The following is a 57671-nucleotide window of genomic DNA, read 5'->3' as shown; positions in this document are numbered from 1 at the left end:
GCGAGGTCGCCGACGGCGGAGTCGATCTGGTTCAGGGCGAGTCGTAGTCGAGGCACGCGCCCAGTGTAATCGTCAGACCGACGCGATGGGGTGGGACGCGGGCGGTGCCGGGCTCACGACCGCGGCTTCGCGCCCCGTTCCGCCAGCATGTCCGCCATCAGCCGGATCTCCGACTCCTGCGCCTCGACCATCCCGCGGGCCAGCCGCCGCTCCACGCCGACCGTGCACTTCTCGGCACACCCTTCGGCCATGTGGACGCCGCCCTTGTGGTGCTCGGTCATGAGCTGGAGGTAGTAGACCTCCGCCTGCCTCCCGCTGAGCGTCCCGAGCTTCTCCATCTCGGCGTCGGTGGCCATCCCCGGCATCAGCGAGCCCTCCCCGGCGGAGGGCGCCTCGCCCATGCCCATCCACGCCATCGGCGGCTCGGACGACACCTTCGGCAGCCCCCACAGGTCGAGCCAGCCGATCATCATGCCCCGCTGGTTGGCCTGCGTCTGCGCGATGTCGTACGCGAGCCGCCGCACCTCCTCGTCCTTCGTGCGGTCGCGCACGATGTACGACATCTCCACGGCCTGCTGGTGGTGCACCGCCATGTCCCGGGCGAACCCGGCGTCCGCCGAGCCGGCGGACGGGACACGGCTCCCGCCGTCGTCCCCGGCGACCGCGTAGGTGATCGCCCCGGCCGCGACGAGGACCGCCGCCGCGGCCCCCGCGGTCCAGCCGGCCGCACGCCTCACTGCGACAGCCCGTTGGTGCACGCCGCGCCCGGCTCGGGCGTCTGCTCGCCCTGGACGAACTTCTCGAAGAACTTGTCCACGTTCGCGTCGCCCGCCCCCGTCACCGTGCGCTGGTGTCCCCAGGCCGTGAGCATGATCGGGTCCTTCTGCCCGTCGTTCGGGCTCATCAGCGTGTACGGGGTCTTCTTCACCTTCGCCGCCAGCGCCTCGACGTCCGCCTTCGGGGCCTTGTCGGTGTACGTCACCCACACGGCGCCGTGCTCCAGGGAGTGCACGGCGTTCACGTTGTTCAGCGGCTTGGTGTAGACGTCGCCGTTGCAGTTCATCCAGACCTGGTTGTGGTCGCCGCCGACCGGGGGCTCGGCCGGGTACGTCACGTCCTTGGTGACGTGGTTGCGGGACAGCGTGCCCTTCCAGGTCCGCACGCCGTCCTCGCCCGTCACGAAGCTGCCGGAGGTCTCGGAGCCGGCCGCGGTGTCGCCGGAGTCGTCGGACTGCGACCGGACGAGGACGACCCCGCCGGCGACGAGGGCGCCGACGACCACCACACTCGCCGTGATCGTGAGGATCCGGTTCCGGCGTTCGCGGGCCTCCTCGGCACGGCGCATCTCGGCTATGCGTGCCTGGCGCTCCGTGCTGCTGCTCTTCTTGGCGGAACCCATGGGGTGTGCCCTTCTGGGAAAGGGGGCTGTGGAGTCCGCTGATCGTAATGGGGAAGGAGGGGACTGGCGTAGGGAGATCACAGGATCTGTCGCCGCGGACCCCCAGGAATGGCCCGATCGAACACGTGGCCTCTACGCTGCGGTGAGAGCGGTACACCATGGCGGTACACCACAGACGTGCACACTCGCCGTACGCGAGGCGTTCAGACCGGGGTCGGCGGGCCGATCAAGGGCCGCAACGCGTACGAAACGGCGCTGTGGTGGGATGCTCTGGTGCCCGACCGCCTCCCGCCGTATACCGGAGACAGGCGGCCTGACCAGCAAGGATGGGGAAGCGGAAGATGGACAAGCAGCAGGAGTTCGTGATCCGGACGCTGGAGGAGCGCGACATCCGGTTCGTACGCCTGTGGTTCACGGACGTGCTGGGCTTCCTCAAGTCCGTCGCCGTGGCCCCGGCCGAGCTGGAACAGGCCTTCGACGAGGGCATCGGCTTCGACGGCTCCGCCATCGAGGGCTTCGCCCGGGTCTACGAGTCCGACATGATCGCCAAGCCGGACCCCTCCACCTTCCAGGTCCTGCCCTGGCGCGCCGAGGCCCCCGGCACGGCCCGGATGTTCTGCGACATCCTCATGCCGGACGGCTCCCCGTCCTTCGCCGACCCGCGCTACGTCCTCAAGCGCGCCCTCGCCCGCGCCTCCGACCAGGGGTTCACCTTCTACACCCACCCGGAGATCGAGTTCTTCCTGCTGAAGGACAAGCCGGTCGACGGCTCGGTGCCGACCCCCGCCGACAACTCCGGCTACTTCGACCACACCCCGCAGAACATCGGCATGGACTTCCGCCGCCAGGCCATCACCATGCTGGAGTCGATGGGCATCTCGGTGGAGTTCTCCCACCACGAGGGTGCCCCCGGCCAGCAGGAGATCGACCTGCGCTACGCCGACGCGCTGTCCACGGCGGACAACATCATGACCTTCCGCCTGATCATGAAGCAGGTGGCCCTGGAGCAGGGCGTCCAGGCGACCTTCATGCCGAAACCGTTCTCCGAACACCCGGGCAGCGGCATGCACACCCACCTCTCCCTCTTCGAGGGCGACCGGAACGCCTTCTACGAGTCGGGCGCGGAGTACCAGCTCTCCAAGGTCGGCCGCTCCTTCATCGCGGGCCTGCTGCGGCACGCGGCGGAGATCTCGGCCGTGACGAACCAGTGGGTCAACTCCTACAAGCGCATCTGGGGCGGCTCCGAGCGCACCGCCGGCGCCGGCGGCGAGGCCCCTTCGTACATCTGCTGGGGCCACAACAACCGCTCGGCCCTGGTCCGCGTCCCCATGTACAAGCCCGGGAAGACCGGCTCGGCCCGCGTCGAGGTCCGCTCGATCGACTCCGGCGCCAACCCGTACCTGGCCTACGCCGTCCTCCTCGCCGCCGGCCTGAAGGGCATCGAGGAGGGCTACGAACTCCCGCCGGGCGCCGAGGACGACGTCTGGGCCCTCTCCGACGCCGAGCGCCGCGCGATGGGCATCGAACCCCTCCCGCAGAACCTCGGCGAGGCCCTGACCCTGATGGACCGCAGCGACCTGGTCGCGGAGACCCTCGGCGAGCACGTCTTCGACTTCTTCCTCCGCAACAAGCGCCAGGAATGGGAGGAGTACCGCTCGGAGGTCACCGCCTTCGAACTCCGCAAGAACCTCCCGGTCCTGTAGCCCCCTCTCCGGACAGGGGTGAGTGGAGGATTCGGGCCGATCGCCGGGGCGGAACCGCAGGCCGCCCGGCACGGATCCGGCCCAGATCCTCCACTCGCCGCCCGGGTCAGCGGCGGCGGGCGGCCAGGTCCGCCAGGAGGGCGTGGAGGGGTTCCGTGGCGCGGCGGCGGTACTCCTGGACCGACCAGCCGTTTCCGTCGGGGTCGGAGAAGTACATGAACGTGGCGCCGTCGTCGGGGGCGTACTGGACCGGCTCGGAGACCTCCAGGCCGCGGGCGACGAGTTCCGCGTGGGCGGTCTTGATGTCGGCGACGCACAGCTGCAGGCCCTGGTACGAGCCGGGGGCCGGCGTCGGGCCCGGCGTCATCTGCCAGAGGGTGTCGCCGAGGGCGATCGAGCAGCCCGAGCCCGGGGGCGTCAGCTGGACGATCCGCATCCCGGGCATGACCTCCTGGTCGATGTCGACGTGGAAGCCGACCTTGTCCCGGTAGAAGTCCCGCGCCCGGTCGATGTCGCTCACGGGCAGCGGGATCACTTCGAGGGTGAGGTCCATGGCGTGACTCCTTCGGCTCCTCGGTCGACGGGCTCCCCCTCACCGAAGCCGAAAACGGTACGCGGCGCCACCGAAAGGCCCGATCGCCCCGGCTCCCGCGCGGCGGGCCCGGCGGAGCACCGAACACGTGGGCGCTCCGGAGGCGCTGTCCGGTTAGGCTCTGGCCAGTACGAGCTCGATCCGACGGGAGGCCGAGATGACGGCGCCGGGGCGCAGGAGCAGTACCTTCACGCGGCTGCTGCGGCACGGCTTCACGGATCCCTCGGCCGCCGAGCGGCTGCTGGACAGCGCGGAACTGGCACCGGTCCGCAACGACCCGGTGCTCCTGGACGCGCTCGGCGCCACCGCCGACCCCGACCTCGCCCTGCACGGTTTGGTCCGGCTGCTGGAGGCCCAGCCCGGCCCCACCGCCCGCCGCGAACTGCTGGACACGCTCACGGCGTCCAAGCCGCTGCGCGACCGCCTCCTCGGCGTGCTCGGCGCCTCCGAGGCGCTCGCCGACCACCTCGCCCGGCACGCCGGGGACTGGCAGGCACTCGTCACCTACGAGCCCCGGGACCTGCACCAGGGGGTGGAGGAGTTCGAGCGGGGCCTCGCCGACGCCGGCGACCCCGTGGCGCTGCGCGTCGCCTACCGGCGCTGCCTGCTGTCCATCGCCGCCCGCGACGTCTGCGGCACCATCGACGTCGCCGAGACCGCCGCCGAGCTGGCCGACCTCGCCACCGCCACCCTGCGCGCCGCCCTCCGCCTCGCCGAGGCCGACGCGCCCGAGGACGCCGCGCTGTGCCGGCTCGCGGTGATCGCGATGGGCAAGTGCGGCGGTCACGAGCTGAACTACGTCTCGGACGTCGACGTCATCTTCGTCGGCGAGGCGGTCGGCGGCGCCGACGAGGCCAAGGCGCTGCGCGCCGCGACCCGGCTCGCCTCGCACCTGATGCGGATCTGCTCCGAGACGACCGTCGAGGGCTCCATCTGGCCCGTGGACGCCAATCTGCGTCCCGAGGGGCGCAACGGCCCGCTCGTGCGCACCCTCAGCAGCCACCTCGCCTACTACCAGCGCTGGGCCAAGACCTGGGAGTTCCAGGCGCTGCTCAAGGCCCGCCCGGTGGCCGGCGACCCCGCTCTCGGGGAGGCGTACGTCACCGCGCTGCAGCCCCTGGTGTGGCAGGCCGCCGAGCGCGAGAACTTCGTCCCCGACGTGCAGAAGATGCGCCGCCGGGTGGTGGAGACCATCCCCGCCGCCGAGGTCGACCGCCAGCTCAAGCTCGGACCGGGCGGCCTCAGGGACGTCGAGTTCGCCGTACAGCTGCTGCAGCTGGTGCACGGCCGGGCCGACGCGTCCCTGCGCAGCGGTACGACGCTGTCCGCGCTGCGGGCGCTGTCGGCGGGCGGGTACGTCGGCCGGGTCGACGCCACCCAGCTCGACGAGGCGTACCGCTTCCTGCGCTCCATGGAGCACCGGATCCAGCTCCACCGGCTGCGCCGCACCCACCTCGTGCCCGAGGACGAGGCCGACCTGCGCCGCCTCGGCCGCTCGCTCGGCCTGCGCACCGACCCGGTGGCCACGCTGCTGCGCGAGTGGAAGCGGCACGCCGCCGTCGTACGCCGCCTGCACGAGAAGCTGTTCTACCGGCCGCTGCTCGACGCGGTCGCCCAGCTGGCGCCGGGGGAGGCCCGGCTGAGCGCGAAGGCGGCGCGGGAACGGCTGGTCGCCCTCGGGTACGCCGACCCGGCCGCCGCGCTCAGGCACCTGGAGGCGCTGGCCTCCGGCGTCACCCGCAAGGCGGCGATCCAGCGGACGCTGCTGCCGGTGCTGCTGGGCTGGTTCGCCGACTCCGCCGACCCGGACGCCGGTCTGCTCAACTTCCGCAAGGTGTCGGACGCGCTCGGCAAGACGCCCTGGTACCTGCGGCTGCTCAGGGACGAGGGCGCCGCGGCGGAGAACCTGGCCCGGGTGCTGTCCGCGGGGCGGCTCGCCCCCGACCTGCTGATGCGGGCCCCCGAGGCGGTGGCGCTGCTCGGGGACGGCGACGGCGCCGGCCTGGAGCCGCGCGGACGGGCCCAGCTGGAGCAGGAGGTGCTGGCCGCGGTCGGCCGCGCCGACGGCGCCGTCCAGGCCGTCACGGCGGCGCGCGGGGTGCGGCGACGGGAGCTGTTCCGCACGGCCGCCGCCGACATCGTCGGCTCCTACGGCACCGAGGCGCAGCCCGTCGAGGCCGACCAGGGCGCCCTGGTGGACCGGGTCGGCTCGGCGGTGTCGGACCTGACGGCGGCGACGCTGGCGGGAACGCTCAGGGCGGTCGTGCGGGACGGGTGGGGGGACACCCTGCCGACCCGGTTCGCGGTCATCGGCATGGGCCGGTTCGGCGGGCACGAGCTGGGCTACGGCTCGGACGCGGACGTGCTGTTCGTGCACGAGCCGAGGGACGGGGTCGGGGAACGGGAGGCGGCCGACGCCGCGAACAAGGTCGTCTCGGAGATGCGGCGCCTGCTCGCGCTGCCGAGCGCCGACCCGCCGCTGCTCGTCGACGCCGATCTGCGCCCGGAGGGCAAGTCGGGGCCGCTGGTGCGCACGCTGAAGTCGTACGAGGCGTACTACCGGCGCTGGTCGCTGGTGTGGGAGTCGCACGCGCTGCTGCGGGCCGAGTTCGTCGCCGGGGACGAGGACCTGGGACGGCGGTTCATCGGACTGGTCGATCCGCTGCGGTACCCGGCGGACGGGCTGGGCGAGGACGCCGTACGGGAGATCCGGCGGCTGAAGGCCCGGATGGAGTCCGAGCGGCTGCCGCGCGGCGCGGACCCCAAGCTGCACGCCAAGCTGGGGCCGGGCGGGCTGTCCGACGTGGAGTGGACCGTGCAGCTGCTGCAGCTGCGGCACGGTCACGCCGAGCCCGGGCTGCGTACGACCAGGACGCGCGAGGCGCTGGCGGCCGCGTCCGCCGCCGGGCTCATCTCCGGGGAGAACGCCGGGATCCTCGACGAGGCGTGGGTGCTGGCGACACGGGTGCGCAACGCCGTGATGCTGGTGCGCGGACGGGCCGGGGACACCTTCCCCACCGACAGCCGCGAGCTGGCCGCGGTGGGTCGCTACCTCGGCTACGGCCCCGGCCACGCGGGCGACATGCTGGACGCGTACCGCCGCACGACCCGCCGGGCCAGGGCAGTGGTGGAGGAACTCTTCTACGGCGGCTGACCAGCCGCAGCGGCACCCCGCAAGCGCCGGGCTGCGCATCCGACCCCCAGCGCCAACGCCGGGCAGCCCTACGCCTTCGTGGGCAACCACGCCCCCCGCGGCGCCGGCACCCGCGGCAGCGCATGCGGCAGCGCCCCGTACCACACCCGTGCCACCCCGTACCCGAACCCCAGGCACAGCACGCCGCCCACCGCGTCCAGCCAGAAATGGTTGGCCGTGGCGACGATCACCACCAGGGTGGCCGCCGGATAGACCAGCCCCAGCACCCGCACCCACGGCACCGTGGCCAGGGCGAAGATGGTCAGCCCGCACCACACGGACCAGCCGATGTGCATCGACGGCATGGCCGCGTACTGGTTCGACATGTTCTTCAGGTCGCCGGACGCCATCGAGCCCCAGGTCTGGTGGACCATCACGGTGTCCACGAAGTGCCCCCCGTTCATCAGCCGGGGCGGGGCGAGCGGGTACAGGTAGTAACCGACCAGGGCGACGCCCGTCGTCGCGAAGAGGACCATTCGGGTCGCCGCGTAGCGGCCGGAATGGCTGCGGTACAGCCACACCAGCACCCCGAGGGTCACCACGAAGTGCAACGTGGCGTAGTAGTAGTTCATGCCGACGATGAGCCAAGTCACGGAGTTCACGGCATGGTTGACGGACTCCTCGACGGCGATGCCGAGTTGGTGCTCCACCCGCCAGATCCAGTCGGCGTTGCGCAGCGCCTGGCCGCGCTGTTCCGGCACGGCGTTGCGGACGAGCGAGTACGTCCAGTAACTCAGCGCGATCAGCAGGATCTCGAACCACAACCGGGGCCGGCGCGGCGTTCGGAGCCGGCTCAGCAGAGCCGGCCGCGTCTCGGCCGCGACGGGGTGCGGAGCGGCCTCTCGCAGGCCCTCCGTGGCCGTCATGGTCGTGTCACCCATAGGCGTAAAGTCTGCCAGAAAACCCCTCCGCGGCCGATCATCCCCCTGGCGGGTCCGGGCCGCACCGCCTACGCCCCGCGCAGGCCGTGTGCTTCCTCCTCCCGCAGGTCAAAGCGCCAGGAATCTCCGCCCTGAGAAGGATTCGGGAGCATATGAGGGGCGGATTCAGACCCTGTTCCGCTCCCCGGGCGCCGACGCCGTCGAGCCGCGCACCACCAGCTCCGGCATGAACACGAACTCGCTGTGCGGGGCGGGGGTCCCGCCTATCTCCTCCAGCAGCGTGCGCACCGCCGCCTGCCCCATCGCCGGGACCGGCTTGCGGACCGTCGTCAGCGGCGGGTCGGTGAAGGCGATCAGGGGGGAGTCGTCGAAGCCGACGACCGAGATGTCCTTCGGCACGTCCAGCCCGTGCTGCCGGGCCGCCCGTATCGCGCCGAGCGCCATCATGTCGCTGGCGCACACCACCGCCGTGCAGTTCCGCTCGATGAGCGCGGTGGCCGCCGCCTGGCCGCCCTCCAGCGTGTACAGGGAGTGCTGGACGAGTTCCGACTCCACGGTCTCGGCGCTCAGGCCCAGTTGCTCCTGGACCGTGCGGACGAAACCCTCGATCTTGCGCTGCACGGGCACGAAACGCTTCGGCCCGAGGGCCAGTCCGATGCGGGTGTGGCCGAGCGAGACGAGATGCGTGACCGCGAGGCTCATCGCGGCCCGGTCGTCGGGGGAGATGAACGGCGCCTGCACCTTCGGCGAGAAGCCGTCGACCAGGACGAACGGCACGCCCTGCGCCCGCAGCCGTTCGTAGCGCTGCATGTCGGCGGTGGTGTCGGCGTGCAGGCCGGAGACGTAGATGATGCCGGCGACCCCGCGGTCGACCAGCATCTCCGTCAGCTCGTCCTCCGTCGAGCCGCCCGGCGTCTGGGTGGCGAGGACCGGTGTGTACCCCTGGCGGGTCAGCGCCTGGCCGATGACCTGGGCCAGGGCCGGGAATATCGGGTTCTCCAGCTCCGGGGTGATCAGGCCGACCAGCCCCTCGCTGCGCTGCCGCAGCCGCACCGGGCGCTCGTAGCCCAGCACGTCGAGGGCGGCCAGTACGGACTGGCGGGTGGTGGCGGCGACGCCCGGCTTCCCGTTGAGGACGCGGCTGACCGTCGCTTCGCTCACCCCCGCCTGGGCAGCGATGTCGGCAAGCCGTGTGGTCACAGGGGTGGACTGTACCGGCCGGATGTCACCTTGCACACCGACCGGGCGCCGTATGCGACCTTTCGGACGGCCCGGCGCGGGCTGCTGCGTCATCGCGCTCCCTCAAGACAGTGATGGCAAGAGCTTGCAGAGTCTTGCACAACTGGCCCCATAGCGCTCGACCCCCGTAAACAAGCGTCTCACGACGGTCGCCGGGAGGTCACGCCCGGATAACTTCGGAGATCTCTTGCACTTTTTTGCAGCAAGACCTTTCGCGCCGCTTTCATCGCTGTTACGTTCACGTCGCCCGACGGCGGCAATGACGCGGTCGGTGTCGGCAGGAGCGGCGGACGGGCCCGCATCCCTGCACCACACGGGCTTTCACCCTCAAGGAGAACTCATGCGGCGTGGCATAGCGGCCACCGCGCTGGTGGCGTCCCTCGCCCTCGCGGCGACGGCGTGCGGCGGGGACAGCGGCAGCGACAGCGAGTCCGGCGGACCGGTCACCATCACCTGGTGGGACACCTCCAACGCGACCAACGAGGCCCCCACGTACAAGGCCCTCGTCAAGGAGTTCGAGGCCGCCAACAAGGACATCAAGGTCAAGTACGTCAACGTCCCCTTCGACCAGGCGCAGAACAAGTTCGACACCGCCGCCGGTTCCAAGGGCGCCCCCGACGTGCTGCGCTCCGAGGTCGGCTGGACCCCGGCCTTCGCCAAGAAGGGCTTCTTCCTGCCGCTGGACGGCACCGAGGCCCTCGCCGACCAGGCGAAGTTCCAGCCCAGCCTGATCGAGCAGGCCAAGTACGAGGGCAAGACCTACGGCGTCCCGCTGGTCACCGACACGCTCGCCTTCGTCTACAACAAGGAACTGTTCGCCAAGGCCGGCGTCGAGGCGCCGAAGACCTGGGACGACCTGAAGAAGGCCGCCGCCACCATCAAGGACAAGACCGGCGTCGACGGCTACTGGGGCTCCACCGCGGGCTACTACGCGCAGCCGTTCCTCTACGGCGAGGGCACCGACACGGTCGACGCCGAGGGCAAGAAGATCACCGTGAACTCGCCGGAGGCCAAGAAGGCCTACGGCACCTGGCAGAGCCTGTTCGACGGCAAGGGCCTGCACAAGGCCGACACCACCGCCGACGCCTACGCCCACATCCAGGACGCGTTCGTCAGCGGCAAGGTCGCCTCGATCATCCAGGGCCCGTGGGAGATCACGAACTTCTACAAGGGCTCGGCCTTCAAGGACAAGAACAACCTCGGCATCGCCACCGTCCCGGCCGGCTCCACCGGCAAGGCGGGCGCCCCGACCGGCGGCCACAACCTCTCGGTCTACGCCGGCTCGGACAAGGCCCACCAGGAGGCGGCGCTGAAGTTCGTGAACTTCATGACCTCCGCGAAGTCCCAGGAGACCATCGCGCTGAAGAACTCCACGCTGCCGACCCGCGACGACGCCTACACCGCCAAGGTCAAGGCCGACCCCGGCATCGCCGGCTACCAGGGCGTCCTGCCGGCGGCCCAGCCGCGGCCCGCGCTGCCGGAGTACAGCTCGCTGTGGACCCCGCTGGACGACGAGCTGCCCAAGATCGCCAGTGGCAAGGAGTCCCTGGACAAGGGCCTGAGCAACGTCGAGGTGGCGTTCACCAAGCTGGTGCCGGACTTCAGCAAGTGACAGCGCCCGGCCGCCGCGTCCCGACCGGGGGGAGGGACGCGGCGGCCGGCGGCCCGTGTGCCGTACCCCTTGACCCTCCTGATCGCCCTGACCTTCCCGAAGGTGTCGAACCATGACAGTCACCATCGACCGCGCGACCGGCAAGCGCCGCGGTGACCGCACCCCGCGGCCCGGACTCGGCCGGCGTCTGAAAGACGGGTACCAGAAGCACTGGTACGCCTACGCCATGATCGCGCCGGTGGCCGTCGTGATCGGCGTCCTCGTGCTGTACCCGCTGGGGTACGGCCTCTACCTCACGCTCACCGACGCCAACAGCCTGAACACGGCCCGCACCATCGGCGTCAACGAGATCGAGGCCACCTACAAGTTCATCGGGCTGGACAACTACGCCGACATCCTGTGGGGCCCGACCGCCTACGAGCGCTTCTGGTCGCACTTCATCTGGACGATCGTCTGGACGGCCCTCTGCGTCGGCCTGCACTACGGCCTGGGCCTCGGCCTCGCCCTGCTGCTCAACCAGAAGCTGCGCGGCCGGACCTTCTACCGGCTGATCCTGGTCCTGCCGTGGGCCGTGCCGACCTTCGTCACCGTCTTCGGCTGGCGCTTCATGCTCGCGGACGGCGGCATCATCAACGCCGGCCTCGACGCGCTGCACCTGCCGACGCCCCTGTGGCTGGAGGACACCTTCTGGCAGCGGTTCGCCGCGATCATGGTCAACACCTGGTGCGGCGTGCCGTTCATGATGGTCTCGCTGCTCGGCGGCCTGCAGTCCATCGACGCCAGCCTGTACGAGGCCGCCGAGATGGACGGGGCGAGCGCCTGGCAGCGGTTCCGCCACGTCACCCTGCCCGGGCTGAGGTCCGTCAGCTCCACCGTCGTCCTGCTCGGCATCATCTGGACCTTCAACCAGTTCGCCGTCATCTTCCTGCTGTTCGGCAACACCGCCCCCGACGCGCAGATCCTCGTCACCTGGGCGTACCAACTCGGCTTCGGACAGCAACCGCGTGACTTCGCGCAGTCCGCGGCCTACGGCATCCTGCTGCTGGCCATCCTGATCGTCTTCACCTCCTTCTACCGCCGCTGGCTGAACCGCAATGAGCAGCAGCTCGCGATCTGAGGCAGGAGCCCCCATGAGCACTACGACCGTTCCGGCGCCCGCCCCGGCCGAGGAGGGCACCGCGTCCGCCGCCCGGCCGCGCCGGGTGCGCCGCCGCGGCGAACGCAGCCTCGGCGCGTCCCTCGCCTCGCACGCCCTGCTGATCGTCGCGAGCCTCGCCGCGCTCTTCCCGATCGCCTGGCTGGTCTTCCTGTCCCTCGGCCCGGACAAGGACGACTACCTGCACCCCGGACGCATCTGGTCGAAGATGACCTTCGACAACTACGCGTTCGTCCTCCAGCACACGAACTTCTTCCACTGGATGAAGAGTTCGCTGATCGTCTCGCTCGGCACCACGGTCATCGGCGTCATGGTCGCCGCCACCACCGGCTACGCGGTCTCCCGCATGCGCTTCCCGGGCTACCGCAAGCTCATGTGGGTGCTGCTGGTCACCCAGATGTTCCCCATCGCGGTGCTGATCGTGCCGATGTACCAGATCCTGTCGGAGCTCCAGCTCATCGACAACTACCTCGGTCTGATCCTCGTCTACTGCTCGACCGCGGTGCCGTACTGCGCCTGGCTGCTCAAGGGCTACTTCGACACCATCCCGTTCGAGATCGACGAGGCCGGGCGCGTCGACGGGCTGAGCCCCTTCGGCACCTTCTTCCGGCTGATCCTGCCGCTCGCCCGGCCGGGTCTCGCGGTCGCCGGCTTCTACAGCTTCATCACGGCCTTCGGCGAGGTCGCCTTCGCCTCGACGTTCATGCTGAGCGACACGAAGTACACCTTCGCCGTCGGCCTGCAGAGCTTCGTCAGTGAACACGACGCGCAGCGCAACCTGATGGCGGCCACCGCCGTGCTCGTCGCGATACCCGTCTCGGCGTTCTTCTACCTCGTGCAGAAGAACCTGGTGACCGGCCTGACCGCCGGCGGCACGAAGGGCTGACGCCCGCGTCCGACGTCTCCCGCGCACCCCGTGCGCGGGTGGCGGCCGCGGTGCCCATCCGACCCCGCCGTCACCGCGGCCGCCTCGTCACCCGTCGCCAACCACCCCACGACTCCATGACCCGCCCCCAGTTACGCATCAAGGACGACATGAGCCAGCAGCACTCCGCAGCCCCGGCCCCCACCTCCGCCACCGCCACCGTCGCGGGCCGCCGCGACTGGTGGCGGGACGCGGTGATCTACCAGGTCTACCCGCGCAGCTTCGCCGACAGCAACGGCGACGGCATGGGCGACCTGGAAGGCGTCCGCACCCGCCTGCCGTACCTGCGCGACCTCGGCGTGGACGCCGTGTGGCTCAGCCCCTTCTACGCCTCCCCGCAGGCCGACGCCGGCTACGACGTCGCCGACTACCGGGCCGTCGACCCGATGTTCGGCACGCTGCTCGACGCCGACGCGCTGATCCGCGACGCGCACGCGCTGGGCCTGCGCATCATCGTCGACCTGGTCCCGAACCACTCCTCCGACCAGCACGAATGGTTCAAACGGGCGCTCGCCGAGGGCCCCGGCTCCCCGCTGCGGGAGCGCTACCACTTCCGGCCCGGCAAGGGGGAGAACGGCGAGCTCCCGCCGAACGACTGGGAGTCCATCTTCGGCGGCCCGGCCTGGACCCGCGTGACCGAGCCGGACGGCACGCCCGGCGAGTGGTACCTGCACCTGTTCGCCCCCGAGCAGCCCGACTTCAACTGGGACCACCCGGCCGTCGGCGACGAGTTCCGCTCCATCCTGCGCTTCTGGCTGGACATGGGCGTCGACGGCTTCCGCATCGACGTCGCCCACGGCATGGTGAAGGCCGAGGGCCTGCCCGACCTCGGATCGCACGAGCAGTTGAAACTGCTGGGCAACGATGTCATGCCGTTCTTCGACCAGGACGGCGTCCACGACATCTACCGGCAGTGGCGCCGCATCCTCGACGAGTACTCCGGCGAGCGCATCTTCGTCGCCGAGGCATGGACCCCGACCGTCGAGCGCACCGCCAACTACGTCCGCCCGGACGAGCTGCACCAGGCGTTCAACTTCCAGTACCTGGGCACCCACTGGGACGCCGAGGAGCTGCGCGGGGTCATCGACCGCACCCTGGAGGCGATGCGCCCGGTCGGTGCCCCGGCGACCTGGGTGCTCTCCAACCACGACGTCACCCGGCACGCCACGCGCTTCGCCAACCCGCCCGGCCTCGGCACCCAGATCCGCCTGGCCGGCGACCGCGAGCTGGGCCTGCGCCGGGCCCGCGCCGCCACCCTGCTGATGCTGGCGCTGCCCGGATCGGCGTACGTCTACCAGGGCGAGGAGCTGGGCCTGCCGGACGTCGTCGACCTGCCGGACGAGGTGCGCCAGGACCCGGCGTACTTCCGCGGCGCCGGGCAGGACGGCTTCCGCGACGGCTGCCGGGTGCCGATCCCGTGGACGCGCGAGGGCTCGTCGTACGGCTTCGGCGACGGCGGCAGCTGGCTGCCGCAGCCGGCGGGCTGGGGCGAGCTGAGCGTCGAGGCGCAGACCGGCGTGCCCGGCTCGACGCTGGAGCTGTACCGCGCCGCGCTGGCCGTGCGCCGGGAGCAGCCCGACCTGGGCGCGGGCGACGCGGTGGAGTGGCTGCGGGCGCCCGAGGGCGTCCTCGCCTTCCGGCGCGGGGAGTTCGTCTGCGTCGCCAACACCACCGGCGAGTCGGTGGCGCTGCCCGCCCACGGCCGGGTGCTGCTGGCCAGCGGCGAGGTCACCGAGGCGGACGGCGAGGCGAAGGTGCCGGCGGACACGACGGTGTGGTGGACGACCGCCTGACGGCACCCGGCAGGAAACTTCCTTCAATTCCGTACGGCCCGCTGCCCTTTCGGGTGGCGGGCCTTTAACATCTGCGTCACCGCAAGGTTGCTGAAGTTTTCAGCAAGAGCCTTCAAAGAAGAAGGAACCCCCACATGGCACGCAGAACCCTCTCCGGGGCGGTCGCGCTCGCGGCAGCCGCCCTTGTCATGACCCCGACTGCCGCGAACGCCTCCCCGCCCGGCACCAAGGACGTCACCGCCGTCCTCTTCGAGTGGGACTTCGCCTCCGTCGCCCGCGAGTGCACCAGCACCCTCGGCCCCGCCGGCTACGGCTACGTCCAGGTCTCCCCGCCCGCCGAGCACATACAGGGCGGGCAGTGGTGGACCTCGTACCAGCCCGTCAGCTACAAGATCGCCGGGCGTCTCGGCGACCGCACGGCCTTCCGGAACATGGTGAACACCTGCCACGCGGCCGGCGTGAAGGTCGTCGTCGACGCCGTGGTCAACCACATGTCGGCCGGCAGCGGCACCGGCACCGGCGGCTCGTCCTACACCAAGTACGACTATCCGGGGCTCTACTCGTCCTACGACTTCGACGACTGCCGCTCCGAGATCGCCAACTACCAGGACCGCTACAACGTCCAGCACTGCGAACTGGTGGGCCTCGCCGACCTCGACACCGGCGAGGAGTACGTGCGCAAGACGATCGCCGGGTACCTCAACGACCTGCTGTCCCTCGGCGTCGACGGCTTCCGCGTCGACGCGGCCAAGCACATCCCGGCAGCGGACCTGGCGAACATCAAGTCCCGCCTGACGAACCCGTCCGTCTACTGGAAGCAGGAGGTCATCCACGGCAGCGGCGAGGCCGTCCAGCCGGCCGAGTACACCGGCAACGGCGACGTGCAGGAGTTCCGCTACGCCTACGACCTCAAGCGCGTCTTCAACAACGAGAACCTCGCCTACCTGAGGAACTACGGCGAGGGCTGGGGGTACATGAGCAGTGGCGTCGCGGGCGTCTTCGTCGACAACCACGACACCGAGCGCAACGGCTCCACCCTCAGCTACAAGGACAACGCCACCTACACCCTGGCCAACGTCTTCATGCTGGCCTGGCCCTACGGCGCCCCCGACGTCAACTCCGGCTACGAGTGGTCGAACGCCGACGCCGGGCCGCCCAACGGGGGACGGGTGGACGCCTGCTGGCAGAGCGGCTGGAAGTGCCAGCACGCCTGGCCGGAGATCAGGTCCATGGTCGCCTTCCGCAACGCCACCCGGGGACAGCCGGTCACCGGCTGGTGGGACAACGGCGGTGACGCCATCGCCTTCGGACGCGGGAGCAAGGGCTACGTCGCCATCAACCACGAGTCCGGCCCGCTGACCCGCACCTACCAGACGTCGCTGGCCGCCGGGACGTACTGCAACGTCCAGAACAACACGACGGTGAACGTCGACGGCTCCGGCCGGTTCACCGCGACGCTGGGCGCGGGCACCGCGCTCGCCCTGTACGCGGGCAGGACCGGCTGCTGAACGGGCGCCGCACGCAAGGGTCGTGAAAATCCTTTCCGTTACTTTCACGACCCTTGCTGTAAGCCTTGCGGCGCCGTTACCGTCTCGCCGGGGTCGGACCCGATCGAGCCGCAATCGCAAGGAGTTCACACCGGTGATACCGAGATGGCCGGCGCCTCGCGCGCGCCGAACCGCCGCAGTCCCACGGGTCGCGGCCGTCACCGTCGCCGCGCTCGCGGCGACGCTCCTGACACCCCTGGCAGCGCGGGCCGGCACCCCGCCCGCGCCACCCTCCGACGCGGAGCTCGCGAAGACCGCCGCTCGCCACGACCTCACCCGCGAGCAGTTCTACTTCGTCCTGCCGGACCGTTTCGCCAACGGCGACACCCGCAACGACAAGGGCGGCCTGACCGGCTCCCGCCTCACCACCGGGTACGACCCCACCGACAAGGGCTTCTACCAGGGCGGCGACCTCAAGGGCCTGACCCGGAAGCTCGACTACATCAAGGACCTGGGCACCACGGCCATCTGGATGGCGCCCATCTTCAAGAACCAGCCCGTGCAGGGCACCGGCAAGGACGCCTCCGCCGGCTACCACGGTTACTGGATCACCGACTTCACCCAGGTCGACCCGCACTTCGGGACGAACGAGGACCTGGAGACCCTCATCGACAAGGCCCACGCCAAGGGCATGAAGGTCTTCTTCGACGTCATCACCAACCACACGGCCGACGTCGTCGACTACGAGGAGAAGTCCTACGACTACCTCTCCAAGGGAGCCTTCCCGTACCTGACGAAGGACGGGAAGCCCTTCGACGACGCCGACTACGCGGACGGCACCGAGCGCTTCCCGTCCGTCGGCGCCGGCTCCTTCCCGCGCACCCCGGTCGTGCCCGCCGCCAAGCGGAACCTCAAGGTGCCGTCCTGGCTCAACGACCCGGCGATGTACCACAACCGCGGCGACTCCACCTGGGCCGGCGAGTCCACCACCTACGGCGACTTCTCCGGCCTGGACGACCTGTGGACCGAGCGTCCCGAGGTCGTCGAGGGCATGGAGCGCATCTACCAGCGGTGGGTGAAGGACTTCGGCATCGACGGCTTCCGGATCGACACGGTCAAGCACGTCAACATGGAGTTCTGGACCCAGTGGGCCACCGCGCTCGACGCGTACGCCGCGAAGCGGGGCCGGGAGGACTTCTTCATGTTCGGCGAGGTCTACTCCGCCGACACCTCCGTCACCTCCCCGTACGTCACCCGGGGCCGCCTGGACTCGACGCTCGACTTCCCCTTCCAGGACGCGGCCCGCGCGTACGTCTCCCAGGGCGGCAGCGCGAAGAAGCTCGCCCAGGTCTTCGGCGACGACTACAAGTACACGACCGACAAGGCCAACGCGTACGAGCAGGTCACGTTCCTCGGCAACCACGACATGGGCCGCTTCGGCACCTTCCTCAAGCAGGACGACCCGAAGGCGTCGGACGCGGAGCTGCTGAAGAAGGACATGCTCGCCAACGAGCTGATGTTCCTCAGCCGCGGCAACCCGGTGATCTACTACGGCGACGAGCAGGGCTTCACCGGCGCCGGCGGCGACAAGGACGCCCGCCAGACCCTGTTCGCCTCGCGGACCGCCGACTACCTCGACGACGACCTGATCGGCACCGACCGCACCCACGCCGAGGACACCTACGACACGCGGTCGCCGCTCTACCGGCAGATCAGCGCCCTCGCCGATCTCCGCAAGGCCCACCCGGCCCTCGCCGACGGAGTGCAGACCGAGCGGTACGCGGCCGACGGCGCCGGCGTCTACGCCTTCTCCCGCACGGACACCGAGACCGGCACCGAGTACGTCGTCGCCTTCAACAACGCCGACGAGGCGAGGACCGCGACCTTCGCGACCGGCTCGGCGGACATGGCCTTCCGCGGCATCCACGGCACCGCCGCCTCGGTGAGGACCGGCGCCGACAAGAAGATCACCGTCACCGTCCCGGCCGGCTCGGCGATCGTCCTCAAGGCGGCGGGCCCGCTCGCCGAGCCCGCCACCGAACCCACGATCACCCTCAAGGCCCCCGGGGCCGGAGCCACCGGCACCGTCGAGCTCACCGCCGACGTCGAGGGGGGACAGCTCAACCGGGTCGTCTTCGCCGCCCGGACCGGCAACGGAAAGTGGCGGACGCTCGGCTCGGCCGACCACGCCCCGTACAAGGTCACCCACACCATCGGCAAGGACGTGCCCGCGGGCACCGCCCTGCGGTACAAGGCCGTGGTGATCGACTCGGCCGGGCGGACGGACAGCGCGACGGCCGCTTCCACGACCGGCACCCCGCCCGCCGAGGAGGTCCCCACCGCCTCCTCCCGCGACTACGCGATCGTCCACTACAAGCGCGCGGACGGGAACTACGACGACTGGGGCCTGTACGCCTGGGGCGACCTCGCCGACGGCGAGTCGACCACCTGGCCGGACAGCCACCCGTTCACCGGCCGGGACGCCTACGGCGCCTTCGCCCACGTCAAGCTCAAGCCCGGCGCCTCGGACGTCGGCTTCCTCGTGATCGACGAGGACGGCGACAAGGACGTCGCCGCCGACCGCACCATCGACGTCACCCGCACGGGCGAGGTGTGGATCGAGCAGGGCAAGGAGCAGGTCGTCACCGAGCGGCCGGAGTATCCGGCCCAGGACACCAGCAAGGCCGTCCTGCACTACCAGCGCGCCGACGGGAACTACGACGGCTGGGGCCTGCACGTCTGGACCGGCGCCGCGAACCCCACCGACTGGTCGAAGCCGCTGATGCCGGTGAAGACTGACTCCTATGGCGCGGTCTTCGAGGTGCCGCTCACCGAGGGTGCCACCGGTCTCAGCTACATCATCCACAAGGGCGACGAGAAGGACCTGCCCACCGACCAGGCCCTGGACCTCAGGGCCACGGGTCACGAGGTGTGGCTGTTGAGCGGCCGGGACAAGCCCCTGCTGCCGCAGCCCGCGGGCTCCGCCGCGGCCGTCGACCTCACCACCTCCAAGGCGGTCTGGATCGACCGGGACACCGTCGCCTGGAACGGCTCCGAGGGCGCCGCCTCCACCCAGCTGCTCGCCTCCCGCACCGGCTCGATCAGGGCCGAGGACGGCAGGCTGACCGGCGACGACGAGACGTGGCTCCGCCTGACGAGGACCACCCTCACCGACGCCCAGAAGGCGAAGTTCCCGCACCTGAAGGAGTACACCGCCTGGTCCGTCGACCCGCGCGACCGCGACCGGGTGCGCGAGGCGCTGCGCGGGCAGGTCGTCGCCTCCCAGCGCGCGGCCAACGGAGCGGTGCTCGCGGCGACCGGCGTCCAGATCGCCGGTGCGCTCGACGACCTCTACGCCGGTGCCACGAAGGCCGGGCTCGGCCCGGTCTTCCGCCACGGCCGCCCCACGCTGTCCGTGTGGGCGCCGACCGCGCAGAGCGTCGCCCTGGAGATCGGTGACGACACGGTGCGGATGCGGCGCGACGACGCCACCGGCGTCTGGTCCGTCACCGGCCCGAAGTCCTGGAAGGGCAAGCCCTACCGGTACGTCGTGAAGGTCTGGGCGCCCAGCGCCGGCAAGGTCGTCACCAACGAGGTCACCGACCCGTACTCCGTCGCCCTCACCGCCGACTCCGAGCGCAGCCTCGTCGTCGACCTGCGCGACAAGTCCCTCGCGCCGAGCGGCTGGACGAGCTACACCAAGCCCAGGGCCGTGCCGCTCAGGGACGCCCAGATCCAGGAGCTGCACATCCGGGACTTCTCCGTCGCGGACCGGACGGCCGGCCACCCGGGCACCTACCTGGCCTTCACCGACAAGGACAGCGACGGCTCGAAGCACCTGCGCGAGCTGGCGCAGGCGGGCACCTCGTACGTCCACCTCCTGCCCGCGTTCGACATCGCCACCATCCCGGAGCGCAAGTCCGGCCAGGCGACCGTCGACTGCGACCTCGCCTCGTACCCGGCCGACTCCGACAAGCAGCAGGAGTGCGTCGCCAGGACCGCCGCCAAGGACGCCTACAACTGGGGGTACGACCCGTACCACTACACGGTCCCCGAGGGCTCCTACGCCACCGACCCGGACGGCACCGCGCGCACGGTCGAGTTCCGCGAGATGGTCAAGGCGCTCAACGAGGACGGCCTCAGGGTCGTCATGGACGTCGTCTACAACCACACGGCGGCGAGCGGCCAGGCGAAGACCAGCGTCCTCGACCGGATCGTGCCCGGCTACTACCAGCGGCTGCTGGCCGACGGCTCGGTCGCGAACAGCACCTGCTGCGCGGGCACGGCCACCGAGAACGCCATGATGGGCAAGCTGGTCGTCGACTCGGTCGTCACCTGGGCCAAGGAGTACAAGGTCGACGGCTTCCGCTTCGACCTCATGGGCCACCACCCGAAGGCCAACATCCTCGCCGTGCGCAAGGCGCTGGACGCGCTGACCGTCGAGAAGGACGGCGTCGACGGCAAGAAGATCATCCTGTACGGCGAGGGCTGGAACTTCGGCGAGGTCGCCGACGACGCCCGCTTCGTCCAGGCCACCCAGAAGAACATGGCCGGCACCGGCATCGCGACCTTCTCCGACCGTGCCCGCGACGCCGTGCGCGGCGGCGGCCCCTTCGACGCCGACCCCGGCGTCCAGGGCTTCGCCTCCGGCCTGTACACCGACCCCAACTCCTCGGCGGCCAACGGCACCGAGGCCGAGCAGAAGGCCCGCCTGCTGCACTACCAGGACCTGATCAAGGTCGGGCTCTCCGGCAACCTCGCCGACTACACCTTCACGGACACCAGCGGCAAGGAGGTCAAGGGCTCCGGCGTCGACTACAACGGCGCCCCCGCCGGATACGCGAAGGCACCGGGCGACGCCCTCGCCTACGCCGACGCGCACGACAACGAGTCCCTGTTCGACGCGCTCGCCTTCAAGCTGCCGAAGGACACGTCCGCCGACGACCGGGCCCGTATGCAGGTCCTCGCCATGGCGACCGCCGCGCTCTCGCAGGGCCCGGCGCTCTCCCAGGCGGGCACCGACCTGCTGCGCTCCAAGTCGCTGGACCGCAACTCCTACGACAGCGGGGACTGGTTCAACGCCATCCACTGGAACTGCGCCGACGGCAACGGCTTCGGACGCGGGCTGCCGCCGGCCGCCGACAACGCCGACAAGTGGCCGTACGCGAAGCCGCTGCTGGGCGCGGTGAAGGTGGGCTGCGAGCAGATCCAGGGGGCCTCGGCGGCGTACCGGGACCTGCTGAGGATCCGTACGGCGGAGAAGGCGTTCTCCCTCGGCACGGCCGAGCAGGTCCAGGCGCGGCTCTCCTTCCCGCTGTCGGGGACGCGGGAGACGCCCGGCGTGATCACCATGCGCCTCGGTGACCTGGTCGTCGTCTTCAACGCGACCCCCGAGGAGCAGCGGCAGCGGGTGAGCGGGCTCGCCGGTACGGGCTACCGCCTGCACCCGGTGCAGGCGTCCGGGGCGGACCCCGTCGTGAAGAAGGCCGCCTACACGGAGGAATCGGGCACCTTCACGGTTCCGGCCCGCACGGTGGCCGTCTTCACCCGCGCGGGCTAGCGGGACGCTGCGGTTAAGGTGCTCCTGTCCACCGGCCGGAGAACAGGAGCACCCATGCCGCAGATCACTGTCGAGCGTTCCGCCTACCTCGACGACGTCGACTGGGAGGAGTTCGCCGTGGCCCTGCACCCGGTGGTCGTCGAGACGGCGGCCGCGCGGCTGGAGGCGTGCAAGACACGGGTGCTGCGCACCGAGGACGACATCGTCGGCGCCGAGTGGGAGCGGCACGCCATCGTGAACGTCTCGATCGCGCTGCTCGCCGGACGCAGTGACGAGACCAAGGCGCGGCTGACCGAGGCCGTGGTGGAGTTGTTGCGCAAGCACGTGCAGCCGCAGGACGGGCTCACCCTGCACCTGTCGGCCGAGGTGCGCGACCTCGACCCGTCCTACCGCAAGGCCGAGGTCTGAGCTACGACGCCAGCTCGATCAGCTGGCCGACCAGGTCCGCGAACGGGCCGTCGGCCGGCTCGTCGGCGAGGATGCGGCGCAGCAGGGCGCTCATCTCCTCGTCGTAGGCCGCGCTGACGGCGGCGAGGGCGGCGAAGTCGTGGACGAGCTGGGCCTGGAGCTCCTCGCGGGGGATGCGCCGGCCGTCCAGCCAGATCAGTGCCGTGGACTCGGCGAGCGAGATCCAGGAGCGGACGACCAGGTCCAGGCGGGCGGGCGGGTCGGTGACGTCCAGGTGCGCGAGGATCTGGACGTACGCGGCCTGCCGGACGGAGTCCACGAGCGCGTTGGTCGTGGACGAGCCGACCGCCGGGCCGCCGCGCATCAGGGCCGAGAAGCCGGGGCCGTGTTCGTCGACGAAGTCGAAGTAGCGGCCCATCACCCGCAGCAGCCGCGCGCCCAGCGGGCCCTCCTTGGGCTCCACGAACCGGGCCGCCAGATCGTCCGAGGCGCGCTGCAGCGCGGCCTCGTACAGGCTGAGTTTGCCGGGGAAGTAGTGGTAGACCAGGGGGCGGGAGATACCGGCCGCCGACGCTATCTCGTCGATGGAGACCTCGTCGGGCGAGCGGCGGCTGAACAGTTCGAGGGCGACGCCGATCAACTGCTGCCGCCGCTCCTCGACGCCCATTCTGCGGCGTACCCCGGTAGTCATACGAACACCTTACCGATCGAATTCGGCCCCTGAACTGGCCGGACCGGTCACCGGTGTTCACATGTCGAGGACCAGGCGCTCCCCTCGCGCACGTGAGACGCAGATGAGCATCGAGTCACCGCGCTCGGAGTCGGTCAGCAGCTCGTCCCGGTGGTCGATCTCGCCCTCCAGCACCCGCTGTTGGCAGGTCCCGCACCAGCCCTGCTCGCAGGAGTACGGGGTGTTCGGCAGCTCGGCGCGCACGGCGGCGAGCACGGACGAGCCGGCGGCCACGGTCAGCGTCCGCCCGCTGCGCCGCAGCTCGACCTCGAACTCCCCGTCGCCGCCCGCCGCCGTGCGCGGCGCGAACCGCTCCAGGTGCAGCGCCGCCCCCTTCGGCAGCCGCTCCTCGACGGCCGTCATCAGCCCCTCGGGGCCGCAGCAGTAGACGGCGGCATCTTCGGGTACGTCGGCGAGGAACGCGTCGAGACCGGGCCGCCCGTCCTCGTCCTCGGGGACGACGGTGATCCGCTCCTGGCCGGGGTCCAGCTTCCGGACCTCCTCCAGGAACGGCATCGAGGCCCGGGTCCGCCCGCAGTACAGCAGCCGCCACTCGGTGCCCTCCGGCAGGGCCCGCAGCATCGGCAGGACGGGAGTGATCCCGATGCCGCCGGCGACGAAGACGTAGGAGGGCGCCTCGACCAGCGGGAAGCGGTTGCGCGGGCCGCGCACCTCCAGCTCCGTTCCCTCCTGCACCTGCTCGTGCATCTCGCGCGAGCCTCCCCGGCCGTCCTCGACCAGCCGCGTGGCGACCGTGTACGACGAGGTGTCCTCCGGGTCGCCGCACAGCGAGTACTGCCGGACCAGGCCCGACGGCAGCACGACGTCGAGGTGCGCTCCCGGTTCCCAGCGCGGCAGGTCGTGTCCTTCCAGGCGCACCCGGACCACCCCGTCGGCGATCCGCTCGTGCGCGGTGACCAGCAGCCGCAGGGCACGGGAGCGGGGCTGTCCGGAGACCGGCGGGTCCAGCGCGGGCATCGGCCACAGGGGCGAGCCCTGGATGCGGCGCCGCACGGCCCGCCGCACGACCAGCGCGGCACCGGCCGCGATCAGCAGGGTCATCGGCCTCGGCTTCATGCGGCTGACTCCCGGGACTTCTCGGCGGCCAGGGCGGCGGGGGACGTGGCGAGGTAGGCCACGGCCTGCTCGGTCGAGCCCTCCTGCGAGGGGTGGTAGGAGTGGCTCAGATAGCGGGGGACGGACCGGATCACGGCGCCGGTCGAGGGCAGCAGGCCCCGGCGCCCGCGCCGGTGGAACTCCTTGAAGGTGGCGCGGCCGTCGATGAGCGTCGGGTCGTTCTCCATGAAGAACCGCGTCCCGCGCTGCCACAGGAACACCAGCGCGGTGAACGCGGTCGCCCAGGTGCGCACCCGCCGCGCGTAGCTCCCGTCCACGTGCAGGAAGAGCTCGAAGGCCACGGACCGGTGCTCGACCTCCTCGGCGCCGTGCCAGCGCAGCAGGTCCAGCATGGTCGGGTCGGCGCCGCGCCGGTCCAGTTCGCCGGCGTTGAGCACCCAGTCGCCGAGGAACGCCGTGTAGTGCTCGATGGCCGCGATCAGCGCCACCCGCTCCATCAGCCACCACCGGCGCGGCCGGCCCGGCGGCAGGGTGCGGTCGCCGAGCAGCTTCTCGAAGAGCCAGTCGACCTGCGCGGTGTACGGGGTGGGGTCGAGCCCCTGGTCCTTCAGGTGCGGCAGCACCGCGTCGTGGGCCTGGGAGTGCATCGCCTCCTGCCCGATGAACCCGATGACGTCCTCGCGGAGCCGCTCGTCCCGGATGTACGGCAGCACCTGCTTGTAGACGTGCACGAACCACCGCTCACCGGCGGGCAGCAGCAGGTGCAGCACATTGATGGTGTGCGTCGTGAACGGGTCCCCCGGCACCCAGTGCAACGGGGTGTCCTCCCAGGAGAAGGACACCTTCCGCGCCCTGAGCGGTATGCGCTCGGATTCCACCGGCCGGGGCAACCGGGGCTGCGTATTAGACATGGCGTCAATGTACTGACGGGTAAGGCCGCGGGGAACCCTTGTGCGAGTACTTGTTGACGCCAGTGTCAGCTAGATGGGGCAGGGAGGGAGCGGACTCTCACCGCAGGCCGCTGATCGTCCGTCCGTCGTCCAGCGTGCCCTTCAGGTCGGCCCGCGCCCCCTGTTCCGCCTTCGCCGTCAGCAGGTTCCCCTCGGCCGAGGCGCTGATGCCGCCCGTCGCCCGGACCGACTCCGTGTCCCGGCTGCCGGCGGCCACCAGGTACCAGCGCCCGCCCTCCGACTTCCACAGCACCCCGGCCAGCACATGGGGATCGCGCCGGCCGCACGCCGGCACGTCCTCGGCCTTCGCCACCACCGCCGCGAGCTTCGCGCCCGGCGGCCGGAACTGCGCCATCACCCGGGCCCCGCCGCCCCTCCAGGTCTCGGCACGGGTGCACACCCAGGCGGCCGAACCGTCCCCGGGCAGCGGCTGCGTCGCGAACTCCCAGGCGTTCACCGACCGCACGCCCTGCCCGCGCACCGCGCCCAGCGAGCAGGCGTACGGCGCCCAGGTGCGCAGCGCCGCGGCACCCGACGCCTCCTTCGCCGCCCCGGGCCGCCCGGTGGTGAGCCGGGCCGGCACCAGCTCCCCGAGGTCGCTCAACAGACGGGTGGTGGAGCCGTCGGTCAGCTGGAGCACGTTCCACGACGTGCACCCGCCGCTGCGCTCGGCGGGGCCGGCCAGCGGCGCGGTCACGCCGTCGGTCAGGGTCAGGTCCATCGCCCCCGAACCCGGCCTGGTCAGATCCCGCTCGGCCGCCCCGGTCACCCAGGGAGCCGTCAGATAGCGGACGTTGCCGTCGGCCCGGCCCAGGACCACCGCACCCGCCTCGGCCCGGCCGGCCCCGTCGGTCCGCGCGAGGTCCAGGGCCGCGCCCGCCGTGCCGTCCTCCGGCTCCGCGTACCGGGCCACGCGCAGACCGTCGTAGAGGATCACCACGCGCGCGCCGTCGACGGTCCCGGCGTACAGCAGCTGGGGCGGTCCGGACGGGCCGCCGGCGGGGGTGCCCGGGGTCGCCGCCACCCGGACGGTCCCGCCGGGCCGGGCCCACACGGCCAGGGCCCGCCGCAGCAGCCTCTTGTCGCCGGTGAGGTCGCCGCGCGCCGGCCACACCGAGAAGTCGGTGCGCGCGGAGGTCCGCCAGGCCCCGGGGGCGGCCTTCGTCAGCCTGCCGGGGTCGAGCGCCGCCCGGGCCGCCGGGTTCTCGGCGTACGGCGGGGCGGCGGCGCCGTCGGGCCCCCAGCCGCCGTCGGGCAGGCCGAGCAGCGTCCCGCACACGACGAGGGCGGCACCGGCGACCAGCGCGGCCCGGGTGCGCTGCCGGCGCCGCATCAGATCGGTCGGCCGGGCCTGCAGCGAGCAGGGATCGAACTCGGGGGAGCCGAGCAGCGCGTACGGTGCGTCGACCTCGTCGGCCTCGCGCAGCGCGGCGTCGGCGTCCGGGGCACCGGCGGCCCGCAGCACCTGCCGTACGTCGCCGTCGGGGAGCCGTTCCAGACCGCGCAGCACGTACGCGGCCCGGCCCGCCGCCGACAGCGCGGACAGCCGCTGGTCCAGGGCGAGTTCGGCGGCCCCGCCGGAGCGCGGGAAGAGCTTCAGCCCCCACACCTGGGGCAGCAGCGGCGGCAGCTGGGACCGCCTGGGCCAGGCCCGGCGCTTGAGCGGCAGACACGCCTCCAGCGCCGTACGCACCACGCGCAGGCGGACCAGGGCATAGCCGGGATCGCCCTCGCGGCCCGCCGACTGCGCCGGGATCACCGGCGTCGCCGTACGGCTCCGGGGCAGCGCACGCTGGGTGAGGGAGTGCGCCGTCAGCACCCGGCGGCTCCGGCCGAGCCCCGGCGGCAGGACCAGGTAGGCGAGCCGGACCAGGTGCGGGTAGTGCTCGACGAGCGCGGCCTCGGCCTGCTCGACGTCGACGACCGGGTCGGTGGCGGGCGGTGCGGGGCGCGGAGCGACATCCTGTGACTGCACGTCCAGCAGAACGAGCCGGTCGGCGCTTGGTCACCGCCCCCCGGACGGTTCCCGGCCGGCCGGCTCGACCAGCGCCCGCGCGTAGTTGGCCATCGACCGCTGGTAGCGCGGCAGGTGGGGCGCGAGCGCGCCCAGCACGAGCGACAGTCCCTCGCGGTCGCGGCCGAGGCCGGCCAGGCACAGCGCCAGCGTGGCGCGGACGGCGTCGTCCAGCTCGTCCGAGGGCGCCTCCAGCTCCGGCGTCAGCAGCGCGACGCCCTCCTGCGGACGCCCGATGTTGCGCAGGGAACTGGAGAGCTGGATCTTCGCCCGGCGGGCCTTGTAGCGGCTGAGGTCACCCAGCCCGCGGACCAGCGCCTCCCGGTAGAGGGGCACGGCCCTGTCCGAGTGGCCCGTCGAGTCCCAGGCGCAGGCCCGCTCGAACAGGCCGAGCGGGCTGTCCCCGGGCAACTCGGCGGCCAGCGCCTCGATCACGGCACGGAAGGCCGCCCCGTCCTGCTCGGCGTAGTCGTCGAAGGAGGCCCAGACGGCGGTGACACGATCTTCCCAGTCCTTGTCCACCGGGACACCTTCGCACGGGCGCGCCCGCCCGGGCACGGGGTTTTGAGCGCCCCGCGCCCCGCGGCCGTATCGATGTCCAGGAGCCCCCGGCCGGGGGCTCCGTGCGGCACGTCGCCGGAAGGACCGGAGGAACACATGAGGCTGACCCGACCGATGCTCGCGCCGGCCGTCGCGGCGGTACTGGCGCTGACGGGCTGCGGATCCGGCGGGGACGGCGGGACGGCCGTCCCCGAGACGGCGACCGGGAGCCTGGAGCACCTGGCCGCCGAGGTGCGGTGCGAGCCGGACATGCAGGCCGACGCCGACACGGTCCGCCAGGCCATCTGCGAGAAGGGCGACGAGAAGTACATCCTCGCCACCTTCGCCACCGACCGCGGCCAGCGCGAGTGGATCAACACGGCCAAGGACTACGGCGGCCACTACCTCGTCGGCCGCAAGTGGGTCGCCGTCGGCCACGAGGACGTCCTGGCCGGCCTGCGCGGGCGGCTCGGCGGCACCCTGGAGCAGGGCGCGCGGCACGGCGGCGGCACGCACTCGGCCGGGCACGCCGGGCACGGCGGCTGACCGCGGTCGCGCGGGGGACCCGGACACGCGAGGAGCCGGTGGCGGTCCGACCGCCACCGGCTCCCTCCCCGCGGCCGGCCGGCGGGACTACTGGCAGTCCTCGCCGCTGTTGATGCACTCGACCACCTGGTCCATCAGGTCCTCGTCCATGACGTTGATGAAGTCGTTGTGGTCGGTGACCGGCTTGTGCAGCTGCTCCGGGAAACTGTCCACGGCGTACGGGTTCTTCACCTGGCCGTTCTCGACGACCGGGGTGGGGATGTCGTACACCAGGCGGACCTGGAGCTGGGGGATCGCCTGGAAGCCGTCCGGGCAGCTGCCGTCCTCCTGGACGAACGCCATGTGGTCGCGGTGGTTGGCGCTGTCGGTGTTCCGGCCGTCCCAGCAGCTCTGGAAGTTGGCCGTGCGCACCACCTGGCTGCCGTCCGGGCAGAGCGGGTACTTGTCCGTGATCTGCCGGTCCTCGAAGCCGGTGCAGCTCCACGAACTGTTGGCGTTCGCGTCGCCGTTGGTGAAGGACTTGGCGTCGCCGGTGATGATGCGCAGGAACTTCGGCATGGCGACGACGTCGCCCCGCTTGTTGCCGACGAACTTCAGCTCTGCCTGGGCGGGCTTCAGGATCCGGCCGACGTTGCCCTCGGCGCCGCCGCCCTGCTCGCCTGCGTCGAACTCCTCGGTGCCGTCCTGGAGGCGCAGCACCGGCCAGTAGTAGGTGGACTTGTCGCCCTGGTTTTGGCAGGAGGTGTCCGCGTTCGCCAGGTCCTCGTCGCTGGAGAAGGCGTCGTTGTCCTGGTTGCCGACGTAGTCGTGGGTGTGGTGCGCGCCGTTGTCGACGCCCGGCGCCGCGATCAGGTTGTCGCTGTTGAACAGGTTGTTCTCGTTGACGCCGCAGTCCGTGGTGAAGGTCCCCGTGGAGCCGCCGTCCCCGTCGGCGGCCAGGCCGTTGCGGCTGTTCCGGGAGTTCGGCTCGACGTCCTCGATGGCGATGAAGTCGTCGGCCACCGGGCCCGCGGCGCCGTTGCCGTTGTCGTCCTGGTCCTGCCCGCCGTCCTGGCCGTCCTGACCGTCCTGGTCCTGGCCGCCGTCATCGGTCTGCGGCTGCTCCGCGGGCTGTCCCTGGCACTCGGCCAGGTCGTCCAGTCCGTCGTCGGCGTCGCCGCCCGCCCGGTCGATCTCCAGCTGGATACGGTCGATGATCACCTTCCGGCGGTCCTTCAGCGGTCCCAGGATGCTGTTGCGGACGAACTGCCCGTCGCGTGCCTGCGCGTCCCGCGTGGTCGCCAGGCGCTGGTAGGCGTCGGTGATCTGACGGTCCAGCGTGGCCAGCTCGCCGTCGACCTCCCCGCGCGCCCGGTCCGGCACCCCGGAGATCCGCTGGCCGACGTCGGGACAGTCGATCGTGGCGACCTGCGCCGCCGCGGACCTGGTCCGGTTCTGCGCGGGGTCCTCCTCATGGGCCGAGGCGTAGAAGTTGGCCCAGATCAGCCCGCCCCCACCGAGCGCCAGGGCCGCCGCCCCGGCTATGGCCTTGGTCGCCAGCGGCGTACGGCGTTTTCGTGTGTTGCGTCCCATGGAACTCCTCTGACTTCCTTGCGGGGCGTCGAGGCGCCCGACAGGAGTGAAGCGGCTCCCTTCCATACGGAGTCCGTCCCACGGGTGTTCAGCCGTACCGGAAATCAGTGGGGCAGGTGGGGCCGGTGGGGTCAGCGGCCGTGGTCGAGATAGGCCAGGACCGCCAGCACCCGGCGGTTGTCGTCGTCCGAGACCTCCAGGCCGAGCTTGGCGAAGATGTTCGCGGTGTGCTTGGAGATCGCCCGTTCGGTGACGACGAGCTTGGCGGCGATCGCCGCGTTGGTCCGGCCCTGGGTCATCAGCTCCAGCACCTCCAGCTCGCGGGGCGTCAGCCGGGCGAGCGGCCGGTCGTCCGCCGCACGCCGGGTCAGCAGCTGCTGGATGACCTGCGGGTCCATCGCCGTACCGCCCGCCGCCACCCGCCGTACGGCGTCCACGAACTGCGCCGCGTCGAACACCCGGTCCTTGAGCAGGTACCCGACCCCGCCGCTGCCGTCGGCCAGCAGTTCCCGCGCGTAGAGCTGCTCCACGTGCTGGGAGAGGACCAGGACCGGCAGCCCGGGCCGCTTCCGGCGGGCGTCCAGCGCGCACTGCAGCCCCTCGTCGGTGTGCGTGGGCGGCAGGCGCACGTCGACCACGGCGATGTCCGGCTCCAGCTCGGACAGGGCACGGGACAGCTCGGGGCCGGACTCGACGGCCGCGACGATCTCGAAGTCATGGGCCTGGAGGAGCCGGACCAGGCCGTCGCGCAGCAGGAACAGGTCTTCGGCTAGGACAACGCGCAAGGAATCTCCATGGTGACCATGGTGGGACCGCCGACGGGAGAGCTGACGGCCAGGACGCCGTCGAATGTACCCAGTCGCCGCTCCACCCCGGCCAGACCCGACCCCGTGCCGATCACCGCGCCGCCCCTGCCGTTGTCGGTGACCGTGAGGCGCAGACGCCCCTCGGAGTGGTGCACGTCGACCCAGACACGGTCGGCGCCGGAGTGCTTGACGGCGTTGGTCAGGACCTCGCTGACCGCGAAGTACGCCGCCGACTCCACGGGGGCCTCCGCCCGGCCGGGCAGGTCCACCTCGACGTCGACCGCGACCGGCAGCCGCAGGGCCAGCGCCCGTACGGCGTCCCCCAGCCCGCGTTCGGCGAGCACCGGCGGGTGGATGCCGCGCACCAGGTCGCGCAGCTCCGCGAGGGCGTCGGCGGAGGACCGGCGGGCCTGCGCCAGCAGCTGCCTGGCCTGCTGCGGGTCCTTGTCGAGCAGCGCCTCGATGGTCCCCAGGTCCATGCCCATGGCGACCAGCCGGGCCTGCGCCCCGTCGTGCAGGTCCCGCTCGATGCGGCGCAGCTCGGCGGCGGAGGTGTCCACGGCGTCGCGACGGGTCTCGGTCAGGACGCGCACCCGCTCGGCCAGCTCGCCCCGGCCGCCGCCGAGGAGGGCCCGGGTGAGCAGGAAGTGGCCGCGCAGCATGCGCGGGGCGAGCCAGTGGCCGGCCAGCAGCAGTACGGCACCGAGGGCGCCGGCCCAGAGCGCGGAGACCTGGCCGGTGACGGGCACGAATCCGTACCAGTACCCGTTGGGCAGGACGCGCCACAGCCCGACCGCGATCGCGAGACCCTCCAGCGGGTAGAGCACGAGCGCGGCGGACAGCAGCGCGGTGGCGAAGCCCGCCGTCATGTCCGCCACCAGCCAGCCGAGGTCCCGCCAGGTCGCCGGGTCGCCGAGCATGCCGAAGGTGCGCGTCCACGGGTTGGCGCCCTTGGGCAGCGGCCGGTACGTCCGCGGGATGCGCACCCCGGCCCACTGGGCGGCGAGCAGCCGCCGCGAGTCCGCGAACGCCCGCACCGCCGTCAGCACCCACGGCGTCGTGACGATGCCGACCCCGATCGGGACGAGGGCGATGGACACGACGGACAGGACGAAGCACAGGATCGCGCCGGGCAGGGAGATCAGTGCCAGCGCCAGTCCCCGCACGGCCGCCAGCGCGACCGCCCGCGTCCCGGTGAGCCCGCTGTCGCTCTTCGTCTCGGTGTTCATGGAGCCAGTCTGGCGCGCCGGACGGTCGCCGGTCATGGGGCCGGGCACCCGGCTGAGGGGTGGTGCCGGCTACACCCCCTCGGCCGCGAGGACCCGTGCCTCCGTCTCGGGGTCCAGCCCCACGGGCGGCCGGTCCGGGCGCTGAGGAGCCGTGCCGCCGATGTCCGTCAGCCAGCGCCAGGTGTCGGCGACCGTGTCGGCGGCGGGCCGGCAGCGCAGCCCCGTGGCCAGGGCCCGGGAGACGTCCGCCCGGTGCAGGGCGTCGTGCAGGTCGCTGCCCGGCGGCACCCACACCGGCAGCTGCGTCCACGGCTCGATGCCGGCGCCGAGGACGGCGTCGGGGCCCGTCCAGCGCAGTTCGGCCGCTGCGCCCGTCGCCCGTGCGCAGGCTTCCAGCAGGGCTTCCATGGTGGTGTGCCCCGGCGGAGCGACCAGGTTGTACGGTCCGCTCAGCTGCTGTGCCACCGCGCCGAGGGTCCACTCGGCGAGGTCCCGGACGTCGATGTACTGCAGGGGCAGGTCCCGCGGGCCCGGGGCGAGCACCGGGCCGCCGCGTGCGACGCGGTTCAGCCACCACGGCAGCCGGCCGACGTTCTCGTACGGCCCGAGGATCAGCCCGGCCCGGACGAACACCGAGCGGTCCGCGCCGAAGGCGTCCAGCGCGGCCAGTTCGCCGCCGCGCTTGTCCCGGGCGTAGTCCGTCCCGCCGGCGTCCGCCGACGCGCCCGCGACCAGCGGCGCGTCCTCGGTGTATCCGGCGGCCGGAGGCCAGGCGTACACCGAGCAGCTCGACACGTACACGTACCGGGCGGCGCGATTCCGCAGCAGCCGTGCCGCGTCCCGTACCGCGCGGGGCGCCGCCGACCAGGTGTCGACGACGGCGTCCCACGCGCCCTCGGCCAGGGCGGTGAGCCCGTCCGGCGCGGTGCGGTCGCCGTGCAGCGACCGCACCCCGGGCGGTGGCGCGTGCCGGCCCCGGTGGAAGACGGTCACCTCCCAGCCGCGCCCGAGGGCCGCCTCCACCACGGCCCGTCCGACGAACTCCGTACCGCCCAGCACCAGTAGCCTCATGCCGGTCACTCTGCCGGGGGCGCGGGCCGGAGGGAACGGGTGTCTGCTGTCGGCAGAGGGTCAGCGGCCGGCCGGCGGCGTGTACTTGTAGCCCACGCGCCGCACGGTCTGGATCGTCTGCCGGTGCTCGGCGCCCAGCTTGCGGCGCAGCCGCGCGATGTGGACGTCGACGGTGCGGCCGTCGCCCACGTGGCCGTAGCCCCACACCGTGGTGACCAGGTGGTCGCGGGTGTGCACCCGGTGCGGATGCGTGACCAGGTGGGCGAGCAGTTCGAACTCCAGGTAGGTCAGGTCGAGTTCGCGGCCGTCGACGGCGGCCGTGCGCCGGGTGGTGTCGACACGGACGAGCGGGTCGCCGGGGCCGTCGCCAATCCCGGTGGCCTCCGCCGTGCGGCCGGGGGCGGCGGACGGCGGGAACGGCGGCTGCTGGTCGGCGGGCACGAGCACCAGGTAACCGACCATCGGCGGCCGGCCCGGCAGCGCGGGCAGGGCGTGCGGGGGTGCGGGCAGCCAGGTGGCGCCGGGCGGCAGGAGGTCCGCCACGCCGACCGCCTCGTCGTGGCCGACGGCGCGCAGCCGGTGCCGGGACCCGGTGGGGGCGGGGGAGTCGAGGGTGACGGTGGACAGGGAACGGGTGGTCGCCATGAGACGTCAGCTCTTTCGCGCGAGATGTTCGTCGGAAGGGGCGACGGCCGCGAGTTCGTGGTCGGGCGCGCCGCGGGGACGTACGTCGTGCGCGCTGGCCGGGGCCGGGTGTACGGCTTACAGGGCCCGCGCGTTCAGCGCGCGGCAACACACCCGGTCGAAGTCGTGGTGCTGACGGGAAGGCCAGAAGGGCTCCAGGTCATGGCGACCCGTCGCTGCGTACTTCCGGAAGCTGGCCATGGTCCCATTGAAGCAGACGCGGGGCCGGGACAGGAGCCCGCTCTCACAGCGTGGACGCCCGGCCGGCCGGGAGGGCGTCGCGGAAAGCCGCAGGGGCGCCCACCTCGACGGTGGACGCCCCTGGCGGAGAAGCAGCGGGCGGATCAGACCTGGCCGGCCTTCTCCAGGGCCTCGCAGCAGGTGTCGACGAGCAGGCGGGTCACGACGTACGGGTCGACGTTGGCGTTGGGACGGCGGTCCTCGATGTAGCCCTTGCCGTCCTTCTCGACCTGCCACGGGATGCGGACGGAGGCACCACGGTCGGAGACGCCGTAGGAGTACTCGTTCCACGGGGCGGTCTCGTGCAGGCCGGTGAGGCGGTCGTCGATGCCGGCGCCGTAGTTCTTGACGTGGTCGAGCGGCTTGGAGCCCTCGCCGAGCGACTCGCACGCGGTGATGATCGCGTCGTAGGACTCGCGCATCGCCTTGGTGGAGAAGTTGGTGTGCGCGCCGGCGCCGTTCCAGTCGCCCTTGACCGGCTTGGGGTCGAGGGTGGCGGCGATGTCGAAGTCCTCGGCGGTGCGGTAGAGCAGCCAGCGGGCCACCCACAGCTGGTCGGAGACCTCCAGCGGGGACAGCGGGCCGACCTGGAACTCCCACTGGCCGGGCATGACCTCGGCGTTGATGCCGGAGATGCCGAGGCCCGCCTTCAGGCAGTTCTCCAGGTGCGCCTCGACGACGTCACGGCCGAAGATCTCGTCGGCGCCTACGCCGCAGTAGTAGCCGCCCTGCGGGGCCGGGAAGCCGCCCTTGGGGAAGCCGAGGGGGTAACCGTCCTTGAAGAAGGTGTACTCCTGCTCGATGCCGAAGATCGGCTCCTGGGCGGCGTACCGCTCGGCGACCTCGGCCAGCGCGGCGCGCGTGTTGCTCGGGTGCGGGGTCAGGTCCGTGTCCAGGACCTCGCACAGCACCAGGACGTCGTCGCCGCCGCGGATCGGGTCGGGGCAGGAGAAGACCGGCTTGAGCACGCAGTCCGAGGAGTGGCCCTCGGCCTGGTTGGTGGAGGACCCGTCGAAACCCCAGACCGGGAGGGCGTCCAGACCGGCGGGGGCACCCGGGATGATCTTCGTCTTGGAACGGAGCTTGGCCGTCGGCGAGGTGCCGTCGATCCAGATGTACTCAGCCTTGAAGGTCACGGGGCCACATCCTTCGGGGTGGGTCTGGGTGCACTGCGGGTGCTGCGGCGCTGCGGCACCGGGGCGCCGCTTTCACTGCCGGGAGCTTGTCAACAGGCGATTTCCCGGCCATTGCCCGTATGTGAACCCCGTGTTACCTGGGTGTGGTGTGCTGTGTTTCACGGTGTGAGCGCGGTGGAGGCGGCGGCGGGGTGCGGTTCGTGCCGCCGCCTCGCCCGGCGTGGCAGTCCGGTCCTCACCCCACCTTCTCGATCAGGGCCCGCCGGATCAGGAACTTGCCCGGTTCGCGGACCTGCTCGAAGGCCGCGTTGTTCAGCAGGGCGCAGCTTCCCGAGACGGAGGTGACCTCGACCGTGGTGGACTTGTCGTTGTCCAGGTTGGTGACCTTGAGCCGGGTGCCCACCGGGAACTGGTTGCTGGACGCGGCGGGCGCGCCGCCCTCGCCGGAGAGGGTGACGGTGGAGCCGTTGCACACCTGTTGACCGGCCTGCTCGCCGGCTGCCTGTTCACCGCCCTGCCCGCCGGCCTCCTGACCGGCCTGCGGGGGCTGCGCGGTGGGGGAGTCCTGAGCCGACTCCCCGACCGCGCACCCGGAGGCCTCCTGCTTGCGCCGGATCTCCTCGACGACCGCCTCCCGGTTGGCGATCCGCGCCGCGGACTGCGCGTCGGGATTGGCCCGCTGGTCCTCGATGAACCGCTGGTTGTTGCCGAGTGCGGTGGCCAGGCCCTGGCAGACGGACGAGTCCTGGGCGGACCGGGTGGCCGGCGCGGGCGGCGTGGCGTTCGAGGTGCTCGCCATCACGAAGGCCCCGCCGCCCGCCACCGACGCGGCGCCGACGAGCAGCGCGATCTTCTTCTTCGTACCGAGAGTTCTCCTGCGCGGCATGCGCGCCTCCTGAAGAGGTAGGGGAGCGTACGCCGCTATGTACGGGATACCGAACGGGGTTACTCAGCGGTCACGGAGATCCGTCTGGGTAACCTGCGTCACAGGCGCCGTCGGGACACGGCGTCCCGGACGGCGTCATCGGTGCGGGCGACGACGGCCGTTCCGTCGTCCGCGGTGATGATCGGACGCTGGATCAGCTTCGGATGCCCGGCGAGCGCCGTGATCCAGCGGTCGCGTGACGCCTCGTCACGGGGCCAGTCCTTCAGCCCCAGTTCCTTCGCGGCGGCCTCCTGGGTCCGGGTGATGTCCCACGGCTCCAGGCCGAGCCGGGTCAGGACCTCGCGGATCTCGTCCTCGCTCGGCACGTCCTCCAGGTAGCGGCGAACGGTGTAGTCGGCGCCCTCGGCGTCGAGCAGGCTGATGGCGCTGCGGCACTTCGAGCAGGCCGGGTTGATCCAGATCTCCATACGGCACACGGTAGCCCGAGGGGCGCGAAAACCCGTTTCCCCCATGCGCCACCACACCCCCAAAGCCCTTGTGGCCAGGGGCTTTTGTCAGTGGTGGGCGGTAAAATAGAAGCAGTGTTCGAGGGTGTCGCCGGGGTGTCCGGACGGCACCCTGACCGCGACAGGAGGATGCCCGTGCCCGCTGCCGCACTCAAGCCGACGCCGTTGCCCACCCAGTCGACCGCCAAGCGCCCCGTCCTGCTCGACCTGCCCTACGCACCCGTGGAGAAGCGTCCGCTGCCGGCGGGCCGGCCCCGCGAGTGGTACGTCACCCACAACCGCCGGCTCAAGGCGATGCGGCTCGCCATCGCCCTGCTCGACTCCGGCGTCTACCTGCCGAACCAGGCCCGCAACGAGAGGATACGGAGCACCGCGGAGCTGATCGGCGTGCACCCGCCGTCGGACACCACGTGCCACATGGTGCGGGCGCTGATGCGGTACTCGCGCTGAGCGGTGGCGCCGGGCACCCGTCCGGGTGCCCGGCGCCGTGCGCCGCTCCCGGCCGCCGGGTCACAGGCCGGGCGCCCCCCAGAGCGGGAACCAGCGGCCCAGGTCGGCCTCGACGGGCAGCTCCCCGGCGAGCGCCGCCCGCACCTGCAGCTCCAGCGCGTTGTCGCGCCGCTGCCGCGGACCGGGCAGGGGAGCGAAGGGGTAGAAGGTGCCCCGCTTGTAGAGGTACACCAGCGCCAGCCGGCGGGGTTCCGGGTCGCGGAAACCGGCCAGGGAGCACAGCAGCTGCGGACCGAAGCCGTTGATCTCCATCGAACTGTTCACGGCGTGCAGATCGTTCACGAGGAGCGGAAGCTGTTCGGGGGAGCGCCGCGAGACGAGCCACGAGTAGCCGTAGTCGTCCTTCCGCAGCTCCACCGGCGGCCCCTCACGCTCGGCGTCCGCGTCCATCAGGGCCCGGACCTCCCGGTGCGTCTGCTCGAAGGCCGCGCCCTCGACGGTGGCGAAGCACACCGCGCCGTGTCCGGTCGGGGTGAAGCCGGTGGCGGCTTCGAGGGTCACGGCCGCCGACGGCAGCGCGAAGAGCCGGTCCAGGTCGGGCGCGGCGGGCTTCGTACGGCCCAGCAGGATGTCCAGCAGCCCCATGGGTCAGGCCCTTCCCGGCGCCGTCTCGCCCAGCTCGGCGGAGATCCGGCCCAGCTGGTCGAGCCGCTGCTCCAGGCTGGGGTGGGTGGAGAAGAACCGTCCGAGGCCGGGTCCGGCGCCGAGGGCGGGCGTGAAGTAGAAGGCGTTGAAGGCCTGGGCCGTGCGCAGGTCCCTGGTCGGAATGCGGGCGATGTCGCCGGAGACCTTGGTCAGTGCCGCCGCCAGCACCGAGGGACGGCCGGTGAGCAGGGCGGCGGCCCGGTCCGCCGCCAGCTCCCGGTACCGGGACAGGGCGCGGATCAGCAGGAAGCTGAGCGCGTACACGGCCGCCGAGACGCCCATCACGCCCGCGAACACGATCAGGGTGTTCTGGTCCCGCCGTCCGCCGCCGAACAGCTGCGAGTAGAAGGCGAACCGCACGATCAGCCCCGCGATCACCCCGAGGAAGGACGCGACCGTGATCACGGCGACGTCCTTGTGCGCCACGTGGGACAGCTCATGGGCGAGCACGCCCTCCAGCTCGGCGGGCTCCAGCCGGCGCAGCAGTCCGGTGGTCACGCAGACCACCGCGTTGTCCGGGTTCCGTCCGGTCGCGAACGCGTTCGGCATGTCCATCTGCGACACCGCGACCACCGGCGCCGGCATGCCGGCCATCGCCGACAGCCGGTCGACCACCCCGTGCAGCTCCGGGTACTCGTCCCGCTCCACGACCCGGCCCCGCATCGCGTACAGCGCGATCCGGTCGGAGAACCAGTACTGCGCGCCGAGCAGCGCCGCCGCGATCACCACGACCAGGACCCAGGACTTCAGCAGCGCGACCAGCGCGGCGACGAAACCGACGTACAGCAGGCCGAGCAGGAACAGCGTGACCCCCATGCGCACGGTCAACCGCCGGTCACTCCGGAAGCGGCTGGGCATCTGCATCACCCCGCAGCGGTCAGGCACTCGTCCCGCTGTCCAGTGTGCACCCGGCGGGGCGGGGTCCTAGTAAGGCGCCCTGAAGTTGATGTACCCGAGCAGGACGATGATCGCGGCGACCGAGCCGAGCACCACGGCGGTGGAGACCCACGAGGACCGGCGGCCGGAGCGCACCGGGCCGGGGTCGGCCCGGAAGGGCACCGGTCCGGGCGGGTTGTCCTTCCAGCGCGCGGCCAGCATCCGGGCACGGGCGGAGGGCTCCTTGTGCTCGGCCCCGTCGGCCCACTTCAGGTCGAACTCCCGCTGTTCGTCGTCCCGTTCGGACATCCCCGGCCCTCTCCCCGTCCCGTAGTTCGAACGTATGTGTTGGTACACCAGGAGGGCCGGCCGGCGCAAACGGCGGCGCCCCCGCCCCTGGGGAACAGGAACGGGGGCGCCGGGCGGCCCGGGGCGTCGATCACACGTCGAAGTAGAGCTCGAACTCGTGCGGGTGCGGACGCAGCTGCAGCGGGGCGATCTCGTTCGCGCGCTTGTAGTCGATCCACGTCTCGATCAGGTCCGGCGTGAACACGTCGCCCTGGAGAAGGAACTCGTGGTCGGCCTCCAGGCGGTCGAGGACGGCACCGAGGGAGGTCGGGACCTGCGCCACGTTGGCGTGCTCCTCGGGAGCCAGCTCGTAGAGGTCCTTGTCGATCGGCTCGGCCGGCTCGATCTTGTTCTTGATGCCGTCCAGACCCGCCAGCAGCAGGGCCGAGAAGGCCAGGTACGGGTTGCCGGAGGCGTCCGGGGCGCGGAACTCGACGCGCTTGGCCTTCGGGTTCGAGCCCGTGATCGGGATACGCATCGCGGCCGAGCGGTTGCGCTGCGAGTACACCAGGTTCACCGGCGCCTCGAAGCCCGGCACCAGGCGGTGGTAGGAGTTCACCGTCGGGTTGGTGAAGGCCAGCAGCGACGGGGCGTGCTTGAGGATGCCGCCGATGTAGTAGCGGGCGGTGTCGGACAGGCCGGCGTAGCCCTGCTCGTCGTAGAACAGCGGCTCGCCGTTGCTCCACAGCGACTGGTGGACGTGCATGCCCGAGCCGTTGTCACCGAAGATCGGCTTCGGCATGAAGGTCGCCGTCTTGCCGTTCTTCCAGGCCACGTTCTTCACGATGTACTTGAAGAGCTGGAGGTCGTCGGCGGCGGCGAGCAGCGTGTTGAACTTGTAGTTGATCTCGGCCTGGCCGGCGGTGCCCACCTCGTGGTGCTGGCGCTCGACCTTCAGGCCGGACCGCTCCAGCTCCAGGGAGATCTCGGCGCGCAGGTCGGCGAAGTGGTCGACCGGCGGGACCGGGAAGTAGCCGCCCTTGTAGCGGACCTTGTAACCGCGGTTGTCCTCCAGGGCACCGGTGTTCCAGGCGCCGGCCTCGGAGTCGATGTGGTAGAAGGACTCGTTCGCACCGGTGGCGAAGCGGACGGAGTCGAAGACGTAGAACTCCGCCTCCGGGCCGAAGAACGCCGTGTCGGCGATGCCCGTGGAGGCGAGGTAGGCCTCGGCCTTCTTCGCCACGTTCCGCGGGTCGCGGGAGTACTGCTCGCCCGTGATCGGGTCGTGGATGAAGAAGTTGATGTTGAGCGTCTTGTCGCGGCGGAACGGGTCCACGCGCGCGGTGGACAGGTCGGGGCGCAGGGCCATGTCCGACTCGTGGATGGCCTGGAAACCACGGATCGAGGACCCGTCGAAGGCCTGCTCGTCGTCGGGGTCGAACGCCTCGGCAGGCAGCGTGAAGTGCTGCATGACGCCCGGCAGGTCGCAGAAGCGGACGTCGACGAACTTGACCTCCTCGTCCGCGATGAACTTCTTGGCCTCGTCGGCGTTCTGGAACATCCAGCTCCTCCTACTCCCGACCGTCCCGCCGGGGTGGTAGATCGTTCGCGCGCCAGTGCGGGTGGCACACGCTGGCGTCGACACTAGGGACGGGTGATTTCTCGGGCGTGACCCATTTGTTTCGCAGAAGTTAACCGGCTCCGCTTCCAGCGTAGGCCCCGACCGGCCCGGCCACACCCCGCCGTCCAGTGGTCATATACGGGCGCAGTACCGTGGACGGGTGGACAACAGGCAAGCAATCGGATCGTGGCTCTCCGGGCCGCGGGCGGCCATCGAGGGCGCCGGTGCGGAGCTCGGATACCGGGGTGAGCAGCTCGGTCTGCCGGAGGAGGGACCGGGCTCCATCGCCCGTCCGGGCAGGCGGCTCGGCGCCCTCGCCGTGGACTGGGCCCTGTGCCTCTTGATCGCATACGGTCTGATCACGGACGGCTACGGCCAGGCGACGAGCAACTGGGCGCTGCTGATCTTCTTCGCGCTCAGCGTCCTGACCGTCGGCTCGGTCGGTTTCACCCCGGGCAAGCGGCTCTTCGGCCTGCGGGTGGTCGAGCTGGGCACGGGCCGCGTCAATCCGCTGCGCGCCCTGCTGCGCTCGGTCCTGCTGTGCGTGGCGGTCCCGGCGCTGATCTGGGACCGCGACGGCCGGGGGCTGCACGACCGGCTGGCGCGCACCGTGGAAGTGCGGATCTGACCGCACGCCGCGCACGTCCGGCCGCACGCCGGACACACGACGAGAAGCCGGTACGGCGACGGGGGCGCCCGGAGTGATCCAGGGCGCCCCCGTCGCCGTACCGGCTCGGTCTCGTGGTGGAGGGCCTACGGGTGTCAGCGCTGCTTGGGGTTGCCGCCCTTCGGCAGGCGCATGCCCTTCGGCATCGGGCCCTTCGGCAGCGGCATGTTGCTCATCAGGTCGCCGAGGGCGCGCAGCCGGTCGTTGGTCGTGGTGACCTGCGGGCCGGTCAGGACGCGCGGGAGCTTGAGCATGGTCGTGCGCAGCTTCTTCAGCTCGACCTGGCCCTCGCCGGTGCCCACGATCAGGTCGTGGACGGGCACGTCGGCGACGATCCGGTTCATCTTCTTCTTCTCCGCGGCCAGCAGGGACTTCACCCGGTTCGGGTTGCCCTCGGCGACCAGCACGATGCCGGCCTTGCCGACCGCGCGGTGCACCACGTCCTGGCTGCGGTTCATCGCCACCGCGGGGGTCGTCGTCCAGCCCCGGCCGATGTTGTCCAGTACGGCCGCTGCGGCGCCCGGCTGGCCCTCCATCTGGCCGAAGGCCGCCCGCTCGGCACGGCGCCCGAAGACGATCGCCGTCGCGAGGAAGGCGAGCAGCAGGCCCAGGATGCCGAGATAGATGGGGTGACCGATCAAGAAACCGATCGCGAGGAAGACACCGAAGACGATGATGCCGACAGCCGCGAGTACAAGACCGATCTTCTTGTCGGCCTTGCGGGTCATCTTGTAGGTCAGGGCGATCTGCTTCAGTCGCCCGGGGTTCGCAGCGTCCGCTGCAGGTTCCTTCCTCGCCATGCCTCGAAGTCTACGTGGCCCCGAAAGCGCCCACGACGGCAGTGCCCGGCCCGGCGGGGGCGGCGCGGGAGGCGGCGGGCGGGCTCAGGGGCGGCCGGCGACGGCCTGCTGGAGCACGCGCTCGGCCTCGACCCGGTCCTTGGCGCGGCGGCGGTCCTCCAGGACGGAGGTCCAGGCGTTGCGGCGGGCGGTGCGCTGGCCGCTGCTCATGAGCAGCGACTCGACGGCGCGCAGGGCGTCGGCGAACGACGGGATGGCGGTGGCGCGCACGGGTGCTGCCTGCATCTGGAAGTCCCCCCTCGGATCGGTCCGGGTACGGGTGCGGTGCACGTGGAGTGATGCCAGGGTCACTGATTGGTGTTACCAGGGCGTGACCGGCCGGTCAAACAGGCATGAAGACCTGTCGCCGGGGCTCCGAACGGCGGCGCGGCCCTGACGGGCGCCCTCATCTGCGAGGACCGTCAGGACCGCGTCGTATCGGCCACTACCGGCCAGTAGCCTCTTGTGTGCGATTTCACGCGCCCCGGTTCGCGCGGGGCGTGGCGCGCGGCGGACGGCCGGGTCTCAGACCGCCTGGGCGGCGACGTGACCGCCGAGCTGCGGAGCGCCCGACCGGCGCTGCTCGACGGCCATCTGGTACAGCCGTCCGGCGCGGTAGGAGGACCGCACCAGCGGGCCGGACATCACACCGGCGAAGCCGATCTGCTCGGCCTCCTCCTTCAGCTCCACGAACTCCTGCGGCTTCACCCAGCGCTCCACGGGGTGGTGGCGCACGGACGGGCGCAGGTACTGCGTGATGGTGATCAGCTCGCAGCCGGCCTCGTGCAGCTGCCGCAGCGCCTCGCTGATCTCCTCGCGGGTCTCGCCCATGCCGAGGATCAGGTTGGACTTGGTGACCAGGCCGAAGTCGCGGGCCTCGGTGATGACCTTCAGGGAGCGCTCGTAGCGGAAGCCGGGGCGGATGCGCTTGAAGATCCGCGGGACGGTCTCGACGTTGTGCGCGAAGACCTCGGGGCGGGATTCGAAGACCTCCCGCAGCAGCTCCGGGACGGCGTTGAAGTCGGGGGCCAGCAGCTCGACCTTGGTCCGGCCGGCCTCGCGCTCCGCGGTCTGCTGGTGGATCTGGCGGACCGTCTCCGCGTACAGCCAGGCGCCGCCGTCGGGGAGGTCGTCGCGGGCGACGCCGGTGATCGTGGCGTAGTTCAGGTCCATGGTGACCACGGACTCGCCCACGCGGCGCGGCTCGTCGCGGTCGAGCGCCTCGGGCTTGCCGGTGTCGATCTGGCAGAAGTCACAGCGCCGGGTGCACTGGTCGCCGCCGATGAGGAAGGTCGCCTCGCGGTCCTCCCAGCACTCGTAGATGTTGGGGCAGCCGGCTTCCTGGCAGACCGTGTGCAGGCCCTCGCTCTTCACGAGGTTCTGCATCTTGGTGTACTCGGGGCCCATTTTCGCCCGGGTCTTGATCCACTCGGGCTTGCGCTCGATGGGGGTCTGGCTGTTGCGGACCTCCAGGCGCAGCATCTTGCGTCCGTCGGGTGCGACTGCGGACACGACCGGCTCCCTAGCGATTGATTCTTCGGCGTCGTCCAGCGTACGCCCGTGGATTTGAATGTCCGGCGAGGGTGCTGGCCCGCCGGGGGCTGACGCCCCCGGACCCCCGCTGCCGGCCTGCTCGGCCTCGACCGCAAACGCCGGACGGGCTCGATTTATGCCGCCGGTGCCTTCTCGATCACCCGCGGCTTCAGTTCCGCGTTCTCCAGGACGTCGCGCAGGTGCCGCTCGACGACCGGCAGTACCTCGTCGATCGTGACCTCCCGGCCGAGCTCGCTCGACAGCGAGGCGACGCCCGCGTCCCGGATGCCGCACGGGATGATGCGGTCGAACCACGTCATGTCGGGGTTCACGTTGAACGAGAAGCCGTGCATCGTCACCCCCTTGGCCACGCGGATGCCGATCTGCGCGATCTTGCGGTCCTCTCGGCGCTGGCCGGCGTTGGAGGGGGCGTACTCCGGCCCGTTCAGCCGCGGGTCGAACTCCTCGTCGGTCAGCCGCGGGTCGAAGTCGAGGGAGAGCCCCCCGAGCGCCGGCCGCTGCTCGACCGGGTCGCCGAGGACCCACACGCCGCTGCGGCCCTCGACCCGGGTGGTCTGCAGGCCGAACTCCGTGCACGTGCGGATCAGCGCCTCCTCCAGCCGCCGGACGTGGGCGACCACGTCCACCGGGCGCGGGAGCTTCTGGATCGGGTAGCCGACCAGCTGGCCCGGTCCGTGCCAGGTGATCTTGCCGCCGCGGTCCACGTCGATGACGGGCGTGCCGTCGAGCGGGCGCTCGCCGTCCTCGGTGCGCCGGCCGGCGGTGTAGACCGGCGGATGTTCGAGGAGCAGCACGGTGTCGGGAACCTCGTCGGCGAACCGGGCCGCGTGCACCCGGCGCTGCTCGTCCCACGCCTCCTGGTATTCGACGGCCTCGGCCCCGAAGCCCATGCGGACGAACCGCAACTCACTCACGGCTAGCGCCTCCCTGGAAGGTCGTAAGGCACGAAGCGTGCCCAAGCCACTGTACGACCGCCCGTTCGCCGTCAGCTCGGCGGGCAATCCTCACACGATCGGATGAATGCCAGGCGAAATGTGCGATCGACTGCTTACTCTCCGCTACATTCGCGCCGTCCACGATGCCATAAGGGCTGCTCACAGGCGCTCCGGGCACATCGAACGCTCGGAAGGCAGGAGACCGCACCGCACCATGACGGAACGACCCGCGCAGCGCACCCCCAACCGCCAGCTCGCCGCGCTCATCGCAGAAGCGGGGTTCTCCAACGCGGGTCTCGCTCGACGCGTCGACCAGCTCGGCCTCGAACACGGGCTGGACCTGAGATACGACAAGACGTCCGTCACCCGGTGGCTGCGCGGCCAGCAGCCCCGGGGCACCACCCCCGCACTGATCGCCGAGGTCTTCACCCGGCGCCTCGGCCGCCGCCTCACCGCCCAGGACCTGGGCCTGGACGCGTGCGCCCCGGTCTACGCGGGCCTGGAGTTCGCCGCGACCCCCGAGGAGGCCGTCGACATCGTCGGCGGGCTGTGGCGCAAGGACTCCGGCAGCCACGCCGAGCTGCGCAAGATCGCGTTCACCCCGGCGGGCCTCGTCGTGCCCAGCCGGGACTGGCTGATCGGCCGCGCGGACGACAAGGTGGCCCGCGGCGAGGCGCCCGCCCGGATCCCGGCGCAGGGCCGTCCGGCGCCTCCCCGGATCCCGGCCCCGCTCGACCCGTCCCGGCGGCGGGGCCCGGACGAGCGCGCCCCCGGCCAGAAGGTGACCGCCGGCGACCTGGCCGCGCTGCGCTCGGTCGGGGAACTGTTCCGCAGCCTGGACGACCGCTACGGCGGCGGCCACGCCCGCCAGGCCCTCGTGCGCTACCTGGAGCACGAACTGGAGCCGATGCTGCGCGGCACCTACGGCGAGCAGACCGGCCGCCGGCTGTTCGCCGCCGCCGCCGACCTCACCCGGCTCGCGGGCTGGACGTCGTACGACATCGCCGCGCACGGACTCGCCCAGCGCTACTTCGTGCAGGCGCTGCGGCTCGCGCAGGCCGCGGGCGACCGGGCGTACGGCAGCTATGTGCTGGTCACCATGAGCCGGCAGGCCGTCTACCTGGGCCACGGACGCGAGGCCGTGCAGCTCGCGCGGGTGGCGCAGCAGGGCGTCGGGACGTCCGCGCCGCCCGTCGTGCAGGCGCTGCTGCACGCCTCCGAGGCACGGGCGCACGGCGTGCTCGGCGAGGTCCGGGCCTGCACCTCGGCGCTGGTGCGGGCCGAGCGCGCCCTGGAGGCCGCCCGCCCCGGGGACGAGGTGCCGCACTGGGCTCGGTTCTTCGACGAGGCCCAGCTCGCCGACGAGTTCGGGCACTGCCACCGCGACCTGCAGCAGTTCCGCGCCGCCGCCCAGCACGCGGAACGCTCGCTGCAACTGCGCGCCCCCGCCTACGCCCGCAGCCGCCTGTTCTGCCGGGTCGTCCTCGCCACCGCCCGCCTCGGCCTCGGCGAGCTCGACCAGGCCTGCCAGCTGGCCGCCGAGGCGGCCGGCCAGGCGGCGGAGATGCGGTCGGCACGGGCGACGGAGTACGTCAGGGACTTCGAACGGCGGCTGGAGCCCTACAAGGACGCACCGCCGGTGCGCGGCTACCGGGACAAGGTGGCCGCCCTGGGCTAGCCGGGGCGGCCTGCCATGTGCCGGACAGGCCCTAGGCCGCGCGGGCCGTGGGCAGGGGGTCGGCCGTGTGCATCGAGCCGCCCGCGCCCAGGTCCGTCAGGATCGCCGCCGAGGCGCGGTGGCCGGAGTGCAGCGCGCCCTGGACGGTACTGGTGTCGCGGTGGTCGCCGCACACGTACAGGCCCGCCAGCAGCCGTACCGGCCGGCGCAGGTCGTGCGGCGGGCGCATCGCGGGCACCGCCTCGGCCGCGTGGTGCACGGCCAGGGTCTCCCAGCGCGCGGTCGGCACGCCGTACAGGCGGGACAGGTGGATGCGGACGGCGGTGTCGACGTCGGGCGGGGGCGGGCCGAGGACCGTCGAGGAGACGAGGGCGCGCCCGGCGGGCGCCCGGGAGGGGTCCACCTGGCTGACCACCGCCGTGTGGGCGACCGGACCGCCGCGGTCGGCGTCGAGCAGCAGGGACGCGCCGGTGCCCGGCGGCTCGTCCGTCGTGTGGTGCACCACCGTCACCGGGTGGAACTCCGGCACCCGCAGACCGGGCAGCAGCTCGGCGGCGGCCCGGGCGTCGGTGGCCACCAGCACGGCCCGGCAGCGGATGACGCCGTGCTCCGCGGTGGTCACCGCGTTGGTGGCGACGGAGGTGACCCGCACGCCCGTGTGCACGGTCCCCGGCGGCAGCGTCCGCGCCAGCAGCTCCGGCAGGGCCTCCGCGCCGCCCTCCGGCACGCACAGCCGCCCGCTCGCGAAGGCGCGCAGCGAGAGGTCCGCGCACCGGCTGGAGGAGGTGAGGTCCGGGTCGCACAGCAGGGCGGCGAGCAGCGGACGCAGGAAGCCGTCGATCGTGCGCGCGGGCAGCCCGCGCAGCGCCAGCGCCCGCGCCGCGGGCAGCTCCGGGCGGGCCAGCAGCCGTTCGGCCGGGGTGCCCGCGAGCCGGGTGAGAGCGGCGGTCAGACGGGCCTGGTCCACGGCGGAGCCGAGCGGGGCGCCGGGCCGGCTCCGGGGCACCGCCGCCTGGCTCCCGGGGGCCTTGGGCGCCGGTACGAGCCTGCGGGGTGCCGGCACCGACCGGGGGGCGCTCGCGAGGGCGCGCACCGCATGGAGTGCGCCCCTTGCGCCCCCCGTGCGCGCCGGGGCGCCCGCGCGGTGGTGGCGGCCCTCGCTGTGCAGCAGGACCCCGGGCGCGAAGGGCAGCAGCGCGAGGCCGTCCAGCCCGGGGGTGAGCCGCAGTTCGGGATACGCCGTGGACAGCAGCTGTCCGATTCTGTCGAGCCGGAATCCGTCGACCTTCTCCGTGGCCATCCGGCCGCCCACCCCGTGGGCGGCCTCCAGGACCGTCGTCGTCACTCCTGCGCTGGTCAGCCGATGCGCCGCGGCGAGTCCGGCTACTCCGGCCCCCACGACGACGACGTCCGCCTGGTACGCGGGCTCAAGCACGTGCCCCTCCTCGAGGTTGCGCGGCCGCTGGAGACGTCATGCCCCCAACCGGCTTGAGGGATACCCGAGTTCGGAACGAGGTTAGGTCCGCGAACGGTCAGGGGGAGTCGCACAGGGGCAGGGCACGGTCGCACATCGGTCGCATGTGGTCGTCATGCGATCGCGTACGGATCGGCCGGGGTCGGGGTGCCGATCACAGCGCGGCCCGGATCGCCCCGTCGATCTCCGGGAACGCGAAGCGGAAGCCCGACTCCAGCAGACGCGCCGGCAGCACCCGGGCACTGCCCAGCACGTCCCCCGCCATCTCACCGAGCACCGCCCGCAGCACCGGCGCCGGCACCGCGAAGGGCGTCGGCCGGTGCAGCACCCGCCCCATGGCCGCGGTGACCTCACGGTTCGTCACCGGCTGCGGGGCCGTCAGATTGAACGGCCCGGACAGGTCGTCGCGGTCCAGCAGATGCCGGATCGCGGCCACCTCGTCGTGCAGCGCCACGAACGACCAGTACTGCGATCCGTCGCCCAGCCGCCCGCCGAGCCCCGCCCGGAAGAGCGGGAACAGCCGCCCCCAGGCCCCGCCGCCCCGGGCGACGACCAGCCCGGTCCGGACGAGCACCGTCCGCACGCCCGCCTCCCGGGCCGGTGCCGCCGCGGCCTCCCACTCCTCGCACAGCGCGGACAGGAAGCCCTCACCCGCGGGCGCGCTCTCGTCGACGGCCCGCGCCCCGGTGTCGCCGTAGAAGCCGATCGCGCTGCCGTTGACGAAGACCCGCGGACGCGGCTCCAGCGTCGCCACGGCCTCCGCGAGCGCCGTCGTGCCGTGGACCCGGCTGCTGCGGATGCGCACCTTGTACGCCTCGCTCCAGCGCCGGTCGCCCACTCCGGCCCCGGCCAGATTCACCACGGCGTCGCACCCGGCGAGCCCGGCCGTGTCCACCCGCCCGCCCTCGGGATCCCACCGGACCTCGTCCGCACCCCGCGGCTCGCGGCGCACCAGGCGCACCACCTCACAGCCGTCCGTGACCAGGGAACGCACCAGGGCGCCGCCGATGAGACCGGAGGCGCCGGCCACCGCGATTCGGGAACGTGCCATGCGCCCATCCTGCCGGGTGACCGCCGGAAAAACCCTGAACAGCGCCCGGCACCCGCGTCGTACAGTGACCGTCATGCCAGTTCCGCACATACGCCACGGCCTGCCCGACGACGAGCAGGCGCTGCGCCGGCTCGACCACGAGACCTGGTCCTACCTGCACGCGGTCTCGCCCCGCCCGCAGCCGGACGACCCCTTCTTCAGCGAGCGTTCGGGCCCCGGCGACCACCTGGTCGCCGAACTCGGCGGTGACGTCGTCGGCTACGTCCGGCTCGGTTTCCCCACGGAACTGGCCTCCAACAGGCACGTACGGCAGATCCGCGGCCTCGCCGTCGCCGACGCGGCCCGTGGCGCGGGCGTCGGCCGGGCCCTCGTCCGCGCCGCCGTGGAGGAGGCCCGCCGCGAGGGCGCCCGGCGCATCACGCTGCGCGTCCTCGGCCACAACACCGCCGCCCGCAAGCTGTACGAGTCCGAGGGCTTCGTCGTCGAGGGCGTCCAGCCCGAGGAGTTCTGCCTCGACGGCGAGTACGTCGACGACGTGCTGATGGGACAGGCCCTGGTCTGACGGCGCCGGACCGGGCGGCCCGCGGTTCACGAGGTCACCGGACCGCCCGTGTCCACCGCCGCCGTCGCGTCCGCCGCCCGCCGCGCCTCGTCGGCCACCTCGGCCGCCGTCAGGACGTACCCCGTCCCGGCGTCCGAGGTGGAGCGGGCGAAGACCACGCCGTACACCCGGCCCTCGGGGGTCAGCAGCGGACCACCGGAGTTGCCGGGGCGGACCGTGGAGCGGATCGAGTAGATCTCCCGGGTGATCGTCTCGTCGCGGTAGATGTTCTGGCCGGTCGCCCGCAACCGGCTCGCGACCGTCGCCGCCCGCAGGTCCAGGTCGCCGTCGTGCGGATAGCCCGCGACGACGGCCGCGTCACCGCGTCCGGCACCGTCGTCGAACCGCAGGGCGGGCGCGGTCAGGTCCGGGACGTGGAGCACGGCCACGTCCTCACCCGGGTCGAACAGCACCACCCGCGCCTCGTACGACCGCCCCACCCCGCCGACCCGCACGCTCGGGTCGTCGATGCCGGCCACCACGTGGGCGTTGGTCATCACGCGCTCCGGCGCGTACACGAAGCCGCTGCCCTCCCGGCCCTGGGTGCCGGCGACGCCCTCGACCTTGACCGTGCTGAGCTTGGCGGCGTCGGTGGCCGCCGCCGTGACGCTGTCGCCGGAGGGCTCGGCGAGCTCGGCCGTCGACTCGTTCTCGAACGGGTTGAACACCTGCGGGAACCCCGCCCGGGTCAGCGCCGAGGTCGCCCCGGAGAACCACGCCGGGGTGGTGTCCGGCATCGCCCGCTGCACCGCGCCCAGCAGTGCGGACTCCCGGATCGCCGTGGTGAGCAGCGGTGACGAGGACGCGGCCAGCACACTGGCCGCCACCCACGCCACGATCAGCACGGCCGCCGAGCCCGCGACCGCCCCGCCGGCGCCGTCGGCCACCCGCAGCGGCCCCCTGTCCAGCTCCCGGCGCAGCCGCAGCGCCGGGCGCGCCGCCAGGGCCTGGCCGATCACCGCCGGCCCGAGCACCGTGAGCACGGCGGTCACCGTCGCCGTGGTCGTCCCCGGCGGCACCAGGTCCATGACCCACGGCAGGGCCCACACGCCGACCACCGCACCGCCCACGAAGCCCGCCAGCGAGACACAGCCGGCCACCAGTCCGCGCCGGTAGCCGGAGGCCCCGTAGGCCAGGGCCGGCAGCACCAGCAGGATGTCGAGCACGCTCACGCCGGCCGCCTCTCTCTCGGACTCCGCGGCCCCGGACACGCCGCGCGTACGGGCAACCGGAAAACGTGGCGGACCGGGACGATGGTTCCACCAGGTGGCACAGCACATATCGCGGACGGACCGGAACCACCGGACAGTGGGATTCATGCGTGTCTTCCGAGCGGCGCGTGCGGCAGGGCCGCGCAAGGGACGAGTACGGCGTACGGTCCGCATACCGGGCGCCGCCCTGTTAGTGCTCGGCTGTCTGCCCGGCCTCGCCGCCGGCGGCACCCTGGTGCTGTTCGCGAGCGGCGTGGAGCGGACGGTCGAGGCGCAGACCCGGCCGGCCCCCGAGCGGCCCGCGCCCCGGTACCTCGCCCCGCGACCGCCCATCGTGCCCCGGTCGGCCTGGCTGGGCGACGCCGGCCGCCGTCAGCCGCCTCCACGCTACGACGACAAGGTCGCCGCCGTCTTCATCCACCACACCGACACGCCGAACCAGTACGACTGCGCCGACGCGCCCCGCATCATCCGGGACCTCTACGCGGGCCAGACCGGCGCCCGGCACTGGGACGACATCGGCTACAACTTCGTCGTCGACCGCTGCGGCACCATCTACGAGGGCCGCGCGGGAGGCGCCGACCGTCCCGTCACCGGCGCCCACACCCAGGGCTTCAACCACCGCACCACCGGCATCGCCGCCCTCGGCACCTTCACCGCCGGCGTCCCCGTCCCCGGCGCGCTGACCGACGCGATCGCCGCGCTGGCCGCCTGGAAGCTCGGCGGATCCGACACCGACCCCCGCGCGAAGGTCGGCCTGGTCTCCAGCAACGGCCTGAGCCGGTACGCCGCCGGCACCAAGGCCACCCTGCCCGCCGTCGCCGGCCACAAGGACGGCTACCAGACCAGCTGCCCGGGGGAGGCGCTCACGGCCCGCCTCCCCCAGATCCGCGAGACAGCGGCCCGCCTCCAGGGCCGCCCCCCAACCCCCCAGGCGGCCCGCAGCCCGGCCCCGCGGGCGGCCGGGAGCCCGGCCCCGCGGGCGGCCGGGAGCCCGGCCCCGCGGGCGGCCGGGAGCCCGGCCCCGCGGGCGACGGGCCGCTGAGGGCTGCGGGCGGCCGGCATCCAGGACCCGCCGGCGGGTCGGCAGCGCGGACCCGGCGGGCCCTCCTACAGCGCTGGCGCAGGCTTCTGAGGCCCGGCACGGGGAACTGCCGTCCGAGTCAGGCTCCGAACCGGCGGCCAGGACCCCGGCGGCCCGCAGCCCTGACCCACGGGCGGGCGGCGGCCCGGGGCCGCGGGCGGCCGGCAGCTAGGACGCACGGGCGGCTCACAGCCCGCCCCGCGGGCGGACCACGGCCCGGACCTACGGGCGGCCGGCAGCCCGGGCCCGGGGGCGGCCGGCAGTCCGGGGCCGCGGGCGGCTGGTCAGCTAGGACCCACGAGCTGGCCACAGCCCCGCCCGACGGGCGCTCACGGGCGGCCCACGGCCCGGACCTGCGGGCGGGCGGCGGCCCGGGTCCTGGCCGGCAGTCCGGGTCCGCGGGCGGGCGGCGGCCCGGGTCCGCGGGCGGCCGACAGCTAGGACGCACGGGCGGACCACGGCCCGGATCTGCGGGCGGGTGGCGGCCCGGGTCCGCGGGCGGCCCGCGGTCCCGCCGCGCGGGCGGCTCGCGGCGTTCGCGGAGGCTTCTGGGACGCCGGCCCCCCTCGCGGGGCCCTGCCGGGCGGGTCAGGTTCCGAAGCGTTCCCACAGGCGGGGGAGGCGTTCGGCCAGGGCGCGGTCGTCCTCCAGGTCGATCGGGGTGCCCAGTGGCTCCGCGGGGGCCGGGGCGATGCCCAGGTCGGGCGCGACGGTGCCGGTGAGCTGCTCGTACGCCTCGTCGGCCGCGTAGCCGAGGTCCTCGCCGTCGCCGTCGACCTCCTCGTCGAAGTCGTCCAGCAGTTCGGCGAGCGCGTCGGGGTCGTGGACGGCACCCTCGTACACCTCGCGGCCCTGCCCGATCAGCCAGCACCGGAAGAAGTCGAACGCGTCGTCGCTGGCACCCCCCAGCAGCACCCAGGCCGCACCCCACAGGTCCCAGGTGCAGGCGCGGTTGTAGCGGGCCTCGAAATGGCGGGCGAAGTCCAGGACCATCTCCGGCTCCAGTTCCAGGAGCCGTTCCACGAGCAGGTCGGCCTGGTCCTCGGGATCGCCGTCGGCGCCCTGGCGGGTGGCGTCGATCAGCTCCCAGAACTCCGTCTCGTCCATCACTGGTCCAGCATCGGCCCTTCAGCAGCGGCACGCACGCGGAGTGCGACGGATCGTCCTCTCGGGGCGGGCCTCACTCCCCGTACAGCGCGGCGAGCCGCCGCGCGTCCCTCGCGAACCGCTCCCGCAGGCCCTCCGGCGCCAGCACCTCCGCCTCCGGCCCGAGTCCCGCCAGCTGGGTGTGCGCCACCTCCTCGGACTCCACGCGCAGCGTGACCGTCACCCACCCGTCCGCGTCAGGGGCGCCCGAGGCCCGAAGCGCCTCCCGGGCGGACAGCGCGTCCACGGCGTACGGCAGTCTGCGCACGCCCTCCGGGGAGAGCCGCACCACGACCTGCGCCCGCAGGAGCGACCGCGCGAACTGCTCGGCCCGCTCCGCCCAGAACGCGGGCAGGTCGAACTCCTCGTCCCGCGCGAACCGCTCCTCGCCCGCCTCCACCGCCGTGAACCGGTCGATCCGGTAGACCCGGAAGGACCCGCCGTCCGCCACCCGGGCGCACAGGTACCAGACCCCCGCCTTCAGCACGAGACCGTACGGCTCCAGCTCCCGGCCGACCTCCCCCGCAGCGCCGTCGGCGTCCCCCTGCGGCCGCGCCCGCCCGCGCCGGTAGCGCGCGGTGATCCTCCGGTCGTCCCACACCGCGTCCGCGACCACCGGCAGCAGCTCGGGCGTCTCAGGCTCGTGGAACCAGTTCGGCGCGTCCAGGTGGAAGCGCTGCGCCGCCGTCCGCGAGGCGTCCCGCAGCGAGGGCAGCAGCGCCGCCGACACCTTCAGCCGGGCCGCCGAGGCCGCGTCCTCCAGGCCCATCTCGCGCAGCGCCCCGGGCACCCCCGACAGGAACAGCGCCTCGGCCTCGCCGCGCGCGAGCCCCGTCAGCCGGGTCCGGTACCCGCCGATCAGCCGGTACCCGCCGGCCCGGCCCCGCTCCGCGTACACCGGTACGCCCGCCTCCGACAGCGCCTGCGCGTCCCGCGTCACGGTCCGCTCCGACACCTCCAGCTCACGGGCCAGTTCGGCGGCGGTCATGGACGGGCGGGACTGGAGCAGCAGCACCATCTTGATCAGCCGGGCAGCACGCATGCCCCACATCATGCAGGAGGCCCCCGCCGCGGCGGGGGCCTCCTCGTCCGGCCTCTACAGGCCGTAGCGCTCGCGCGCCTCCTTCACGGCCGTCGCCTTGACCTCGCCGCGCCTGGCGAGGTGGGCCAGGGCCGCGACCACGATCGACTCGGCGTCGACCCCGAAGTGGCGGCGGGCCGCCTCACGGGTGTCCGACAGACCGAAGCCGTCGGCGCCCAGCGAGGACCAGTCCTGCTCGACCCACTGCGCGATCTGGTCCGGGACCTGACGCATGTAGTCGGAGACCGCGAGGACCGGGCCCTCGGCGCCCTGGAGCGCCTGGCGTACGTACGGCACCCGCTCCTCGCCGCGCAGCACGGCCGCGTCGGCCGCCATCGCGTCCCGGCGCAGCTCCGTCCAGGAGGTCGCGGACCACACGTCGGCGGCCACGCCCCACTCCTCGGCGAGCAGCTTCTGCGCCTTCAGCGCCCAGTGGATCGCCGTGCCCGAGCCCAGCAGCTGGATCCGCGGGGCGTTCGCCGCCGGGGCCAGGCCCGCCGACTCCGCCGTGTTGAAGCGGTACAGGCCCTTGACGATGCCCTCGTCGATGCCGTCGGCGGACGGCTTGGCCGGCTGCGGCAGCGGCTCGTTGTAGACGGTCAGGTAGTAGAAGACGTCCGGGTCCTCGCCCGGGGCCGTCTCGCCGTACATGCGGCGCAGACCGTCCTTGACGATCGTCGCTACCTCGTAGGCGAACGCCGGGTCGTAGGTCAGCGCGGCCGGGTTGGTCGCCGCGATGGCCGGGGAGTGGCCGTCGGCGTGCTGCAGGCCCTCACCGGTCAGCGTGGTGCGGCCGGCGGTGGCGCCGACCAGGAAGCCGCGGCCGAGCTGGTCGCCGAGCTGCCACATCTGGTCGGCGGTGCGCTGCCAGCCGAACATCGAGTAGAAGATGTAGAACGGGATCATCGCCTCGCCGTGCGTCGCGTACGACGTGGAAGCGGCGATGAAGTCGGCCATCGAACCGGCCTCGGTGATCCCCTCGTTGAGGATCTGGCCGTTGGTGGCCTCCTTGTAGTACATCAGCTGGTCGCGGTCGACCGGCTCGTACGTCTGGCCCTTGGGGGAGTAGATGCCCAGCGACGGGAACAGGCTCTCCATGCCGAAGGTGCGCGCCTCGTCGGGGACGATCGGCACCCAGCGCTTGCCGGTCTCCTTGTCGCGGACCAGGTCCTTGACCAGGCGGACGAACGCCATCGTGGTGGCCACGTTCTGCGAGCCGGAGCCCTTGTCGAAGGCGGCGAACGCCTTGTCGGCGGGCGCGGGCAGCGGCGCGACCGGGTGGACCCGGCGGGCCGGGGCGGGGCCGCCGAGGGCGGCGCGGCGCTCCTGGAGGTAGCGGACCTCGGGGGAGTCGGCGCCCGGGTGGCCGTAGGGGACCTGGCCGTCGACGAAGTCGCTGTCCTTGATCGGCAGGCCGAGGCGGTCGCGCATCGCCTTGAACTCGTCCACCGTCAGCTTCTTCATCTGGTGGTTGGCGTTCTTCGACGCGAAGCCCTCACCGAGGGTGTGGCCCTTGACCGTCTGGGCCAGGATCACGGTCGGCGCGCCCTTGTGGGCGAGCGCGGCCCTGTAGGCGGCGTAGACCTTGCGGGGCTCGTGGCCGCCGCGCGAGACGTGGAAGCACTCGAGGATCTTGTCGTCGCTCAGCAGCTTCGCCATCTCCACCAGCGCCGGGTCGGCGCCGAAGAAGTCCTGGCGGATGTAGGCGGCGTCGCGCGTCTGGTACGTCTGGATCTGCGCGTCCGGCACCTGGCGCAGCCGGCGCAGCAGCGCGCCCGTGGTGTCCAGCTGGAGCAGCTCGTCCCAGGCCGTGCCCCACAGGGACTTGACCACGTTCCAGCCGGCGCCGCGGAACTGGGCCTCCAGCTCCTGCACGATCTTGAAGTTGGCGCGGACCGGGCCGTCCAGGCGCTGCAGGTTGCAGTTGATGACGAAGGTCAGGTTGTCCAGCTGCTCGCGGGCGGCGAGCGCGATGGCCGCCGTCGACTCGGGCTCGTCCATCTCGCCGTCGCCGAGGAACGCCCACACGTGCGAGGCGGAGGTGTCCTTGATGCCGCGCGCCGTCAGGTAGCGGTTGAAGCGCGCCTGGTAGATGGCGGACAGCGGGCCCAGACCCATGGAGACGGTGGGGAACTCCCACAGCCAGGGCAGGCGGCGCGGGTGCGGGTAGGACGGCAGACCGTTGCCGCCGGCCTCGCGGCGGAAGTTGTCGAGGTGGGCCTCGGTCAGCCGGCCGTCGAGGAAGGCACGGGCGTAGATGCCGGGGGAGGCGTGGCCCTGGATGTAGAGCTGGTCGCCGGAGCCGTCACCCTCCTTGCCCTTGAAGAAGTGGTTGAAGCCGGTCTCGTACAGCCAGGCCGCGGAGGCGAAGGTGGCGATGTGGCCGCCGACGCCGTATTTGCTGCCGCGGGTCACCATGGCCGCCGCGTTCCAGCGGTTCCAGGCGGTGATCCGGGCTTCCATCTCCTCGTCGCCGTCCACGGCCGGCTCGGCGGAGGTGGGGATGGTGTTGACGTAGTCCGTCTCCAGGAGCTTCGGCAGGGCGATGCCGGCGCCCTCGGCGCGCTCCAGCGTGCGGCGCATCAGGTACGCGGCACGGTGCGGCCCGGCCGCCTTGGTGACGGCGTCCAGGGAGGCCTGCCACTCGGCGGTCTCCTCGGGGTCGCGGTCCGGGAGCTGGTCGAGCTCGCTCGGCTGGATGGCGTTGGGGTCGGTCATGTCGCCGCCTTCCTCAGTCGAAGGGGGTTCCCTCATCTGGTAAGGGTTCGGGGGTGCCCTAGGTCTTTGGCAGGACAGGGCAGTGGGACTCTGGTGGAAGCCCGTCGGCGACTGTAACCCCCTGATCGATGATCGATCAAAGGGTTGAGGTCGAAAACCTCTCGATTCCGAGAAAGTCGGCACGGGGTGCCTCCGGCGGTGGCACGCGGTGACGGTCTCATTGGGGGTTTGTGCAGGTGAGCGCGGTAGAGCTCGGGTGGTCCGGCGGTGTGGCGGGTGGGGGTGCGTCGTGGTTGTTCGCGCCCACGCGGCGGAGCCGTATATCGAATACAGCCCCGCGCCCCTTCAGGGGCGCGCGAAACTCCGTCAGGCGCGGGGCGCGCACCCCAGGACGTGGGACTTCACGATCTCCGCGATACGCGGATCGCGGCGCCGGAACGCCGCCACCAGCTCCTCGTGCTCCTCGGCGTACGACTGCTGCACCGTGCCGAGCCACCGTATCGACAGCGCCGTGAACACCTCGATGCCCAGACCCTCCCAGGTGTGCAGCAGCACCGAGTTGCCGGCCGCCCGCACCAGCTCCCGGTGGAACCCGACGGTGTGCCGCACCTGGGCCGTCCCGTCGGCCAGCCGGTCCGCCTCGTACAGCGCGGCCACGTGCGGCTCCAGGGCCGAGCAGTCCACGGCCAGCCGCTCCGCCGCCAGCTCCGCCGCGATGGCCTCCAGACCGGCCCGGACCGGGTAGCTCTCCTCCAGGTCGGCGGCGGTCAGATTGCGCACCCGCACGCCCTTGTTCGGCGCCGACTCGATCAGCCGCAGCGACTCCAGCTCGCGCAGCGCCTCCCGCACCGGGGTCTGGCTGACCTCCAGCTCGGTGGCGATCCGCCGCTCCACGATCCGCTCGCCCGGCTGCCAGCGCCCGCTGATGATCCCCTCCAGGATGTGCTCGCGGATCTGCTCGCGCAGCGAGTGGACGACGGGGGCGGTCATGAGGGCTCCTTCGCGGGGGGCCGCGACCGGCCCCTGGGGCGTTGACGCTTAGACAATACGGCCGTCAGCCCTCGGCGGAAGGGCGCATACGGGGGCTTTCACGCAGGTGAGACGAGGCTTACACGCCGTGGTCGGCCGGAGACGACGGCGCCCCCGCCCGGAAACACCGGACGGGGGCGCCGCAGGATCACGGGATTCAGAGACCGAGCTCGACCTCGAACTCGCCCGCCTCCAGGATCGCCTTGACCGCCGTCAGGTAGCGGGCGGCGTCGGCGCCGTCCACCAGGCGGTGGTCGTAGGACAGGGTCAGGTACGTCATGTCGCGGACGCCGATGACCGTGCCCTCCTCCGTCTCGATGACGGCCGGGCGCTTGACCGTGGCGCCGATGCCGAGGATGGCGACCTGGCCCGGCGGCACGATGATCGTGTCGAACAGCGCACCGCGCGAACCGGTGTTGCTGATGGTGAAGGTCGCGCCGGCCAGCTCGTCCGGCGTGATCTTGTTGCCGCGGACCTTGCCGGCCAGCTCGGCCGTGGCCTTGGCGATGCCGGCGATGTTGAGGTCACCGGCGTTCTTGATGACCGGGGTCATCAGGCCCTTCTCGGAGTCCACCGCGATACCGATGTTCTCGGCGTCGAAGTAGGTGATGGTCCCCTCGGCCTCGTTGATCTTGGCGTTGATGACCGGGTGGGCCTTCAGCGCCTGGGCCGCGGCCTTGACGAAGAACGGCATCGGGGAGAGCTTGACGCCCTCACGGGCCGCGAAC

The 57671-nt window shown here is 72.2% G+C and carries 50 protein-coding genes (2 of these 50 only partly in view); 15 read left to right on the top strand and 35 right to left on the bottom strand.

Annotated elements, in window-relative coordinates; translation table 11 throughout:
- The 3 genes in view from H0H10_RS12850 to H0H10_RS12840 are tightly spaced (at most 57 nt apart) and all read right to left on the bottom strand, a layout consistent with a single transcriptional unit that may run on beyond the window.
- On the bottom strand, nt 1–56 hold the beginning of the coding sequence (locus tag H0H10_RS12850; protein WP_188181046.1) for an NAD+ synthase. Its footprint begins 1699 nt before the window's first position; only the first 56 of its 1755 coding nucleotides appear in the window; its start codon is at nt 54–56; the stop codon falls past the left edge of the window.
- A 57-nt stretch (nt 57–113) separates the two neighbouring features.
- Nucleotides 114–737, bottom strand: a complete 624-nt coding sequence (locus H0H10_RS12845; protein ID WP_188181045.1) for a DUF305 domain-containing protein — start codon at nt 735–737, stop codon at nt 114–116.
- Complete coding sequence (locus H0H10_RS12840; protein WP_188181044.1) at nt 734–1399, bottom strand: thioredoxin-like domain-containing protein; 666 nt, start codon at nt 1397–1399, stop codon at nt 734–736. The genes H0H10_RS12845 and H0H10_RS12840 overlap by 4 nt, the downstream gene beginning before the upstream one ends.
- A 341-nt stretch (nt 1400–1740) precedes the next feature.
- Here H0H10_RS12840 and glnA2 point away from each other — a divergent pair, with 341 nt between their 5' ends.
- Nucleotides 1741–3102, top strand: coding sequence for a gamma-glutamylpolyamine synthetase GlnA2 (glnA2, locus tag H0H10_RS12835; RefSeq protein WP_188181043.1), 1362 nt, complete (start codon nt 1741–1743; stop codon nt 3100–3102).
- Nucleotides 3103–3208: 106 nt separating this feature from the next.
- Here the strand turns inward: glnA2 and H0H10_RS12830 are convergent, their stop codons facing one another.
- On the bottom strand, nt 3209–3655 hold the full coding sequence (locus H0H10_RS12830) for a VOC family protein (protein ID WP_188181042.1): 447 nt from the start codon (nt 3653–3655) through the stop codon (nt 3209–3211).
- Between the two features lie 196 nt (nt 3656–3851).
- Here H0H10_RS12830 and H0H10_RS12825 point away from each other — a divergent pair, with 196 nt between their 5' ends.
- Nucleotides 3852–6848 (top strand): bifunctional [glutamine synthetase] adenylyltransferase/[glutamine synthetase]-adenylyl-L-tyrosine phosphorylase, encoded by a 2997-nt coding sequence (locus tag H0H10_RS12825; protein ID WP_188181041.1) that lies wholly within the window; start codon nt 3852–3854, stop codon nt 6846–6848.
- A gap of 68 nt (nt 6849–6916) precedes the next feature.
- Here H0H10_RS12825 and H0H10_RS12820 read toward each other — a convergent pair whose 3' ends face one another.
- Nucleotides 6917–7768: a phosphatase PAP2 family protein gene (locus H0H10_RS12820; RefSeq protein ID WP_188181040.1), complete on the bottom strand. Its 852-nt coding sequence runs from the start codon at nt 7766–7768 to the stop codon at nt 6917–6919.
- Nucleotides 7769–7933: 165 nt separating this feature from the next.
- Nucleotides 7934–8968 (bottom strand): LacI family DNA-binding transcriptional regulator, encoded by a 1035-nt coding sequence (locus H0H10_RS12815; RefSeq protein ID WP_188181039.1) that lies wholly within the window; start codon nt 8966–8968, stop codon nt 7934–7936.
- Nucleotides 8969–9347: 379 nt separating this feature from the next.
- Between H0H10_RS12815 and H0H10_RS12810 the strand changes: the two genes are divergently transcribed.
- The 7 genes from H0H10_RS12810 (at nt 9348) to H0H10_RS12780 (ending at nt 21948) form a co-directional block, all read left to right on the top strand.
- Nucleotides 9348–10619: an extracellular solute-binding protein gene (locus H0H10_RS12810; RefSeq protein ID WP_188181038.1), complete on the top strand. Its 1272-nt coding sequence runs from the start codon at nt 9348–9350 to the stop codon at nt 10617–10619.
- A 112-nt stretch (nt 10620–10731) separates the two neighbouring features.
- Nucleotides 10732–11736, top strand: coding sequence for a carbohydrate ABC transporter permease (locus H0H10_RS12805; protein ID WP_188181037.1), 1005 nt, complete (start codon nt 10732–10734; stop codon nt 11734–11736).
- 13 nt (nt 11737–11749) lie between these two features.
- The gene (locus tag H0H10_RS12800) at nt 11750–12661 is read left to right on the top strand and encodes a sugar ABC transporter permease (RefSeq protein WP_188181036.1); all 912 of its coding nucleotides are present in this window, start codon (nt 11750–11752) and stop codon (nt 12659–12661) included.
- 149 nt (nt 12662–12810) lie between these two features.
- On the top strand, nt 12811–14493 hold the full coding sequence (locus H0H10_RS12795; protein WP_188181035.1) for a glycoside hydrolase family 13 protein: 1683 nt from the start codon (nt 12811–12813) through the stop codon (nt 14491–14493).
- A gap of 134 nt (nt 14494–14627) precedes the next feature.
- Entirely contained in the window at nt 14628–16001 is a 1374-nt protein-coding gene (locus H0H10_RS12790) for an alpha-amylase (RefSeq protein ID WP_188181034.1), read from the top strand.
- A 133-nt stretch (nt 16002–16134) separates the two neighbouring features.
- Nucleotides 16135–21540, top strand: coding sequence for a pullulanase-type alpha-1,6-glucosidase (gene pulA / locus H0H10_RS12785; RefSeq protein ID WP_188181033.1), 5406 nt, complete (start codon nt 16135–16137; stop codon nt 21538–21540).
- Between the two features lie 54 nt (nt 21541–21594).
- Nucleotides 21595–21948, top strand: a complete 354-nt coding sequence (locus H0H10_RS12780; protein ID WP_188181032.1) for a 5-carboxymethyl-2-hydroxymuconate Delta-isomerase — start codon at nt 21595–21597, stop codon at nt 21946–21948.
- Between the two features lies 1 nt (nt 21949).
- On the opposite strand, the gene H0H10_RS12775 is transcribed toward H0H10_RS12780, so the two are convergent.
- The 5 genes from H0H10_RS12775 to H0H10_RS12755 form a co-directional block, all read right to left on the bottom strand.
- Nucleotides 21950–22639, bottom strand: coding sequence for a TetR/AcrR family transcriptional regulator (locus H0H10_RS12775; RefSeq protein WP_188181031.1), 690 nt, complete (start codon nt 22637–22639; stop codon nt 21950–21952).
- Between the two features lie 57 nt (nt 22640–22696).
- Nucleotides 22697–23755 carry a PDR/VanB family oxidoreductase gene (locus H0H10_RS12770; RefSeq protein ID WP_188181030.1) on the bottom strand — a complete coding sequence of 353 codons (1059 nt, stop codon included), beginning with the start codon at nt 23753–23755 and terminating at the stop codon, nt 22697–22699.
- On the bottom strand, nt 23752–24666 hold the full coding sequence (locus tag H0H10_RS12765; protein WP_188181029.1) for a metal-dependent hydrolase: 915 nt from the start codon (nt 24664–24666) through the stop codon (nt 23752–23754). Before H0H10_RS12765 ends, H0H10_RS12770 begins: the two co-directional genes overlap by 4 nt.
- A gap of 97 nt (nt 24667–24763) precedes the next feature.
- The gene (locus H0H10_RS12760; protein ID WP_188181028.1) at nt 24764–26680 is read right to left on the bottom strand and encodes a hypothetical protein; all 1917 of its coding nucleotides are present in this window, start codon (nt 26678–26680) and stop codon (nt 24764–24766) included.
- Nucleotides 26681–26710: 30 nt separating this feature from the next.
- Nucleotides 26711–27241, bottom strand: a complete 531-nt coding sequence (locus H0H10_RS12755) for a tetratricopeptide repeat protein (RefSeq protein ID WP_188181027.1) — start codon at nt 27239–27241, stop codon at nt 26711–26713.
- Nucleotides 27242–27376: 135 nt separating this feature from the next.
- Between H0H10_RS12755 and H0H10_RS12750 the strand changes: the two genes are divergently transcribed.
- Nucleotides 27377–27805, top strand: a complete 429-nt coding sequence (locus tag H0H10_RS12750) for a hypothetical protein (protein ID WP_188181026.1) — start codon at nt 27377–27379, stop codon at nt 27803–27805.
- An 87-nt stretch (nt 27806–27892) separates the two neighbouring features.
- Here the strand turns inward: H0H10_RS12750 and H0H10_RS12745 are convergent, their stop codons facing one another.
- The 8 genes from H0H10_RS12745 to H0H10_RS12710 form a co-directional block, all read right to left on the bottom strand.
- Complete coding sequence (locus H0H10_RS12745; protein ID WP_188181025.1) at nt 27893–29377, bottom strand: DUF1996 domain-containing protein; 1485 nt, start codon at nt 29375–29377, stop codon at nt 27893–27895.
- Nucleotides 29378–29508: 131 nt separating this feature from the next.
- Nucleotides 29509–30162: a LuxR C-terminal-related transcriptional regulator gene (locus H0H10_RS12740; RefSeq protein ID WP_188181024.1), complete on the bottom strand. Its 654-nt coding sequence runs from the start codon at nt 30160–30162 to the stop codon at nt 29509–29511.
- Nucleotides 30147–31412 (bottom strand): sensor histidine kinase, encoded by a 1266-nt coding sequence (locus tag H0H10_RS12735; RefSeq protein ID WP_188181023.1) that lies wholly within the window; start codon nt 31410–31412, stop codon nt 30147–30149. Before H0H10_RS12735 ends, H0H10_RS12740 begins: the two co-directional genes overlap by 16 nt.
- 69 nt (nt 31413–31481) lie before the next feature.
- Complete coding sequence (locus tag H0H10_RS12730) at nt 31482–32483, bottom strand: NAD-dependent epimerase/dehydratase family protein (RefSeq protein ID WP_188181022.1); 1002 nt, start codon at nt 32481–32483, stop codon at nt 31482–31484.
- Between the two features lie 60 nt (nt 32484–32543).
- A complete protein-coding gene (locus tag H0H10_RS12725; RefSeq protein WP_188181021.1) occupies nt 32544–33128 on the bottom strand; it encodes a winged helix-turn-helix domain-containing protein in 585 nt (194 codons plus the stop codon).
- Between the two features lie 383 nt (nt 33129–33511).
- Entirely contained in the window at nt 33512–34543 is a 1032-nt protein-coding gene (gene glnII / locus H0H10_RS12720; protein WP_188181020.1) for a glutamine synthetase, read from the bottom strand.
- Between the two features lie 235 nt (nt 34544–34778).
- Entirely contained in the window at nt 34779–35429 is a 651-nt protein-coding gene (locus H0H10_RS12715) for an SCO2207 family protein (RefSeq protein WP_188181019.1), read from the bottom strand.
- 98 nt (nt 35430–35527) lie between these two features.
- Complete coding sequence (locus H0H10_RS12710) at nt 35528–35896, bottom strand: arsenate reductase family protein (protein WP_188181018.1); 369 nt, start codon at nt 35894–35896, stop codon at nt 35528–35530.
- A gap of 174 nt (nt 35897–36070) precedes the next feature.
- Here H0H10_RS12710 and H0H10_RS12705 point away from each other — a divergent pair, with 174 nt between their 5' ends.
- Complete coding sequence (locus H0H10_RS12705) at nt 36071–36385, top strand: hypothetical protein (protein WP_188181017.1); 315 nt, start codon at nt 36071–36073, stop codon at nt 36383–36385.
- A 60-nt stretch (nt 36386–36445) separates the two neighbouring features.
- Here H0H10_RS12705 and pspAB read toward each other — a convergent pair whose 3' ends face one another.
- The 4 genes from pspAB to glnA form a co-directional block, all read right to left on the bottom strand.
- Entirely contained in the window at nt 36446–37030 is a 585-nt protein-coding gene (gene pspAB, locus H0H10_RS12700) for a PspA-associated protein PspAB (RefSeq protein ID WP_188181016.1), read from the bottom strand.
- A gap of 3 nt (nt 37031–37033) precedes the next feature.
- Nucleotides 37034–37948, bottom strand: coding sequence for a zinc metalloprotease HtpX (gene htpX / locus H0H10_RS12695; RefSeq protein ID WP_188181015.1), 915 nt, complete (start codon nt 37946–37948; stop codon nt 37034–37036).
- 66 nt (nt 37949–38014) lie between these two features.
- The gene (locus tag H0H10_RS12690) at nt 38015–38275 is read right to left on the bottom strand and encodes an SCO2583/SCO2584 N-terminal domain-containing protein (RefSeq protein WP_188181014.1); all 261 of its coding nucleotides are present in this window, start codon (nt 38273–38275) and stop codon (nt 38015–38017) included.
- A gap of 130 nt (nt 38276–38405) precedes the next feature.
- A complete protein-coding gene (glnA, locus tag H0H10_RS12685) occupies nt 38406–39815 on the bottom strand; it encodes a type I glutamate--ammonia ligase (RefSeq protein ID WP_188181013.1) in 1410 nt (469 codons plus the stop codon).
- A gap of 220 nt (nt 39816–40035) precedes the next feature.
- Here glnA and H0H10_RS12680 point away from each other — a divergent pair, with 220 nt between their 5' ends.
- The gene (locus H0H10_RS12680; RefSeq protein ID WP_188181012.1) at nt 40036–40503 is read left to right on the top strand and encodes an RDD family protein; all 468 of its coding nucleotides are present in this window, start codon (nt 40036–40038) and stop codon (nt 40501–40503) included.
- Between the two features lie 134 nt (nt 40504–40637).
- On the opposite strand, the gene H0H10_RS12675 is transcribed toward H0H10_RS12680, so the two are convergent.
- From H0H10_RS12675 to lipB, 4 genes are all read right to left on the bottom strand, one after another.
- Nucleotides 40638–41342, bottom strand: a complete 705-nt coding sequence (locus H0H10_RS12675; RefSeq protein WP_188181011.1) for a DUF4191 domain-containing protein — start codon at nt 41340–41342, stop codon at nt 40638–40640.
- Between the two features lie 84 nt (nt 41343–41426).
- Nucleotides 41427–41627, bottom strand: coding sequence for an SCO2195 family GlnR-regulated protein (locus tag H0H10_RS12670; RefSeq protein ID WP_188181010.1), 201 nt, complete (start codon nt 41625–41627; stop codon nt 41427–41429).
- Nucleotides 41628–41906: 279 nt separating this feature from the next.
- On the bottom strand, nt 41907–42893 hold the full coding sequence (gene lipA, locus H0H10_RS12665) for a lipoyl synthase (RefSeq protein ID WP_188181009.1): 987 nt from the start codon (nt 42891–42893) through the stop codon (nt 41907–41909).
- 155 nt (nt 42894–43048) lie between these two features.
- A complete protein-coding gene (gene lipB / locus H0H10_RS12660; RefSeq protein WP_188181008.1) occupies nt 43049–43849 on the bottom strand; it encodes a lipoyl(octanoyl) transferase LipB in 801 nt (266 codons plus the stop codon).
- A gap of 235 nt (nt 43850–44084) precedes the next feature.
- Here lipB and H0H10_RS12655 point away from each other — a divergent pair, with 235 nt between their 5' ends.
- Nucleotides 44085–45548 carry an NsdA family TPR-like regulatory protein gene (locus H0H10_RS12655; RefSeq protein WP_188181007.1) on the top strand — a complete coding sequence of 488 codons (1464 nt, stop codon included), beginning with the start codon at nt 44085–44087 and terminating at the stop codon, nt 45546–45548.
- A gap of 31 nt (nt 45549–45579) precedes the next feature.
- Here the strand turns inward: H0H10_RS12655 and H0H10_RS12650 are convergent, their stop codons facing one another.
- On the bottom strand, nt 45580–46983 hold the full coding sequence (locus tag H0H10_RS12650; RefSeq protein ID WP_188181006.1) for an NAD(P)/FAD-dependent oxidoreductase: 1404 nt from the start codon (nt 46981–46983) through the stop codon (nt 45580–45582).
- A 193-nt stretch (nt 46984–47176) separates the two neighbouring features.
- Nucleotides 47177–48073, bottom strand: coding sequence for a TIGR01777 family oxidoreductase (locus tag H0H10_RS12645; RefSeq protein ID WP_188181005.1), 897 nt, complete (start codon nt 48071–48073; stop codon nt 47177–47179).
- Between the two features lie 73 nt (nt 48074–48146).
- On the opposite strand from H0H10_RS12645, the gene H0H10_RS12640 reads away from it, so the two are divergent.
- On the top strand, nt 48147–48635 hold the full coding sequence (locus H0H10_RS12640; protein WP_188181004.1) for a GNAT family N-acetyltransferase: 489 nt from the start codon (nt 48147–48149) through the stop codon (nt 48633–48635).
- 26 nt (nt 48636–48661) lie between these two features.
- Here H0H10_RS12640 and H0H10_RS12635 read toward each other — a convergent pair whose 3' ends face one another.
- A complete protein-coding gene (locus tag H0H10_RS12635; protein ID WP_188181003.1) occupies nt 48662–49846 on the bottom strand; it encodes a MarP family serine protease in 1185 nt (394 codons plus the stop codon).
- Nucleotides 49847–49991: 145 nt separating this feature from the next.
- Here H0H10_RS12635 and H0H10_RS12630 point away from each other — a divergent pair, with 145 nt between their 5' ends.
- Nucleotides 49992–50930 (top strand): peptidoglycan recognition protein family protein, encoded by a 939-nt coding sequence (locus H0H10_RS12630; RefSeq protein WP_188181002.1) that lies wholly within the window; start codon nt 49992–49994, stop codon nt 50928–50930.
- A gap of 627 nt (nt 50931–51557) precedes the next feature.
- Here H0H10_RS12630 and H0H10_RS12625 read toward each other — a convergent pair.
- From H0H10_RS12625 to sucB, 5 genes are all read right to left on the bottom strand, one after another.
- Entirely contained in the window at nt 51558–52076 is a 519-nt protein-coding gene (locus tag H0H10_RS12625; protein ID WP_188181058.1) for a DUF4240 domain-containing protein, read from the bottom strand.
- Nucleotides 52077–52149: 73 nt separating this feature from the next.
- Nucleotides 52150–53157, bottom strand: a complete 1008-nt coding sequence (locus H0H10_RS12620) for a helix-turn-helix transcriptional regulator (RefSeq protein ID WP_188181001.1) — start codon at nt 53155–53157, stop codon at nt 52150–52152.
- A gap of 54 nt (nt 53158–53211) precedes the next feature.
- Nucleotides 53212–55914 (bottom strand): pyruvate dehydrogenase (acetyl-transferring), homodimeric type, encoded by a 2703-nt coding sequence (aceE, locus tag H0H10_RS12615; protein ID WP_188181000.1) that lies wholly within the window; start codon nt 55912–55914, stop codon nt 53212–53214.
- Nucleotides 55915–56280: 366 nt separating this feature from the next.
- Nucleotides 56281–56904 (bottom strand): GntR family transcriptional regulator, encoded by a 624-nt coding sequence (locus H0H10_RS12610; RefSeq protein WP_188180999.1) that lies wholly within the window; start codon nt 56902–56904, stop codon nt 56281–56283.
- A gap of 196 nt (nt 56905–57100) precedes the next feature.
- Nucleotides 57101–57671 carry the end of a 2-oxoglutarate dehydrogenase, E2 component, dihydrolipoamide succinyltransferase gene (gene sucB, locus H0H10_RS12605; protein ID WP_188180998.1) on the bottom strand. The gene runs 1235 nt beyond the window's last position, so 571 of the gene's 1806 nt are visible here — the last part of the coding sequence; the start codon falls outside the window, past its right edge — the gene reads right to left on this strand; the stop codon is at nt 57101–57103.

The organism is Streptomyces griseicoloratus, assembly GCF_014534645.1.
In the GTDB taxonomy this organism is placed as follows: Bacteria; Actinomycetota; Actinomycetes; order Streptomycetales; family Streptomycetaceae; genus Streptomyces; species Streptomyces griseicoloratus.
This window is presented reverse-complemented; position numbering and strand designations above follow the sequence as displayed.

Bases quoted from the DNA above. Each gene is read 5' to 3' on its own strand.
- H0H10_RS12840 (WP_188181044.1), bottom strand. From the start codon at position 1,399: ATGGGTTCCGCCAAGAAGAGCAGCAGCACGGAGCGCCAGGCACGCATA.
- glnA2 (WP_188181043.1), top strand. From the start codon at position 1,741: ATGGACAAGCAGCAGGAGTTCGTGATCCGGACGCTGGAGGAGCGCGAC.
- H0H10_RS12830 (WP_188181042.1), bottom strand. From the start codon at position 3,655: ATGGACCTCACCCTCGAAGTGATCCCGCTGCCCGTGAGCGACATCGAC.
- H0H10_RS12825 (WP_188181041.1), top strand. From the start codon at position 3,852: ATGACGGCGCCGGGGCGCAGGAGCAGTACCTTCACGCGGCTGCTGCGG.
- H0H10_RS12820 (WP_188181040.1), bottom strand. From the start codon at position 7,768: ATGGGTGACACGACCATGACGGCCACGGAGGGCCTGCGAGAGGCCGCT.
- H0H10_RS12810 (WP_188181038.1), top strand. From the start codon at position 9,348: ATGCGGCGTGGCATAGCGGCCACCGCGCTGGTGGCGTCCCTCGCCCTC.
- H0H10_RS12805 (WP_188181037.1), top strand. From the start codon at position 10,732: ATGACAGTCACCATCGACCGCGCGACCGGCAAGCGCCGCGGTGACCGC.
- H0H10_RS12800 (WP_188181036.1), top strand. From the start codon at position 11,750: ATGAGCACTACGACCGTTCCGGCGCCCGCCCCGGCCGAGGAGGGCACC.
- H0H10_RS12795 (WP_188181035.1), top strand. From the start codon at position 12,811: ATGAGCCAGCAGCACTCCGCAGCCCCGGCCCCCACCTCCGCCACCGCC.
- H0H10_RS12790 (WP_188181034.1), top strand. From the start codon at position 14,628: ATGGCACGCAGAACCCTCTCCGGGGCGGTCGCGCTCGCGGCAGCCGCC.
- H0H10_RS12780 (WP_188181032.1), top strand. From the start codon at position 21,595: ATGCCGCAGATCACTGTCGAGCGTTCCGCCTACCTCGACGACGTCGAC.
- H0H10_RS12775 (WP_188181031.1), bottom strand. From the start codon at position 22,639: ATGACTACCGGGGTACGCCGCAGAATGGGCGTCGAGGAGCGGCGGCAG.
- H0H10_RS12770 (WP_188181030.1), bottom strand. From the start codon at position 23,755: ATGAAGCCGAGGCCGATGACCCTGCTGATCGCGGCCGGTGCCGCGCTG.
- H0H10_RS12765 (WP_188181029.1), bottom strand. From the start codon at position 24,666: ATGTCTAATACGCAGCCCCGGTTGCCCCGGCCGGTGGAATCCGAGCGC.
- H0H10_RS12750 (WP_188181026.1), top strand. From the start codon at position 27,377: ATGAGGCTGACCCGACCGATGCTCGCGCCGGCCGTCGCGGCGGTACTG.
- H0H10_RS12745 (WP_188181025.1), bottom strand. From the start codon at position 29,377: ATGGGACGCAACACACGAAAACGCCGTACGCCGCTGGCGACCAAGGCC.
- H0H10_RS12735 (WP_188181023.1), bottom strand. From the start codon at position 31,412: ATGAACACCGAGACGAAGAGCGACAGCGGGCTCACCGGGACGCGGGCG.
- H0H10_RS12730 (WP_188181022.1), bottom strand. From the start codon at position 32,483: ATGAGGCTACTGGTGCTGGGCGGTACGGAGTTCGTCGGACGGGCCGTG.
- H0H10_RS12725 (WP_188181021.1), bottom strand. From the start codon at position 33,128: ATGGCGACCACCCGTTCCCTGTCCACCGTCACCCTCGACTCCCCCGCC.
- H0H10_RS12715 (WP_188181019.1), bottom strand. From the start codon at position 35,429: ATGCCGCGCAGGAGAACTCTCGGTACGAAGAAGAAGATCGCGCTGCTC.
- H0H10_RS12710 (WP_188181018.1), bottom strand. From the start codon at position 35,896: ATGGAGATCTGGATCAACCCGGCCTGCTCGAAGTGCCGCAGCGCCATC.
- pspAB (WP_188181016.1), bottom strand. From the start codon at position 37,030: ATGGGGCTGCTGGACATCCTGCTGGGCCGTACGAAGCCCGCCGCGCCC.
- htpX (WP_188181015.1), bottom strand. From the start codon at position 37,948: ATGCCCAGCCGCTTCCGGAGTGACCGGCGGTTGACCGTGCGCATGGGG.
- H0H10_RS12690 (WP_188181014.1), bottom strand. From the start codon at position 38,275: ATGTCCGAACGGGACGACGAACAGCGGGAGTTCGACCTGAAGTGGGCC.
- glnA (WP_188181013.1), bottom strand. From the start codon at position 39,815: ATGTTCCAGAACGCCGACGAGGCCAAGAAGTTCATCGCGGACGAGGAG.
- H0H10_RS12675 (WP_188181011.1), bottom strand. From the start codon at position 41,342: ATGGCGAGGAAGGAACCTGCAGCGGACGCTGCGAACCCCGGGCGACTG.
- H0H10_RS12670 (WP_188181010.1), bottom strand. From the start codon at position 41,627: ATGCAGGCAGCACCCGTGCGCGCCACCGCCATCCCGTCGTTCGCCGAC.
- H0H10_RS12655 (WP_188181007.1), top strand. From the start codon at position 44,085: ATGACGGAACGACCCGCGCAGCGCACCCCCAACCGCCAGCTCGCCGCG.
- H0H10_RS12645 (WP_188181005.1), bottom strand. From the start codon at position 48,073: ATGGCACGTTCCCGAATCGCGGTGGCCGGCGCCTCCGGTCTCATCGGC.
- H0H10_RS12640 (WP_188181004.1), top strand. From the start codon at position 48,147: ATGCCAGTTCCGCACATACGCCACGGCCTGCCCGACGACGAGCAGGCG.
- H0H10_RS12630 (WP_188181002.1), top strand. From the start codon at position 49,992: ATGCGTGTCTTCCGAGCGGCGCGTGCGGCAGGGCCGCGCAAGGGACGA.
- H0H10_RS12625 (WP_188181058.1), bottom strand. From the start codon at position 52,076: ATGGACGAGACGGAGTTCTGGGAGCTGATCGACGCCACCCGCCAGGGC.
- H0H10_RS12620 (WP_188181001.1), bottom strand. From the start codon at position 53,157: ATGCGTGCTGCCCGGCTGATCAAGATGGTGCTGCTGCTCCAGTCCCGC.
- aceE (WP_188181000.1), bottom strand. From the start codon at position 55,914: ATGACCGACCCCAACGCCATCCAGCCGAGCGAGCTCGACCAGCTCCCG.
- H0H10_RS12610 (WP_188180999.1), bottom strand. From the start codon at position 56,904: ATGACCGCCCCCGTCGTCCACTCGCTGCGCGAGCAGATCCGCGAGCAC.